This window comes from Rhabdobacter roseus (genome assembly GCF_014202275.1).
In the GTDB taxonomy this organism is placed as follows: domain Bacteria; phylum Bacteroidota; class Bacteroidia; order Cytophagales; family Spirosomataceae; genus Rhabdobacter; species Rhabdobacter roseus.
The window spans coordinates 173,015-230,685 of sequence record NZ_JACHGF010000009.1 but is presented as its reverse complement, the minus strand read 5'-3'; the positions used below and the strand labels follow the sequence as shown (position 1 = coordinate 230,685).

General features: G+C 54.6%; 44 protein-coding genes (2 of these 44 running past the window's edge). 11 read left to right on the top strand and 33 right to left on the bottom strand.

Features of this window, described 5'->3' with window-relative positions:
• The 11 genes from HNQ92_RS22465 to HNQ92_RS22415 all read right to left on the bottom strand — a co-directional run.
• Window positions 1-336, bottom strand: the 5' end (the start) of a protein-coding gene (locus HNQ92_RS22465) for a RagB/SusD family nutrient uptake outer membrane protein (protein ID WP_184177552.1). It extends 1,332 nt beyond the left edge of the window; only the first 336 of its 1,668 coding nucleotides appear in the window; its start codon is at window positions 334-336; its stop codon lies off the left edge, out of view.
• A 20-nt stretch (window positions 337-356) separates the two neighbouring features.
• A complete protein-coding gene (locus tag HNQ92_RS22460; protein WP_184177550.1) occupies window positions 357-3,656 on the bottom strand; it encodes a TonB-dependent receptor in 3,300 nt (1,099 codons plus the stop codon).
• Between the two features lie 233 nt (window positions 3,657-3,889).
• Window positions 3,890-5,002: a FecR family protein gene (locus HNQ92_RS22455; RefSeq protein WP_184177547.1), complete on the bottom strand. Its 1,113-nt coding sequence runs from the start codon at window positions 5,000-5,002 to the stop codon at window positions 3,890-3,892.
• A gap of 102 nt (window positions 5,003-5,104) precedes the next feature.
• Complete coding sequence (locus HNQ92_RS22450) at window positions 5,105-5,704, bottom strand: RNA polymerase sigma factor (RefSeq protein ID WP_184177545.1); 600 nt, start codon at window positions 5,702-5,704, stop codon at window positions 5,105-5,107.
• Between the two features lie 633 nt (window positions 5,705-6,337).
• Window positions 6,338-7,621: a mandelate racemase/muconate lactonizing enzyme family protein gene (locus tag HNQ92_RS22445; protein WP_184177543.1), complete on the bottom strand. Its 1,284-nt coding sequence runs from the start codon at window positions 7,619-7,621 to the stop codon at window positions 6,338-6,340.
• Between the two features lie 32 nt (window positions 7,622-7,653).
• Window positions 7,654-8,604, bottom strand: coding sequence for an RraA family protein (locus HNQ92_RS22440; protein WP_184177541.1), 951 nt, complete (start codon window positions 8,602-8,604; stop codon window positions 7,654-7,656).
• A gap of 347 nt (window positions 8,605-8,951) precedes the next feature.
• Window positions 8,952-10,193, bottom strand: a complete 1,242-nt coding sequence (locus HNQ92_RS22435) for an MFS transporter (protein ID WP_184177539.1) — start codon at window positions 10,191-10,193, stop codon at window positions 8,952-8,954.
• Between the two features lie 310 nt (window positions 10,194-10,503).
• Window positions 10,504-12,342, bottom strand: coding sequence for a RagB/SusD family nutrient uptake outer membrane protein (locus tag HNQ92_RS22430; RefSeq protein ID WP_184177537.1), 1,839 nt, complete (start codon window positions 12,340-12,342; stop codon window positions 10,504-10,506).
• A 31-nt stretch (window positions 12,343-12,373) separates the two neighbouring features.
• Entirely contained in the window at window positions 12,374-15,757 is a 3,384-nt protein-coding gene (locus HNQ92_RS22425; RefSeq protein ID WP_246440674.1) for a SusC/RagA family TonB-linked outer membrane protein, read from the bottom strand.
• 235 nt (window positions 15,758-15,992) lie between these two features.
• Window positions 15,993-16,982 carry a FecR family protein gene (locus HNQ92_RS22420; protein ID WP_184177535.1) on the bottom strand — a complete coding sequence of 330 codons (990 nt, stop codon included), beginning with the start codon at window positions 16,980-16,982 and terminating at the stop codon, window positions 15,993-15,995.
• Window positions 16,983-17,195: 213 nt separating this feature from the next.
• Entirely contained in the window at window positions 17,196-17,795 is a 600-nt protein-coding gene (locus HNQ92_RS22415; RefSeq protein WP_184177533.1) for an RNA polymerase sigma factor, read from the bottom strand.
• A gap of 362 nt (window positions 17,796-18,157) precedes the next feature.
• On the opposite strand from HNQ92_RS22415, the gene HNQ92_RS22410 reads away from it, so the two are divergent.
• Both HNQ92_RS22410 and HNQ92_RS22405 read left to right on the top strand, forming a co-directional pair.
• Window positions 18,158-19,813 (top strand): M28 family metallopeptidase, encoded by a 1,656-nt coding sequence (locus tag HNQ92_RS22410; RefSeq protein WP_184177531.1) that lies wholly within the window; start codon window positions 18,158-18,160, stop codon window positions 19,811-19,813.
• A 19-nt stretch (window positions 19,814-19,832) separates the two neighbouring features.
• Entirely contained in the window at window positions 19,833-20,387 is a 555-nt protein-coding gene (locus tag HNQ92_RS22405; RefSeq protein WP_184177529.1) for an NADPH-dependent FMN reductase, read from the top strand.
• A 60-nt stretch (window positions 20,388-20,447) separates the two neighbouring features.
• Here HNQ92_RS22405 and HNQ92_RS22400 read toward each other — a convergent pair whose 3' ends face one another.
• From HNQ92_RS22400 to HNQ92_RS22355, 10 genes are all read right to left on the bottom strand, one after another.
• Window positions 20,448-23,174, bottom strand: coding sequence for an alpha-L-rhamnosidase (locus tag HNQ92_RS22400; RefSeq protein WP_184177526.1), 2,727 nt, complete (start codon window positions 23,172-23,174; stop codon window positions 20,448-20,450).
• Between the two features lie 37 nt (window positions 23,175-23,211).
• Window positions 23,212-24,390: a hypothetical protein gene (locus tag HNQ92_RS22395; protein WP_184177524.1), complete on the bottom strand. Its 1,179-nt coding sequence runs from the start codon at window positions 24,388-24,390 to the stop codon at window positions 23,212-23,214.
• Between the two features lie 16 nt (window positions 24,391-24,406).
• On the bottom strand, window positions 24,407-25,786 hold the full coding sequence (locus HNQ92_RS22390) for an FAD-dependent oxidoreductase (protein ID WP_246440659.1): 1,380 nt from the start codon (window positions 25,784-25,786) through the stop codon (window positions 24,407-24,409).
• A 154-nt stretch (window positions 25,787-25,940) separates the two neighbouring features.
• Window positions 25,941-27,419 carry a RagB/SusD family nutrient uptake outer membrane protein gene (locus tag HNQ92_RS22385; RefSeq protein ID WP_184177522.1) on the bottom strand — a complete coding sequence of 493 codons (1,479 nt, stop codon included), beginning with the start codon at window positions 27,417-27,419 and terminating at the stop codon, window positions 25,941-25,943.
• Window positions 27,420-27,455: 36 nt separating this feature from the next.
• Entirely contained in the window at window positions 27,456-30,866 is a 3,411-nt protein-coding gene (locus HNQ92_RS22380; RefSeq protein ID WP_246440649.1) for a SusC/RagA family TonB-linked outer membrane protein, read from the bottom strand.
• 207 nt (window positions 30,867-31,073) lie between these two features.
• Complete coding sequence (locus tag HNQ92_RS22375; protein WP_184177520.1) at window positions 31,074-32,057, bottom strand: FecR family protein; 984 nt, start codon at window positions 32,055-32,057, stop codon at window positions 31,074-31,076.
• A 34-nt stretch (window positions 32,058-32,091) separates the two neighbouring features.
• Window positions 32,092-32,718, bottom strand: a complete 627-nt coding sequence (locus HNQ92_RS22370; RefSeq protein WP_184177518.1) for an RNA polymerase sigma factor — start codon at window positions 32,716-32,718, stop codon at window positions 32,092-32,094.
• Window positions 32,719-32,746: 28 nt separating this feature from the next.
• A complete protein-coding gene (locus HNQ92_RS22365) occupies window positions 32,747-33,688 on the bottom strand; it encodes a DUF4886 domain-containing protein (protein ID WP_184177516.1) in 942 nt (313 codons plus the stop codon).
• Window positions 33,689-33,919: 231 nt separating this feature from the next.
• The gene (locus tag HNQ92_RS22360) at window positions 33,920-34,345 is read right to left on the bottom strand and encodes a hypothetical protein (RefSeq protein WP_184177514.1); all 426 of its coding nucleotides are present in this window, start codon (window positions 34,343-34,345) and stop codon (window positions 33,920-33,922) included.
• 136 nt (window positions 34,346-34,481) lie between these two features.
• Window positions 34,482-34,667: a hypothetical protein gene (locus tag HNQ92_RS22355; RefSeq protein WP_246440641.1), complete on the bottom strand. Its 186-nt coding sequence runs from the start codon at window positions 34,665-34,667 to the stop codon at window positions 34,482-34,484.
• 536 nt (window positions 34,668-35,203) lie between these two features.
• Between HNQ92_RS22355 and HNQ92_RS28760 the strand changes: the two genes are divergently transcribed.
• From HNQ92_RS28760 to HNQ92_RS22325, 8 genes are all read left to right on the top strand, one after another.
• Window positions 35,204-35,611, top strand: a complete 408-nt coding sequence (locus HNQ92_RS28760) for a DEAD/DEAH box helicase family protein (RefSeq protein ID WP_246440639.1) — start codon at window positions 35,204-35,206, stop codon at window positions 35,609-35,611.
• Window positions 35,569-35,934, top strand: a complete 366-nt coding sequence (locus tag HNQ92_RS28755; protein WP_343063034.1) for a DEAD/DEAH box helicase family protein — start codon at window positions 35,569-35,571, stop codon at window positions 35,932-35,934. Before HNQ92_RS28760 ends, HNQ92_RS28755 begins: the two co-directional genes overlap by 43 nt.
• A 37-nt stretch (window positions 35,935-35,971) precedes the next feature.
• Window positions 35,972-36,154: a hypothetical protein gene (locus tag HNQ92_RS28535; RefSeq protein ID WP_221307522.1), complete on the top strand. Its 183-nt coding sequence runs from the start codon at window positions 35,972-35,974 to the stop codon at window positions 36,152-36,154.
• A gap of 61 nt (window positions 36,155-36,215) precedes the next feature.
• Window positions 36,216-37,217: a type IV toxin-antitoxin system AbiEi family antitoxin gene (locus HNQ92_RS22345; protein WP_184177512.1), complete on the top strand. Its 1,002-nt coding sequence runs from the start codon at window positions 36,216-36,218 to the stop codon at window positions 37,215-37,217.
• The gene (locus HNQ92_RS22340; protein ID WP_184177509.1) at window positions 37,189-38,040 is read left to right on the top strand and encodes a nucleotidyl transferase AbiEii/AbiGii toxin family protein; all 852 of its coding nucleotides are present in this window, start codon (window positions 37,189-37,191) and stop codon (window positions 38,038-38,040) included. Before HNQ92_RS22345 ends, HNQ92_RS22340 begins: the two co-directional genes overlap by 29 nt.
• Window positions 38,037-38,153, top strand: coding sequence for a DUF1156 domain-containing protein (locus tag HNQ92_RS22335; protein WP_184177507.1), 117 nt, complete (start codon window positions 38,037-38,039; stop codon window positions 38,151-38,153). The genes HNQ92_RS22340 and HNQ92_RS22335 overlap by 4 nt, the downstream gene beginning before the upstream one ends.
• Window positions 38,147-39,136 (top strand): HNH endonuclease, encoded by a 990-nt coding sequence (locus HNQ92_RS29085; RefSeq protein ID WP_221307521.1) that lies wholly within the window; start codon window positions 38,147-38,149, stop codon window positions 39,134-39,136. Before HNQ92_RS22335 ends, HNQ92_RS29085 begins: the two co-directional genes overlap by 7 nt.
• Window positions 39,133-39,465 (top strand): nucleotide pyrophosphohydrolase, encoded by a 333-nt coding sequence (locus HNQ92_RS22325; protein ID WP_184177505.1) that lies wholly within the window; start codon window positions 39,133-39,135, stop codon window positions 39,463-39,465. Before HNQ92_RS29085 ends, HNQ92_RS22325 begins: the two co-directional genes overlap by 4 nt.
• Window positions 39,466-39,486: 21 nt before the next feature.
• Here the strand turns inward: HNQ92_RS22325 and HNQ92_RS22320 are convergent, their stop codons facing one another.
• The 4 genes from HNQ92_RS22320 to HNQ92_RS22305 all read right to left on the bottom strand — a co-directional run bounded on the left by HNQ92_RS22320 (window position 39,487) and on the right by HNQ92_RS22305 (window position 44,298).
• Window positions 39,487-39,681: a hypothetical protein gene (locus HNQ92_RS22320; protein ID WP_184177503.1), complete on the bottom strand. Its 195-nt coding sequence runs from the start codon at window positions 39,679-39,681 to the stop codon at window positions 39,487-39,489.
• Between the two features lie 6 nt (window positions 39,682-39,687).
• Entirely contained in the window at window positions 39,688-41,895 is a 2,208-nt protein-coding gene (locus tag HNQ92_RS22315) for a S41 family peptidase (RefSeq protein WP_184177501.1), read from the bottom strand.
• Window positions 41,896-42,508: 613 nt separating this feature from the next.
• Window positions 42,509-43,288, bottom strand: coding sequence for an alpha/beta hydrolase (locus HNQ92_RS22310; RefSeq protein WP_184177499.1), 780 nt, complete (start codon window positions 43,286-43,288; stop codon window positions 42,509-42,511).
• Between the two features lie 185 nt (window positions 43,289-43,473).
• Entirely contained in the window at window positions 43,474-44,298 is an 825-nt protein-coding gene (locus HNQ92_RS22305; RefSeq protein ID WP_184177497.1) for an SDR family NAD(P)-dependent oxidoreductase, read from the bottom strand.
• A 94-nt stretch (window positions 44,299-44,392) separates the two neighbouring features.
• On the opposite strand from HNQ92_RS22305, the gene HNQ92_RS22300 reads away from it, so the two are divergent.
• Window positions 44,393-44,818, top strand: a complete 426-nt coding sequence (locus HNQ92_RS22300) for a winged helix-turn-helix transcriptional regulator (RefSeq protein ID WP_184177495.1) — start codon at window positions 44,393-44,395, stop codon at window positions 44,816-44,818.
• A 102-nt stretch (window positions 44,819-44,920) separates the two neighbouring features.
• Here the strand turns inward: HNQ92_RS22300 and HNQ92_RS22295 are convergent, their stop codons facing one another.
• The 8 genes from HNQ92_RS22295 to HNQ92_RS22260 form a co-directional block, all read right to left on the bottom strand.
• Window positions 44,921-46,444 carry a sulfatase family protein gene (locus tag HNQ92_RS22295; protein WP_184177493.1) on the bottom strand — a complete coding sequence of 508 codons (1,524 nt, stop codon included), beginning with the start codon at window positions 46,442-46,444 and terminating at the stop codon, window positions 44,921-44,923.
• A gap of 69 nt (window positions 46,445-46,513) precedes the next feature.
• Window positions 46,514-48,196: a glycoside hydrolase family 140 protein gene (locus tag HNQ92_RS22290; RefSeq protein WP_184177491.1), complete on the bottom strand. Its 1,683-nt coding sequence runs from the start codon at window positions 48,194-48,196 to the stop codon at window positions 46,514-46,516.
• A 41-nt stretch (window positions 48,197-48,237) separates the two neighbouring features.
• Complete coding sequence (locus tag HNQ92_RS22285) at window positions 48,238-49,656, bottom strand: enolase C-terminal domain-like protein (protein WP_184177489.1); 1,419 nt, start codon at window positions 49,654-49,656, stop codon at window positions 48,238-48,240.
• Window positions 49,657-49,710: 54 nt separating this feature from the next.
• Complete coding sequence (locus HNQ92_RS22280) at window positions 49,711-52,056, bottom strand: c-type cytochrome (protein ID WP_184177487.1); 2,346 nt, start codon at window positions 52,054-52,056, stop codon at window positions 49,711-49,713.
• Window positions 52,057-52,233: 177 nt separating this feature from the next.
• Window positions 52,234-52,440: a hypothetical protein gene (locus tag HNQ92_RS22275; protein ID WP_184177485.1), complete on the bottom strand. Its 207-nt coding sequence runs from the start codon at window positions 52,438-52,440 to the stop codon at window positions 52,234-52,236.
• Window positions 52,441-52,470: 30 nt separating this feature from the next.
• Window positions 52,471-53,826: a DUF1593 domain-containing protein gene (locus HNQ92_RS22270; protein ID WP_184177483.1), complete on the bottom strand. Its 1,356-nt coding sequence runs from the start codon at window positions 53,824-53,826 to the stop codon at window positions 52,471-52,473.
• A 197-nt stretch (window positions 53,827-54,023) separates the two neighbouring features.
• Window positions 54,024-57,101: a PVC-type heme-binding CxxCH protein gene (locus tag HNQ92_RS22265; RefSeq protein ID WP_184177481.1), complete on the bottom strand. Its 3,078-nt coding sequence runs from the start codon at window positions 57,099-57,101 to the stop codon at window positions 54,024-54,026.
• Between the two features lie 106 nt (window positions 57,102-57,207).
• On the bottom strand, window positions 57,208-57,671 hold the 3' end of the coding sequence (locus tag HNQ92_RS22260; protein WP_184177478.1) for a nitrilase-related carbon-nitrogen hydrolase. Its footprint extends 601 nt past the window's final position; the window shows 464 of its 1,065 coding nt (coding positions 602-1,065); its start codon lies beyond the right edge, outside the window; it ends in the stop codon at window positions 57,208-57,210.

The following is a 57,671-nucleotide window of genomic DNA, read 5'->3' as shown; positions in this document are numbered from 1 at the left end:
ACAGCGGCCGATGCCCCGGTAAAACGTATCCCAGAAGGACTTCGTAAAGCCGTTGTCGGGCGTGGTGATGCCCTTGCCCAGTTCTTGCAGAGCGGAGCCGTTGCGGTCCCAGCCGATGTCGGAGGCGTAGTCCAGTGACAGGGCAAAAGGGCCGTTATCGATGGCTTTGAACCACAGCGTATTGTAAGCGCCCGTCACGGCCAGGTCGAGCTCGGCCTCGGTGCGCAGAAACGTTTCGGCGGCGGGGCTGTCGAGCGGGTACCTTTCGAGGTAGTCGGAGCAGGAAAAAGTAACCAGCCCGATGAATAACGTTAAAAGTAGTTTGATGGCTTTCATATATAATAGGTTATGAAGGGTCAGAATTTCAGATCTAAGCCAAGAGAGTACACTTTCATTTGCGGGTACCAGCCGCCGTCGCTCACGGGTGCTTCCACGTCGTAGCCCTGCCAGAAGTTATCGAAGGTGAGTAGGTTCTGGCCGCTGACATAGATCCGGGCGCGCTGGATGTACTTCTTTAGTAAAGTACCCGGTATGGTATAGCTGAGCTGTACGTTTTTGAGCCGTAGGTAGGCGGCGCTCTTCATCCAGAAGTCGGAGTTTTGCTCGTTGTTGATCTCATTGAACGCAAAGCGCGGGAAGGTGGCGTCGGGGTTATTGGGCGTCCAACGATCCTTGTGTTGCTCCTGCACGGTACCACCCAGGTAAAACGGCATGATGCCCTGCCCAAACAGGAAGCCGTCGGCCTTGCCTACGCCCTGAAAGAACACCGACAGATCAAAGCCCTTGTAGCCCAGGTCGAAGTTGGTACTGTAGGTATAGCGCGGAATGGGGCTGCCAATGATCACCTGATCCTGGTTGTTGATGACGTTATCACCGTTGACGTCGCGGTACTTGATGTCGCCCGGCGCTACGGTACCAAACTGCTTCGGACTGGACGCGACCTCGTCGGCACTTTGGAAAAGGCCGATGGCTTCGTAGCCAAAGAAGGAGTCGATGGCGTGGCCCTCGCGGCTCACCTGGCGGCCGCTGCGCTGGATGCCGCGCATGTCAAGTACCTTGTTCTTGACGTCGGAGAGGTTGACCGTCACGCCGTAGCTGAGGTCACCCACGCGGTCGCGGTAGTTGAGGGCCAGCTCCCAGCCTTTGTTTTCCACCACCCCGGCGTTTTGGTAGGGAGCCGTCAGGCCCAGCATGGTGGGTATATCCAGCTGCAGCAGAATACCCGTCGTTTTGCGGTGGTAGTAGTCGGCCGTTACCGTCAGCTTCGACCACAGGTTCAGGTCCAGTCCCAGGTCGGAGACGGTCGTGGTTTCCCACTGAATCTCGGGGTTGGCCATGGCGTTGAGCGAAGCGCCCGTTTGGATCTGGTCGCCGAAGACGTAGTTGCTGTTGCCAATGCCAATGAAGGCCGAGAACGGATAAAGTCCGATGTTCTGGTTGCCCAGGCGGCCCCAGGAGGCCCGGATCTTCAGGTCGGTCACGACGTTGGCTACGCTGTTCATGAACGACTCCTGCGAAATACGCCAGCCCGCCGATACCGACGGGAAGAGCGCGTACTTGTTGCCCTGCGCAAAGCGGGAGGAGCCGTCGTAGCGGGCATTGGCTTCAAAGAGGTACTTTTCCTTGTAGTTGTAGTTCAAGCGCCCGAAGAACGACTGCAGGGCCCAGTGCGAAGCCGAGCCGCCGGTGCGCTCGTTTTCGCGGTTACCGGAGTTGATTTCCTGGTAGTCGGGCAGGATGAATACCTCCCGGTAGGCCGAGATCCAGTTGTCGCGCTGATCTTCCTGCTGAAAACCCGCCAGCACCGTGAGCTGGTGGCTGTTGGCGAGCAGTTTGTCGAAGGTAACCGTGGCGCGGAGGTTGTTGTACCAGCTGCGGGTAAACTGCTCGGTGAGTGAGTTGCGGCCCGGAATGGCAAAGCTAGGGGTGCCGTCCCAGCGGTAGGTTCGGGTAATGTTGGAAAACGACTTGTTGTGCGGCTCGTTGAACTTAGGCGCGTAGATCAGGTTGGCGGTGAGCCATTTGGTAGGGCTGTACCGCAGGTTCAAGTTCATGATGGCACTCAGGGCCGACTCCAGGTTCAGGCCGCCGTCCTGGGCGCGGGCCAGGGGGTGGTCGCCGTTCCAGCCTTCGCCGTATTGCCCCGTCGAAAGTACCCCCGCCTGGTTAGCCGGGATGCGGCGCATCCAGTGAAATACGTAGCCGGTACCCGCCGAAGGCTCCGTGAGGTCGGTGCGGCGCAGAAAGAGGTCCATCGAAGTACTGAATTTCTCGTTCAGCTTGATGTCGGAGTTGATCCGGACGTTGTACCGCTTGAAGTTCGTGTTCGGAATAATCCCGTCCTGGTTCAGGTAGCTGAACGAGCCCAGTACCTTGATGCGTTCATTGCCGGCGTTGAGCCCCACATAGTGGCTTTGCATGAGGCTGTTGTTGCGGAGCGTGAGCTTCTGCCAGTCGGTGTTGGGGTAGCGGTCGGGATTGGTGGAGCCCTGGGTGCGGTACTCGTCGATGAACGCCTGCGTGTACAGCGGGCTGCGGCCCACGTTGGTGTAGGCTTCGTTGATCATCTCCATGTGGTCAAGCGCCCCCACGATGGTGGGCATGTTGGTGGGCGACTGTACCCCGAAGTACGTATTGTAATTCAGGCTAAATCCTTTGTCGTTGGCGCGCTTGGTGGTGATCAGGATCACGCCGTTGGCGGCCCGGGAGCCGTAGATGGCCGCCGAAGCAGCGTCTTTCAGTACCGAAATACTTTCAATCTCGTTGGGGTCAATGTTGTTGAGGCTGGATTCTACCCCGTCCAGGATCACCAGCGGATTGGCGTCGCTGAGGGTACCTATGCCCCGGATCCGGATGTTACCGCCGTCTTTTCCGGGCTGGCCCGACCGCTGCGTGATCGTAAGCCCCGGTACCATGCCTTGCAGGGCGGCGGTAGTTTGTCCCACCGGACGCTTGATGAGCTCATCCGACGACACCGACGCCACGGAACCCGTGAGGTTTACTTTCTTCTGGATACCATAGCCTACCACCACGACCTCATTCAGGGTTTGGTCTTCGGGGGCCAGCGAAACGGATAAATTACTTCGTGCCCCCACGGTGATTTCCTGCGTAATGTACCCCACAAAGCTGAACACCAGCACGGCGCTGTTGTCAGGCACCTCTAATTGAAATTTCCCCTCCGGATTGGTAGTTGTGCCGCGCTGGGTACCTTTCAGCACCACGCTCACACCCGGTAGGCCATTGCCGGTTTCGTCGGTAACGGTACCCGATACCCGCAGGTCCAGGTGGAGGTTATGGATTTCATCTTCGACCCGGCGGAGCAGCGACGACTGAGGGGCCAGGCGTTTGAGCAGAATCTGCGAGCCTGATACTTCGTAGCCAATCTGGATGGGCTTGAGGAGTTCATCAAGTACCGTTTCCAGCTTTTTATTTTGGGCTTCGTAGCTGATTTTCCGTTGGGCCTTGATGAGCTCCGGGCTGTACATAAAGCGCGTTCCCGTTTGTTTGGCAATCAGGTCCAGCGCCATTTCTATTTTCTGGTTCTGCACCTGCACCGTGACGCGCTGGTTGAGCAGCTCCTGCGCGCGCCCGTTGTGGGCGTAGCCTAAGCCGGCAAATACGGCCATGATCATCAGTTGTACTAGGCTGTTTTTCATGATTTTTATTGCCAGAGCGTGCGACAATAGTGTTTTTTTCATAGATTTGTTTGTTTGACGGTTTGAAAGGAATCGGCAAAAAAAGCCCAGCCTTCCCCGTCGGGGGAGGAGTCGACCAAACTACCTGGCTGGGAGTGAATCAGTGAACGGTGTGGGCGCATCGTTCACTTTTTTGTTTGAAAGAAAAACGGGTACTTGTGCTACATAGGTACTTGGTTTTAGGGTGAAAAAGATTAGTTACAGGGCTTACCCACCACGATGATCTTCCCGTCCCGCAGCTGGTAGGTCGCCTCCAGAATGGTACAGATCCAGTCCAGCTTTTTAAAGAGCGGTTCTTCCCCCAGCTCCGCCGTGATCGTGCAGGCCGCCAGGACTTCTTCGTCGTAGATAATCTCCACGCCATAGGCTTTCTCCAGCGCCTCAAACACCTCTTTGACGGGGGTACCCCGGTACGTAAACGTTTGATTGACCGTAGGCGGCACCACTACTTCTGGCTCTTCTACCAGCGACCGGCTCAGCCGGATCTGCCTGCGGTCGAAGAGTGCCTGCTGGTTGGGCGTAAGCAGCAGGCCTTCCACTTCGCGGCTGGTGGGTACTTCGGTGGTTTTTGATTGGGAAAAAACAAATACTTTCCCCGTTTTGACTACCACCTTAAAATCGGCGTCTTTAGCGTAGGCCCGCACCGTGAAACTCGTACCAAGTACCTCCGTCGTAAGCTCACTGGCTTGCACCCGAAAGGGCCGATCCGCGTTTTTGGTAACTTCAAAAAACGCTTCTCCTTCCAGAAAAACCTGCCGCTGGTTGGGCTCAAATTCATGCGGAAAGCTCAGGCGGCTACGGGGTGAAAGCAGGGCGGAACTACCATCGGGCAGCGCCACGGACTTGGGCGAGGTACCTTCGTTGACTACTTCTACGAGCTGAAGGCCCTTCTGAACTACCTCCTGCGTCTGGGCCTGGTAAAGCACCTGGGCGTCTGACGCGTTGGTGGTCCGGTAGATGAGCCAGCCCAAGCCGAGCAGTACTACCACGCTGGCGGCGGCTAGCCAGCGGCTGCGGTAAAAGGGGGAGGGAGTAGGTGTGGATATAGGTCGGAGGTTTGTTTCTTGGGCCTGGGCGCGCCGCAGGGCGGCCTGTACGCGCTGCTTTACTTGCTGGTCGGTCAGAATGGGGAGTTCCCCCTGCAACGTCAGGAGCAGGTACCTGGCCCGCTCTAGCGCTTCGGTGCGAGCGGGGTCGTGGCGGGTCCAGGCTTCCCAGTAGGCGTCGTCGTGGTGGTTTTTTTTAGTTACCCATTCCACAAACCGCGGATTGTCAAGAAGTTCTTCTACAAGGTGAGCCTTGTCCATAGCACCGGAGAGCAAATTGTAAATACTTTCTGCTAGTATTATCCCATTTCTCCGTACGGATACTCACTTAAAGACAATTTTTTTTGAAAAAAGTAAAAGAAACTACCCCAGGCTCCACCCTAGCAGGAAGAGAAGCGCCAGCAACGAGTGCGGCCATTTGTCGCGGAGGTTGGCCAGGGCCCGCTGGAGGGCGTTGCTCACCGACTGCGGCTTGAGGTCGAGCAACTGTGCGATTTCCTCCACCGAAAGCCCCTGGTAGAAGCGCAGGTAGATCATTTCCTTTTGCCGCTCCGGCAGCTCGTTGATGAGGTGGTAGAGGCGCTCCTGTAGGTCCTGGTTTTTCTCGTTACGGATGAAGGTATCTTCGATGGAAAATTCGAGGGGTTCGTCGGAAGCCGAGAGGTCGTCGGAGCTGCGGAAGGGGTCTTGCTTGATGGCCTTGAATAGCTGGTGGCGGTACGCCTTAAGTAAGTACAGGCGCACCGACGGCGGGTCGCCCAGGTGCTCCCGGCGGAGCCAGAGGTTCACGAGGAGCTCCTGGAGGGCGTCTTCCAGCAGGGGTTGATTGGCGCTAAATTTGCGCCCGTAGTTGAGCAGCTTGCGGTAATGGTGCTCGGCCAGCTCCGTAAAAGCCCCTTCATCGCCCTGGCGGAGGCGATGCCATAGCGTTTGGTCGGTATCCGAAAGGGGCCTTGCTGCCATTGGCTTGAAGTTATCTTAAGCAAAGCAAATGTAGGAAAGTTTTTACCCAACGGGAGAGAGTACTTGCCTAAAGGTACTTTTTGGGGAGGGGCCTTTGGCAGGAAGGTACTTTGGAGCCAGTGCGGAGGTTGAAGAAGCGGGACCGGCCGGGGTAGTTGGTTTACAAAAGGAAGGCTTACACGCAAAGCTCTCCCGCCACGTATTTTTGACTTTCGTGGTCAAAAACGATTCGTGGCGGGGGAGGTAGTTTGTAGGATCATGATGGTTATGAGAGCCTTTTAAAACTTCCCCTACTCTTTCAGAAAATCCAGATCACGTCCGTGGGTTTCGGCGATGGTCAGAATGCAGTAGATACCAATGGCAAAGCAGGTGGCGCCCACCAGCACGCCCCAGAATCAATCACTTTGTTGAAGCCCTAGAGGAGAGTAGGTGTGCAAGGCCCCTATGGCGCTAGAAAATAACCAACAAACGATAACATCCGATGGGGGGCCGTTGTCTTCAAAGTCCATTTCCTCCATTCGATAGGTTATTACTTCAATAAACCCAGGCATTAAGGAGGTGAGGATTAGCATAATCCCCTAGTGAAAAAACCGATTTTAAGTACGAATAAAGAGACAGGGAAGAGAACCACATTTACTCAAAAAAAGGAACGCCTGGTGTGGCGTATTTCCGCATGCCTTCTTCGTTGATTTCGACCCCGATCCCTGGTTTTTCGGAAAGTGTAATAAAGCCTTTCTCTACCATTGCCCCTTCGAAGGTGACGATTTCCTTGAACATGGGATCCTCATGAAAGTACATCTGCCATTCCAGGATAAGAAAGTTGGGGACCGATGCGCAGACGTGGCACGAGGCCATCGCCCCGAGGTAAGAAGCTACCATGTGGGGGGCAAAAGGAATATAATACAGGTTGGCAAGATTGGCGATCCGCTGGCCTTCGCCTAGTCCGCCGGCTTTCTGAAGGTCGGGCATAATGATATCTACCCCGCCTTTTTCCAGCAGAGGCCGGAAGCCATGAGCCAGGTAATGGTTTTCTCCGGCGCAAATCGGCGTGGTGGTCGATTCGGTGACCAGTCGGTAAGCGTCGGCATTTTCGGCCGGAATGGGCTCTTCCAAAAACATCAGGTTCAGAGGTTCCATGAGTTTGGCTACTCTTTTTCCGGTAGTGAGGTCATAACGTCCGTGCATATCGATGCAGATATCGATTTTAGGACCTACCGCCTTCCGGATGGCCGCCACTTGGTTGTACATTCTTTCCAGCTCACCCGGGCTGGCTGTCCAGTTATAGAAGTCGTATTTATTGGGATCGTTGCGCTGATCGATATCGTATTTCACGGCGGTAAAGCCCATCTTAACGGCATCCTGCGCGCTTTTGGCAAAATCATCGGGCGTGGGGTTGACGCTACGGTAAGCCGCGGTATCACAATAAACCCTGATTTTGTCGCGGAATTTTCCTCCCAAAAGTTGGTAAACGGGTAGTCCAAGCGCCTTCCCCGTCAAGTCCCACAGGGCCGTTTCGATAGCGGTCAGAACGGCGACGTACATGCCCGACTGGGCACCTTCAAAAAAGCCGCCACGTCTCAGGTCTTCGAAAAGTCGGTGCACATTGAGCGGGCTCCTGCCCTTGATCCGCGCTCCCATCATTTTTACTAGGTGGTACGTTCCGGGCGTTGCATCGACCCCTTCCCCGCAGCCCCAGACGTCCTGGTTCGTGTATATTTTAACAAAAAGGCTGTGTCCGTTTCGTATAAATCCGCATTTGATGTCCGTAATTCGGAGCTCGGATGGGTTGGAGGCCATTGGGGTACGGTCGAGGGCCGTTATGAGGCCGCTTCCAAAGGAAGACGCGGCAGTGGTACCCATCGCCCCCAACAGGGCGCTTTTTCGGATAAACGATCGGCGGGATTGGTTTGGCTGCATTACTTTTCAGGGTTATAGGTTGATAGAATACCTTACCACGTGCGTGTTTCCAGGTACTTCTTGATGGCCTCTTTGGGTACGGGAAGCGCGTCCAGGTGCTGATTGAGCCATTGGGAAAAGTCCTTCTCAATGGCATCGGACCAGCGGTTATCAATTTCACCGGCGGTATATTTCTGTTGTTTTAGCCGCTCATGCCCGAACATATCGCGTAGTCTTACGATTTCGGAGGTGGTCACCACCAGCTCCAGCAGATGCGGGGGGATAAATGAAACGGCTCCGTCGCGTCCCAGGACGGCATCTCCCGGCATGACGGTCACTTTTCCGATGCGGGTGGGCTGGTTGATACCCACCAACGTGGTGTTCAAAACACCTTCGGGGTTGTTGAGGTGATGGGAAGGATGATAGGATCTGAAAAACGAAGTAAACGAGCCGATCTCCTTGAGGCCGGCGATGTCCCGAATCGCCCCATCGTACACAATGCCGTTTCCGGTTTTGGCGTAAATCGAATTCCCCAGGTTATCTCCGATCGTAGGGCCGTCTTCGTGCATCCCAAACTGATCCACTACATATACATCACGCTTTACCAGCAGCTCCAGCGGCCAGGCATTCTGGGATTTTATGCGCCCATCCTGCTCATGCCCCTTTTTATCAATGATCCGGTGGATGTCCGGCCTTCCGGGGAAAAAGGTAGCGGTGACGGCCCTGCCCACCAGTACGCTGTCGGGATTGATGCACATCCAGCCTTCCGCATACTGGTACCGGTAATTTTTCCCTTTCATCACGGCCCACGCTTCTTCGTGGGTGACCCGTTTTAGCCGGTCGAGCAACTGATCAGGTACCTTGGGACGTCCGTCTTCAAAGCGTTCCCCCTTCCATTCGGAAGTAAGGAGCAACAGGTCAGCTTTTGAAATCTGCTGACCGACGGCGCGCATTGCCAGAAGGACAGCCAGGAAAGTCAGCAGAATGCCGGTTTTTCTTTTCATTGCCTTTTTTATTTTCACTTTCCAGTAAAGGCAGGCTTCCGCCGGATTCTACTTATCCGTATGTATGGTATAATGAGACCATTAAGGGTACCTGGAAGTCGGTTTTACACCTAATCTTGCTCTTTCCCGATTTGCCCATCGCGGTGGTACTGCTGGAACCTCTACGGTCTGGTTGCAGCAGTACCACCGCGATGGCCTCTTGATGCCCCAGTGGGGAGTTTCTAAGCCCTAGGATGTAGGCTTCACCCAGCTTAGAAATAAGCGAAGCCCTTCCGGATAGTTTGTCTTTCTGCAAACTACCCGGAAGGGCTTTCAGCTAAGGTACTTTCAAAAATACGAAGTACCTCTTATTCTTCGAGGAAGTCGAGGTCGCGGCCGTGGGTTTCGGCAATGGTCAGGATGCAGTAGATACCAATGGCGAAGCAGATGACGCCCACCAGCGCGCCGGAATCAATCACCGAGAAGGACCCCTTGAAGGTACCGTAGAGGGTGGTCATCAGCACCACCGTACCTCGCACCATGTTGGGGATGGTGGTGGCGGCGGTAGCGCGGAGGTTAGTGCCAAACTGCTCGGCCCCGATGGTCACGAACATGGCCCAGTATCCGATGCCAAAGCCTAGCAGGGCCGAGATGAAATACAGGTGCCCGGCCGAGTCGATGCCCGCGTAGAGGTACACCAGGCTCACCAGCAGCGTAAACAGCATGAGGTACAGAACGGCTTTCTTGCGAGACTCCAGCCAGTGGCTCAGAAACCCGCTCGACAGATCCCCGATGGACAGCCCCACGTAGCACCACATGATGGAAAGGCCGGGCCGGACGGCTTCGGTAATGCCCAGCGCCCGGCCAAATTCGTTGCTGAAGGTAGAGAGTATCCCAATCACAAACCAGGTAGGTAGCCCAATGCCGATGCAGCGGAGGTACCGCACGAGCCGGTCCCGATTGGTAAAGAGGGCAAAGAAATTCCCTTTCTGAACGTGTTTGAGATGTTTTACGTCTTCAAAAATACCCGATTCAAAAACACCCACCCGAAGCAGCAGTAGCATGATTCCGAGCCCGCCGCCGATGAAGTAGGCGTAGCGCCAATCAAAAAACTCGACCGTAAAGTAGGCTACGACCGCCCCCAATAAACCGATACCGGCTACCAGCGAAGTACCTATAGCCCGGAGTTCCTTGGGAAGGATTTCGGACACCAGCGTAATGCCCGCCCCCAGCTCACCCGCCAAGCCCACGCCTGCAATGAAGCGAAGTACCTTATACGTAGTAGGGTCTTGTACAAAACCGCAGGCGATGTTGGCTAAGGAATACGTAACAATGGAGCCGAAGAGTACCGAGAGCCGTCCTTTTTTGTCGCCAAGTACCCCCCACAAAATCCCGCCCAGCAGCAGGCCGGTCATCTGCCAGTTGAGGATACTGGCCCCTACCACCGAGATGGCCTCCTCGGACAGCCCCAGCGACACCAGGCTGGGTATGCGAACAATGCCGAAAAGTAGAAGGTCATAAATATCCACAAAGTAGCCAAGGGCGGCAACAATAACGGGCGCACTGAAAAGGTAGGAGAAATTGGAACGGGTCGTCGGAATTGTATTCATTAGCTTGGGTAAAGAGGATAAGTAGTTAGGGATACTGCAATATATATAGCAGACACGCTTCGGGCTACTTTACCCTTAGTTTTTTTGCGGAGATATTTGGGAAAGTACCCCAGGCGCAAAATTTTATAAAAAGCCGGAACCTGGTCTCATGCCTTTTCTTTCACCAGACCAGGTACTTCCAGGGTGCTCATGCAGTAAAGTGGATAAAGAGAGTAACTGAAAGGCAAGTACCTGGTAGCCCTAATACGAAGCGGTCGGGACCAGAATACTCTGGCCCCGACCGCTGGCTGGTTGCATAGGATGCTAGGGGCTATTCTTGGGGGATTTCGGTAAGGGGAGGAATGTTGAGCTCAAAGCCGGAGTACCCTTTGTTTTGATTAATCCGTCCCTGGACGTTGGCGTCTATGGCATTTTGCGGAATAGGCCACAGCACGTGGAATGGGCTCAGCGTAAACTCTACCCCAAAGTTGGTACGTACTCCCTTGTTATAGAAATCATTCTTTTCGATGATTCGATCAAAGAAGTAGTTGTTGTCCGAAAAATTAGCGAGAGAGTACGTTTTGCCATTTTCGGCTACTTTTCCGGTTTGTGCAAAAATGTAGGCGATGCGGGTCAACTCCGTTTTACGGGGTTCTTCGTAGAAAAGCTCCCGGGCTCTTTCATCCAGTATGGTTCCTATGTTTACCTCGCTGGCGGTGATCGGGGTTGCCTTGGCCCTGACTCGTACTTTGTTGATGTCTTCGGCCGCTTGCTGCAACTGGCCTTTCCAGAAATAGGCTTCAGCTCGCAGCAAATGCGTTTCGGCCAGGCGGAAAATGTACCAGTCGGAATGGCCTCCCTGCGGTTGTGGGCGCAGAGGATCGGGCACGTACAGTTTATAGTGCGGCCACCCGAACCAGCAGCGGATGGTATCGGCTACCAGTACCGTGCCCGCGCTATTCCTAAACTGGAGAGGTTTGCCGTAAAAGTCATCTTTGCCGATCAAAGCAGGATCATTGTAGACCAGGTCTTCCATGTTCATCCAGTTGCCGGGGGCGTGACGCAGGTCAGTGGCGTCTTTCCAGATTTTCTGGGTATGGTAGGGGGTGCCTCTTAGCCGACCAATGCCCCGCCCGTAAGCCGTTACCTGGTTGATGGGTACCGTAGGCTGGTCGTTGGTGCCACGGTTACCGTTGGGAGTGATAATGCCGGCATTGGCCCAAAAAGGCAGCGCCTGCCGCATGATGGTAAGCCCGCCGGGGTTCCCCGTATTGCCGTCGATATTGAGCCGGTCGATGGTGAGTAGTAGGGCTTCGGTATTAATAGCCAGTGATTTGTTCTCAGGTCGGTGAAGGTCCCAAACCACGTTTCGGTTCGGGTTAGAGGCATCCACGCCAAACCGGTTGGTCATGAGGCGATACACGCCCCCGTCGATCACGTTGCTGGCCGAGGCAATGGCATCATCAAACAGGCCCAATGCCAGATTCACTTTAGTCAGCAGGTGGCTGACGGCTCCCTTGGTTACCTGGCCTTTATTGACAGCATCAGGGACCCACTGCTGCGCATATTCCAGATCTTCCTTCATTTTGAGTAGAATCACCTCCCGCTTTGTCGTTTGAAAATCGAGCTTAGGAGAACTGTGCTCGACCAATACCAGCGGTACATCCCCAAATTGATGAGTGAGCCGATAGTAGCGCAAAGCCCGGTGGAAGTAAGCCGCCCCTAACAGGTGATTGCGCTCGGCTTCGGAAGAATAGTCCGTTGGTATGTCAATGCGGCCAATGGCTGCATTGGCATACCGAATCCCCCGGTACCCTTCGGCCCAGTACCAACCAATTCGGTTGTAATCTGCACTGTTGAGCTGGGCGTCGGGCCGAATAACCAGGTTCATATCCTGAGCGGGACCGGGTTTGTCAGTGGTACCCTCAACGCCCACTTCGGAGAATATGTATTCCGTAATGATTGGAGCGCCGTCGCCCGTAACTTCTATTCGCATGTTGCGTTCGCAGGCTACTAGCGTGGCCCAGAGGCTTGATGATGCCTGAAAGGTTACATCGGGTTCGTAAAAGGAAAGTGGCTTGGGTTTTAAAAACGACTCATTGCATCCGCTAAGGGCAAGCATGGCCAGGCAGATCAGAGATGACGATAGGTTAATTCCGTATCTTTTCATATTGCTACTATATTTTTGTGGAACCTCTCCATTAAAGTGTAAGATCGACGCCAAAAGTGAAAAAGCGAGGTGTCGGGCCAGCGCCTACTTCAGGATCCCACTCAGGGTCCCATAGCGACCACTGAGGAGAAAACATAGCGGCGTTGCGCACATTGAGGTATACACGTAGATTTTCGATTTTATATTTGTTCACCACGGGCTTAGGGATAGTATAGGCCAGTGATACGTTATCCAGACGGACAAAGGAGCGTTTGCGATATAGGTTGAAACCCGTAGTACTTCCTTCGTTAGAGTTGATGCGGGCCCATTCGTTCGAGGGGTTTTCGGGAGTCCAGTAGGGGAATTGGTACGAATTCATCCGGTCCGGGAAGCCATTTCGGCTTTTCAACCAGTTGAAGCTGGATTGATGCCCCAAGAGCGAGTACATCATGAAAGAAGCATCGAAGTGTTTGAAGAATTGAAACTCATTTCGCATCGACCAGCGGAAACGAGGCTCACTGAATCCCAGAAATTGTCGGTCGTTTTGATCCAGACGGCCATCTCCGTTCACATCTTCCAGGCGATAATCTCCAGGCGAAAGTCCGTACACCCGTGCTTCCTCCTCCTGTCCTAGCTGCCAAACGCCGAGCGGTTTCCAATCCCAGATTACGTCGATGGGCTTGCCAATGAACCATCGGTTGGAAATATCACTCAGTTCATTGCCGTCGGCGTCATAGTTGCGGTACACGTGTACGATTTTATTCCGATTGAGCTGGAAGTTGAAATTGGTTCGCCAGGAGAAATTATCCCTATTCATGTTGATGGTATTCAGCGTCAATTCCACTCCTCTGTTTTGTACTTCGCCCAGATTATCCATAACCCAGTCAAAAGCGATCACGTTGGGCAAACTCCGTTGAACCAGCAAATCGGTGGAGTTCATTTGGTATACCTCAATCGTCCCGTCTATTTTGTTGTTAAATAGACCAAAATCGAGACCTAGGTTCAGGGAGGTATTACGCTCCCAGCGAAGGCTCCGGTTGGCCATCCGGTTTACCCATAGCTGGCTTGCCTGTATCAAAGTACCATCCGGACGTACATAAAGGTACTTGCCGGTGGTCAGGTCGGCCATGGCGGCATAGCGACCAATATCCCGGTTTCCGTTACTACCCCACGACGCCCGCAATTTTCCGTAGCTAAACCAGTTGCTCGTCATGATGAAATTCTCGTCGCTGAATACCCAACCCAGCGCGATCGAGCCAAAATTGGCGCGGGGGTTGCTCTGTCCGAAGGCCGAATAACCGTCGCGCCGGAAAGTACCTGTAAACATGTACCGATCCTTAAACGTGTAGAGTAGGCGTGACATGAGCGCATCGCCGGTACTGTACTCGTCGTTGACGGACAAGATCGGATTGATACCAGCACTGAGGTTATGATAGCCCAGCTGATCATTCGGATCGAAGTTTTCGTTCGTCATGGTGTTATCCCAGCGCTGAAATTTCTCGGCGTTGGCCAATAGCGTAACATCGAACCGGTGATCGGTAAATTCTTTGTTCCATTTGACGATGTTATCCACCTGCCAGTAGAAGGTTTTACGTTGTCGACGGGAAGCCCTTCCACCAAAAGCCGCCCATTCGATATGCCGGGCACTTTCGTGGTTATACCGTTCGTAAAACTCAAACTGAGGAGTAAAATTGATCTGGTAAGTAATGCCGAGCGGGAGCGTCACTTTACCAAAAATAGTGGAGTTGAGGGTAGTCGTTTTGTCCAATCGGTCGATGAAGCTCGGATCGTAGGCAGGGTTTACGCCTCCGCTCACTTCCTGGTTTGGACGAAACTGCATCATGCCGTTTTGATCAAATTCGTTTCCCCAGGGCGACAGGCTGGTGATTTGTCCCCAACTGTGCGGTACAGCACTTTCGTCCCGAACAGAAAAGAGAGTATTCATTCCCACAGAAAGAAAACGCGTAATGTTGGCCTCAATGTTGGCCCGGGTACGCACCGTGGAAAATTGATCGCCCACAATAATGCCCTGGTTATTGAGGTACCCTGCTCCTAAATAGTAGGAAACACCATCATTTCTACCCGAAACACTGACGTTGTGATCCTGGCGAAAACCGTTTTGAAATACCTGATCATACCAGTTTACACTACGGCCCGCTATATAATTATCGATCTCCATGGGTTGCATGTTGAGCCTTCGCAACCACACGCGTACCGGATCACCGGAAGAGCCGTCATAAGCCAGCCATTGATCCGTAGTGATGTTGGACGGTAGGTTACGAGGATCGTCGAAACGGTAGGCCTGGGCATTGGGATTAATGCTTTTAAAGACATCTGAACGCCAGGATACGAAGCTTTCGGCGTCATGTACCGGCTGGTTTACGGCCATCGTGGCTACCCCCAGTGTAGTACTGTAATTGATCTTTGGCTTGCCGGTTTTCCCTTTCTTGGTCGTTACCAATATAACTCCACTGGCCGCCTTAGCTCCAAACACGGCCGCCGAACTGGCATCTTTAAGTACATCAACCGTTTCAATGTCGTTTGGGTTAATATCGGATAGCTGCCCGTAGTAAATGGCACCATCCAGTACAATGAGCGGACTGGTACCCGCATTGAACGAGGTCCGTCCCCGAATTTGCAGCGAACCTCCTCCTTTTGCCGAAGCAGAGTAGCCCACATTCAAGCCAGCCGCGTTGCCTCTAAGCAAATCCTGTACCTGAGCAGGGGCCTCATTTTGTAATTTATTGGTGTTGATCTGTGATACAGCGCCGGTCATATCCCGTTTTTTCATGGTACCATAGCCTACCACTACTACTTCTTCCAGCGCTTTGGTATCGCTCTGAAGCGCTACCGACAACGTGGTTCGGTTGCCTACTACTTCCTCAATCGACTGGTAGCCCACAAAGCTAAACACCAGCACTGCCCTCGCATCTGGCACTACTACGGTGTAGCTGCCATCAATGTCGGTGGTCGTACCTCGATTTGTGCCCTTGATCAGGACGCTCACGCCGGGAAGCATCTCGCCCCGCTCATCTGTGACCTTACCCGTCACAGTAATGTCCGGAAGGGGTAGTTGAGTAAGAAATCGCTCACCGCCCCGGTGAAACAAGGACGAAATCTTTTTACTGATGACAATCTGCTTACCAGAAATTTGATATTCCAGCTGCAAGGGTTGTAGAACCTTGGAAAGCACTAATCCCAATGGCTCATTTGTGGCCGACACGGATATCTTACGGCCGGAATTGACGACGTTAGAGCTGTAAAGAAATTTTACTTCAGCGAGTTGCTCAATACTTGACAATACCGTTTTGATGGTTTGATCTTCCATCGTGAGGGTAATGCGCCGTTTGAGGAGTTCCTGAGCTTTGCTTTCGTGGGCGTAAGTCACGCTGACCAGCAGCATCGACAGTAGCAATTGTGTAAAAGTAATGCGCATGATTTTTAGGGCTTTCCCACGAAATCGTAAACGATTTTCCATACATTTGAAAGAGTTTTGTTGAAACGAGAAACAGTTCGGCAAGGCCCTCCCTTTTTAAGCGCCAACTTGTGAGGGAGAGATGGTTAGAGGTCAGTCGTGTAGCCGCACGGCTGACCTTTTTTCGTAAGAAGTAAGTGTAAAGTGTCTTTTTAATGCATAGTTGTTAAAGGATAAGTAAAGGTTAGGAAATTGATTAATTACAACCGTTGGAATAGATGTGGATTGATTTGTCGGAAATGGTGTAGCTGGCCCCGAGTCCCTGGCAAAGCAGCCGGATTTTTTCTGGTAAGGGTTCGTCCGTAAGGGAGGCCGTAATTTTGCATGCCGATAGCCGTTGCTGATCGTACACAATGCTTATGCCGTACGTTTCTTCCAGGAGCTTGAAAATCTGGGTAACGGGTGTATCGTCAAACTCAAACGAGGTTTGCGTTTGGGGCACACGCAACTTGGATGACTCCATAGCAATCCGCGACAGCCGAAGGCTTTCCCGGTGCAGCGTGATCAGTTGATTAGGTGAAAGTACCACCGCTTCCTTTTCCGGTTTTCCGGGCTTGGCCCGGGTTTCGAACTCTTTGTTGGTGTAGACAGAAACCTTACCCGTTTTTACAAATACATTTACTTCCCGGTCGGCTTCGTAGGCTTGAACCGTAAAGCTGGTGCCTAATACCTTGGTAACAAGCTCATTAGCAAATACATAAAAAGGTACTTGGGGATCTTTTACTACTTCAAAGAAAGCTTCTCCCGACAGAAGTACCTCTCGTTTAGAGGTCCCATACTCCTGTGCTGAATAGCTTATCCGGCTGTCTTTTTGTAATAAAGCCGAACTACCATCGGGTAAACTGATGAGCATGGGCCGGTTGGAGGCATTGGTATGCTGTATCAGCTTCTGATTTTCGGCGGTAGTCTGGTCCATGAGTTGCTCGTACGCTGTACTTACCGCTTGTGGGGGGCGAAGCGCTTGCCAGCCCAGCCAGCCGCTTACCAGCACAATAGAGGCTGCCGCCCACCACACCCACGAACGAAAGGGGGTGTGTCTTGTAGGTACTTCTGCTTCATATGCGGTATTACTCACTACTTTCTGTTGCACATTTTGCCACATTCCTATGCGCGAATCATCACTCAATGGTGCCACGGGCAGCGTAGCCGCCGCCTGTATAATTAAACGGGCCCGCTGAATTTCCAACGCTTGGTGAGGATGCTTTTTTTGATAATTTTCCCAAAAATCATTGTATTTATCCTGTTTAATCCACTGGACGAAAGCAGGATCCATTAAAAAATCTTCAGATTTAAAAGAGGAATAATTCATATATCAGGAAGGTAAAGTACTATATATCTAATCCTTCGAAAGTACCAAAGAGATTTTTTGTGTATTTAACTCACTTTTTGCTGGATTTTTTTAGATGAATTGATGACAAAACATCAGAACTGGGAGAAGCTCAAAGGCTTGGCGCAACTTTTTGATGGAGCGCTGGATTAAATTCCGTACCGACTGCTCATTCATTTGCATGATTGAAGCTACCTCCCGAAGCTCGAACCCATCGAAAAAGCGCAGCCGGATGGCTTCTTGCTGGCGCTCCGGTAGGTTAGTAAGGGCTTGCTGCAGCTGGCGGATCAACTCCTCCTGAGTATCTTTTTCAATCCGTAGGGCTTCTTGCGAAAGGATATGGGGAATGTCCGGTAGATTGTCGGATTCCGGAATGGATTGCAGGGTTTGATACGTTTCAGATAAGCGATGAATCTTCCGGCGGAGCGACCGAAAAAGATAGTACTTCACAGAAGTCGTGTCCGACAAGTTTTGCCGGGTTCGCCACAAATCCGTAAACAAATCCTGAATGGCGTCTTGCACCAGTGCAGTATGGGGGGTGATGTGGTAGCCGTAGTTGTACAGTATCCCGACGTACTGCTCATATAGCAGCGCAAAGGCCTCTTGATCACCGCTTTTGAAGCGTTGCCAGAGCACGTACTCTTCATCATGTAGGGGCTGATCAGCTGCCATCTTTACAAATCTTCATAATATATTTGATGAGTACAAGAAAAAGAAACTGATTAAGCCTGAAATAGATACATAGCGTACCTCTCATGGACCTTCGAAGCGAGTAAAGTACCCTATCTATCCCAAACTAACTTCTCCGTAACAAGTTGGTTTAAGCATTTTGGAAAATAAGTAAACCAGCCATACGCAACAGCGCCGATCAGCCGGAATTATTTCGGGGTACTTGCCTGTGCTTTACGCCTTTTTTTCAACTTCAAGCCCGCTCCGTCTTGGTTCAAAGTACTATGTCCCATTTTTTTGATATATTTCAGCAGCAAACCACGAATAAGGCTTCACCAACCTCGCCCTACTTTTCTAGCATACGCATGAACTCCTTTTTTAAAATTTTACCGCTCTTTTCCCTGGTGCTGCTCGCCGCCTGCGAGACCGACCAAAGTACCTCCGACCACGAAGACGGATTGGCGACCTTCAGCGCCGATAGCCTCAAACAACACGTGGCGGTCCTAGCCTCGGACGAATTTCTGGGGCGGAAGCCCTTCACCGAAGGCGAAACGAAAACCATTGAGTACCTCCAAAAGCAGTTCAAGGCCGTGGGCCTGGAACCCGGCAACGGCCAGAGCTACCTGCAGGAAGTACCTATGGTAAACATCGAAGCCACGGCCGCGCCCAGCATGCAAGTACTTTCGCCCAAGGGTACAAGTACCCTGAAGGCCTTCGACGACTACGTGATCTGGACCGACCGTACCGAAGCGAACATCAGCCTGGATAATACCGAACTGGTCTTTGCCGGCTACGGGGTAGTAGCTCCCGAATACAACTGGAACGACTACGCCGACCGGGACGTCAAGGGTAAGGTGGTGATGGTGATGGTCAACGATCCCGGTTTCTGGGCGGGGGATACGACGCTCTTCAAGGGCAAAGAAATGACCTACTACGGCCGCTGGACCTACAAGTTTGAAGAAGCCGCGCGGCAGGGTGCCAAGGGCTGCCTCATTATTCACCGGACCGAGGCCGCGGGCTACCCGTTTGGGGTTCAGCAGAATAATTTCAATACGTCCCGGCTGCAACTGGACAACCGGGGCAAAAACCTTCCGAACTGTGACGTGATCGGCTGGTTGCCGGAAACGGTGGCGGTGCGCCTGCTGGAATCGGCGGGGCAAAGTACCGACCTGCTCACGAAGGCCGACCAGCGTGGCTTTCGGGCGGTACCGCTGGGGGTGAAGCTAAGCACCACCATGACGGTCAAGACCACCTACAACAAAACCCACAATGTCATTGGCAAGATTAACGGCTCCAAACGCCCGGACGAGGTACTTATCTATACCGCCCACTGGGACCACCTGGGCATCGGTACGCCCGACGCCACCGGCGACTCGATCTATAACGGCGCGCTCGACAACGCCACCGGCACGGCGGGGCTGCTGGAGTTGGCCCGGGCCTTTAAAAGCCTGAAAATCCAGACCGAACGGACCATCGTGTTTCTGGCGGTAACGGCCGAGGAGCAGGGACTGTGGGGGTCGGCTTACTACGCGCAGAACCCGATCTACCCGGTCAGGAACACCGTGGCCAATATCAACATGGACGGACTGAACCGCTTTGAGCCGACCAAGGATATGGTACTGGTGGGCGAGGGGCAGTCCGAGCTGGAAACCTATACCCAGGAAATCATCGCGGCCGACGGAGGGTACATTTCCGCCGAAACCCACCCCGAAGCGGGCTACTACTACCGCTCCGACCATTTCAATTTTGCCAAAGTGGGTATCCCCGCCCTCTACCTCGAAACCGGCATCGACGTGGTTGGGAAAGGGAAGGAGCACGGCCAGAAACTCAAGCAGGAGTACACCGAAAAAAGCTACCACCAGCCCTCAGACGAGTACGACGCCGCCACCTGGACCCTGGAAGGAGCCATCAGCGAGCTGAAACTTCTCTTCCGGGTAGGCAAGCGCCTGGCCTTTGAAGAAAAGTGGCCCCAGTGGAAAGAAGGGTCAGAGTTTAAAGCCATCCGGGAAGCCCAGCGGTAAGTATAGCCATCCACCTCCTATGATACCTCAACGCAAGCCCAGGGTAGTAGCCATTGCGGGAAGTACCCGGCAAAATTCCGTAAATCACAGCCTGATCAAAGCCTTGGCCGATTTGGCGGCTGACCGCCTGGATATGATCGTGTATGAGGGCATCGGGAGCCTTCCGTCATTTAACCCGGACCACGACGGCGAAAAGGTAGATGCTTCCGTAGCGGAGTTCCGGCAGCTACTCCGCACGGCCAACGGCCTACTCATCTGTACGCCTGAATACGCCCGCGGAGTACCCGGTTCCTTGAAAAACGCGATTGACTGGACCGTTTCTACGGCTGAATTCCCCCATAAACCGACCATGCTCATTACCGCCTCAACGGATGGTACCTACGGGCACCGGGCATTGATGGAAACGCTGAAAGCCCTGGAAGCTAAAAATATCGAAAATCTGCAATTGGTTATTCAGCACGCTAAAACAAAAATAAGTGCAGACCATACAATCACGGACGAAGGTACCCTTAGCGCGGTAGAGGAACTGCTGGCGAGGTTTGTCCAAACAATCAACGATCACAAGATAGAGTAGGGTGGTCTCTTCTGCCTGTGAAGCCGACGCTTCCCCGGGAAGTACCTCCCGCGCTTTGCCTCAGAGCCCCGGCAACTCGAAGCGGTAGGTGCCTGCCGTGAGGCGGTGAACGGGTTTTGCGTTTTTTGGACTGGTTGGTGACGGTTTGACCAGCTTCTCGTTCAGGTACATGGTGCTTCCTTCGGCCGCCGGTAGCGTCAGCGTGGCGGTGGCGTTGGGCGGTACCACCACCCTGTAGGTGATGCCAAGTTCGGTTCGTTGCCAGGCTGAAAGTACCTCCCCCCGCGGGCTGAGGTAGGACGCCTCAAAGTGGTTGAGCCCTTTGACAAAGTGGGGCTCCAGCAGGATGTTTTTAAAGCCGGGCTGCTCGGGATCAGGCTTGATGCCGCCCAGGGCTTTGTAGAACCAGGCCCCGATTTCCCCAAACATGATGTGGTTCATCGAAATGTCCGACTTGGCGTCGATGGGCCAGTTTTCGTAGAGGGTCGTGGCGCCGTTGACGATCCACCAGCCCCAGGAGGGAAAAGTTTCCTGGGCGGCGAGTTGGTAAGCCGTCTCCGCGTGGCCGTTTTCGCTCAGGGCGTTCAGGAGGGCTTTGGTACCCAGCAGGCCCACGTCCAGGTGGTATCCATCGGCGGCCACGCGCCGGGCCAGGTTTTGGGCTACGGCCGCTTGGTGTTCGTCCGGTACGAGGCCCCAATGCAGGGGTACGCTCAGCTCGGTTTGGAGGCCGCTGCCGTAGAGCCCGGTGCTGGTATCGAGGTACTTGGCGTTGATGGCGCTTTTGATCTGCTCGGCCAGGGCGGTGTACTTTTGGTGGTCAGCGGGTTTATCCAGCAGCTTGGCGGCTTGGGCCAAAATGCGGGCATCAACGAAGTAGTAGGCCGAAGAAGTCAGCTCCACGGGCGACTTCGACTTCACCGGTACCCAGTCGCCCAGGCCCCAGGCGGTGAGCCCGCCGGGACTCTGCTGGTGGATGTAATCCACGTAGCGCTTGATGTTGTCGTAGTTGTCGCGCAGGATCTGCGTATCGCCGTAAAAGAGGTAGATATTCCAGGGAATGAGCGCAATGGTGCTGGTCCAGTCGGGGCCGTTGGCCCAGTGGTAGCCCCAGCCGCTGGTAGGAATAATGGCCGGAAGTACCCCGTTGGGCTGCTGCTCGTCGCGGTGGTCGGCCATCCATTTTTCGTACACCGTGATGCCGTCAAAATTGTATAGGCCGGTTTCGATGGCAATGTGGGCGTCGCCGGTCCAGCCGTTTTTTTCGCGCTGGGGGCAGTCGGTAGGGTACCCAAAGAGGTTGGAGAGGTAGGCGTTGTTGGTAGCCCACCAGATTTTGTCCAACGTAGGATTAGACGACCGCACCCGCCCCACTGGTGGCACGTCGCTGTGCATGAAGTACCCCTTTAGGCTCTCCTGCGTCAGGGAGAGCGGCTGGCTGCTGGTCACTTCCACATACTGAAATCCTTTGTAGTTGAAGCGGGGCATAAAACGTTCTTCGCCCTTACCGGCCAGGATAAAAATATCGGTCTGGAAAGGGTCCGCGTCGTCGGTGGGGCGGTAGTGCACGTCGATGTTGGAGAGGTCCACCCGGCCGTTGTCATAGAGGCGTTCGCCGTGCTTCAGGCGCAGGGTCGTTCCGGCCGGGCCCTGGACGCTGATCTGACTGATCCCGGCTATATTCCGTCCCAGGTCGAAGACATAGGTGGTGTCGTTGAGCTTTTTTACGCTTTGGGCCGGGATTGCCTCCACGTTGCGTATAGGATGCAGCGTTTGGCTCACGATCTGCTGCGACGGGGCCGAGCGGTGGGTGGTGTTTTTCCACTTCGTATCGTCAAAATCGGGCGTGTTCCAACCCGGTTGCTCCAGGCGGGCGTCGTAGTGCTCGGCGGTGTAGATGCTGTTGAAAATCACCGGACTCAGCGCCGTTTTCCAGCTCCGGTTCGAGCCGATGGTCTCTACCGAGCCGTCCTCGTAGGTAATGCGCAGGTCCAGGCAAAAGGTAGGGCGGGCGCGCCAGGGGGCTTTGTCGAAGTACCATACGGCCGTGGATTGGTGGTTGTACCAGCCGTTGCCTAAAAGTACCCCGATGGCGTTTTGACCCGCTTGCAGCTGGGCCGTTACGTCGTGGGTGAGGTAAAGCGTGCGGCGGTCGAAGCGCGTGTAGGTAGGGTCGAGGCGGTGGTTGCCGATCTTCTGTCCGTTGAGGTAAAGCTCGTACAGCCCGGCCACGGCTACGTAGGCGCGGGCCGATTTTATTTTTTTAGCGGCCGTAAAAACTTTACGAAAATAGGGTGCAGGCTTGAGGGCCACGTCGTTGCCGTCACTGATCCAGGTACCTTGCCAGTTTTTGGCGTCCATCAGGCCCGTTTCGAAGCTGGCTACGGCCGAGGTGGCGGGTTTGTTGTCTTTATCCCACACCGTAACGGACCAAAAGTACCTCGTGAAGGGCTCCAGAGCTTTGCCCTGGTAGGTGACCAGGCTTTGGTCTGTCTTCGTTTGGGTACTTTGCCAGGAGGTACCCTGGCCCCGGCCTACCGCCAGCGAGTCCGTCCCGACCCGGATCTGGTAGGCGCGCTGCCGGGCGCCGGGCCGGGTGTCCTGCAGGTACCAGCTCAGGCGCGGCCGGGACGCGTCGATGCCGAGCGGATTGGGTAGGTACTCGCAGCGCAGGCCCACGGGCAGGCAGGGCGGTGCGGCGGCTTGGGTTGGATACTGGGAGCCGAGCAGGAGGCACAGCGTGAGTAGGGGTACTTGGCAAAAAGAAATTGACGAGCGAAAAATCATGGATCTATCAAACTAGGTACTGGAAGCAAAGGTACTTTTAGCGGGAAGTACCCGAGAGGCCGTGCCGGGCCCGGTACTGGCCGAGCCGCTTTTGGACGAGCTTATCTTGAAGGGGTACTTTTTCAAAAAACTGATACGCCTTTTTGGAAATATAGGCATTGTCATTTTCCAGAAGCTCGGAAAGTACCCTGCCCGCCGCCGGGTCGAGCGTGGGTTGTTGCTGGTACAGATCCAGGCCGCTGGTCACGAGCTCGCCGCTCAGGGTAGTTAGCTGACGGGCCAGGGCCTGCTGGCTGGCTGTACTTAGGGCCGGGGCTTCCCGGAGCTTGGTGAGCAGTAGTTTTTTGAGGCTGTGGTTGCCGGTCTGAAACTTATCGAGCAGTACTTCCTGCAACGAGGTACTTTCCAAATCCGGAGGACTGAGGGCATTGATGGCGCGCTCGGCCAGGTTGTAGTCGCGCGGGTCAATGAACGAAAGTACCCTTTGCCGCAGCGCGGAGCTCGGCTCCAGGTACCCCCGGCTGTGGTTCAGCGCCCAGATCTGATCGCCCAGCGCGGGGCTATCCAGCATCATCAGCAGCAGCTCGGGCGACAGGCGCTGGCGCGTGAGCCGCTGGACCTCCTCCTGCGCCGGGCCGTAGAGCAGGTGCCAGAGCTTGTAGGTCGTATAGGCCGCGCCCGGCACCACGTACTCCAGTACGGCGCGCGCGGTAGCAGACGACACGGCATCTACGTCGGGGTTGGGCGGGGTGGTACTGGGTACGATCTCGTTGTAGGAAAAAGTACTCAGGGGTGAGAGCGAGTCGGCCAGCAAGGCGTGCAGGCGCTGGTACTCTTCGGCCACAAAGGGCTCGTGGTCGGACTTGCTCAGGTACTCGCTTTCGGGTAGCTCAAAGCCCAGGTACCGGCCCGTGGGGTTCCAGTAAAGTACCACGTTGAGCAGGCGGCACTTGTTATCAAAGCACACGCCCGTCCGGATCTCCCGGTAGTAGGCCAGGGGGTACTTTTCCTTGGAAAGTACCTGATACAAGGTACTTCCCGCTACGGTGTCGCGAAAATCAACGGTATGGGCCAGTACGGTATCGGCCGGGACCGCCAGCGTAGCCGCGCCAAAGTACCTTATTTTGTCAAAACGGGGGTAGGCCGAAAGCAACAAAACCAGCGCGGCAAACGCGCTGGTGAGGAGGATGGGGTATGTTGAATTAAGCCGCTGCATCGTTGCCCGAAAGTACCTACCCTTTTCGATTTTTTGTAGGAAAAATCCCCCCGTGCGCCTCCAGGAGCTGACGCAGGTCGGCGAGAGGTACCTCCAGGGGCGATTTGCCCAGCTTACTGGCCAGTGCCGCCGCCGCTCCGGCGGCCTGGCCCATGCCCATGCAGGAGGCCTGTACGCGCAGGGCCGAGTTGGCCAGGCGGTCGCTGCTCAGGCAGCGGCCCGCCACCAGGAAGTTTTTGCTGCCCTTGGGTACCAGCGCCCGGATCGGGATGGTAGGTACCACGCCCGGATTGAGCTGATTGGGAATAACGCCTTTCTCGTCGTGCAGGTCAATGGGGTAGTAGGAGTACGAAACGGCGTCGTCGAAATGTTTACCCGTCACGTAGTCTTCCTGGGTGATTTTGTAGTGCCCGTCGATGCGGTAGGTTTCCCGCACGGCTGTTTCCGGCTGCATGTCAATGAGCCGGGTCTTTTCCAGTCCGGGGAGGGTGCGCAGAAACCGCAGCATTTTTAGCAGCGAAGTACGGCCTTTGATGTTGGCGATGGTATGGGTTTCGGAGGTGGTGGAGTCGGCACCCTTAATGTGCTGCACGTTGTCGCCCGCGCTGCGGAGCAGGGCCACGATGTTGTAAAACTCCGTCTTGACCATATCCCCCTTTTTTAATTCCTCGTTGTAGCGGCTCTGGATCAGCGGCAGGTCCAGCGACTGGAAGTCGTAGCCACCGAGCGCAAACATCAGCGTACCGGGCTGCGTTTCGACCTCGCGCAGTACGTTGAAGCCCGCTATGGAGGCCGCGTAGGCGTTGCCGGTGCAGTCGATGAGCTGGTTGCAGGTGATTTCCGTTTGGGTACCTTTGCCCATGGTTTGGACTACCCAGCTGTTTTTCTGAAACGAAATTTGGGTGGGGGTTTCGTAAAAACGGAGATCTACCCCGGCTTCAAGGCATTTTTCCTCGATGAGCATGGCGTAGAGCGGGCCGTTGAGGCGCACCTGGTGGGTCCAGTGCTGGCGGCCGTGGGGTACCGTAAAGTTGGGTAGCGTATCGTCGTTCAGCGCCACGGCTTCCTGCACCATTTCCCAACCAATGCCCCCAATGACCTGCTGGCCCCAGGCAAAAAAGATGCCCGGATAGGCCACGCCGCCGGTAGTGGTGACGCCGCCCAGCTGGCTGCCGTTCTCGACCAGGATGGTTTTCCGCCCGGCCCGCCCGGCCTGGATGGCGGCCACGACCCCGGCCGTCCCGCCGCCGATCACCAGAATATCGGTTTTCAAAGACTGCTTTTTAATCTTATACGGTTCAGCGAGGCGTTCGCCCTTCGCCAGCTTGGGCGCGGCCATTCCCAGCGACATGGCCCCGATCGTAGCGAGCGCCGATCTTCTTTCCATTTTTTTCATAGTATCCAATGCTTTTGTAAGCGCAAATCCAGCCTGTACTCTTTTTGTGACTAAGAAGTAGGCAGAAGGCTTAACGCTTTCTACCTACTTCCTCGTGTTTTATCTCTTTACAAGAAGCGCCTTATTACTTCCAGGTACCTTTTTTACTACGCCATCAATATCCCGGATTTTGATCGGCGGCGGTGAGCGCTTTGTTGAAGTTCAGCTCCGACAGCGGGATAGGCCACAGGTAGTGTTTCTCGGCAATGGTAATGCCCTTGGTGGCTCGGATCACCTCGTTAGCCCGGCCGGTCCGTTTGAGCTCCAGCCAGCGCTTGCCTCCCAGCTGAAACTCGTACGCCCGCTCCCGACTCACCAGCTCCAGAAAGGTCGCGGCCGTGTAGTCGGCCAGTACGTAGTCTACCGTTGAAGCCGTGTTGGGGGCTTGGCCGTAGGCGCGGCGGTGTACCCTGTTGAGGGCCTCCAGCGCTTCGGGCGTGGGGGCACCGGCGGCGCGGGTGGCGGCCTCGGCGTACATCAACAGTACGTCGGAGTAGCCATAAACGGGATCATCGTTGCCGGCTCCGTTTTGAGCAATGGCGTTCTGATCGATGAACTTGGCACTCACCAGGCTCGTAGCTCCCAGACCAATGTTCACCCGGTCCCAGAGGGCTTTACGCAAATCGGCGTTGTCCCAGTTTTGGTAAAAGGGATTGGTCGCGTCGCCGTGGATGGCGTACGCTCCTCCGAAATTGAAGAGGTTGGTGCTGGGGTGGTTGGTGATCCAAAGCATGTAGTTGCCCTGACCCACCTGCCGGGCGTACTTGAGGTAAAAAATCTCTTCGGGCGTCGTGAGCAGCTCGGGGCCAAAAACCCGCAGCTGGAAGTCCTGCCGGGAAGTGACGGGTACCAGCGAGAATTTGTTGGACTTCATCACCTCGTCGGCTTTGTCGCGCGCCAGGGCGTATTCTCCGCGTTGCAGGTAGACGTCGGCCAGGAGCGTTTTGGCGGCCCAGCGGGTAGGGCGGCCCACGTGCGTGGGGTTGTCGGGCAGGTTGGTTTCGGCCTCCGTTAGATCCGCCAGGATGAGGGTGTAGACTTCTTCCGGGCTGCTCTTGCGCAAATCACCCACCGTCATGTTCTGCTCGGTACGCAGCGGTACCCCGCCCCAGTTCCGGACCAGCTGGAAGTAGTTGAACGCCCGCAGGAACTTGGCCTCGCCCACAAACCGATTGATGTCGGCCTGGCTAATAGCGCTGCCGTTGGGCGCATTTTGGATCACCAGGTTGGCGTTGCGAATGCTCAGGTAAAAGGCATCCCAGAAGGTAGCTACCCGGTTGATGTTGACATCGTTGAAGCCCTGGAACTCGTGCAGCGGGGCCCAACTACCCCGCCCGTAGGCGTACTCCGCCATGGCTTCGAGCGTGGCCTCGTATTCGGTAAAGCGGTTGGCGCGGAGCGGGGCGTAGATGGCGTTGGTAGCCGACTCTACCTCGCCCGCCGTATTGAAAAACGTCTCCACGACGATGGACTTCGGATTTTCTTCCAGCAGATCTTCGCAGGAAGTAAGCAGGAGCAGGCACAGCGCTCCCGAAAGGCCCCAACGTAAGGGCTTTTGGGAGCTGGTTAACCACTTGGATGTTTTATTTTTCATTGGTAAGTACTTTTAAAAAGTCCGTGATGTTGTCCGTCAGAATCCTACCCGCAGGCCAGCGGTAACCGCCTTAGCCGTAGGGTAGCTGTTATGGTCGATGCCCTGTACGGTTGAGTTGGCCCCGCCCCGGCTGTTTACTTCGGGGTCCCACCAGGAGTACTTGGTGAAAGTGAGCAAGTTTTGGCCGCTGGCATAGACTTGCAGGCTCCGCAGCCAGTTAATGCCCAGCTTTTCGGTGGGCAGGTTGTACGCCAGCTGGATGTTCCGCAGCCGCAGGTAGGAGCCATCTTCTACGAAGCGGTCCGACAGGCGGGTGGCGGTGTTACGGCTGATGAGCGGGTACTTGGCGTCGGGGTTGCTGGGCGACCAGTGGTTGTAAAGTACCTCCCTGGGCATGTTCAGTCCAAAACCGTAGTCGATGGTATTGGTAATGGAGCTGACGTTGAAAATATCGTTGCCCTGGGTACCCTGAATGAATAGCGTCAAGTCAAAATTCTTGAACGACATCCGGGAATTGATGCCATAAATAAAATTCGGATTCGGATCACCGATGTAGGTTTTGTCGTTTTGGGTAATGGCCCCGTCTCCGTCCAGATCCCGGAACCGGATGCGGCCCTGGTCGGTGTAGCCGTCTTCCTGGTAGCCCCAGAAGCGCCCAATGGGCTGCCCCTCGCGCAGGATGTTGGCTACGTCGTTCACCACGACTACGTTGACGGTGCCGCCCAGGATGTCGTCCCCGCCGTAAAGCGTCACTACTTTGTTGCGGTTAAACGAGATGTTGGCGTTGAGGTCCCACTCGAAAGCCCCCGTGAAGATCCGGCCATCCAGGCCCAGCTCCAGGCCTTTGTTCTGCACGGCACCCACGTTCTGGATCGTCGTGGTGAAGCCCAGCGAGGACGGCAGCCGGACGGTATTGAGCAAATCGCGGGTGTTTTTGATGTAGTAGTCGGCGGTGAAAAGTACCCGGTTGCGGAAGATACCCAGGTCAATTCCAACGTCGATCTGCTCGGTGGTTTCCCATTTCAGGTTGCCGGGCAGGGTGGTGCCGGGGGCAAAGGTGGTGAATAACGCGTCGTTAAATACCGTACGCCCCGCCGAGAGTTGGTTGAGCGTGGAGTAAGGCGAAATGGCCTGGCTGCCGGTTAAGCCCCAGCTCGCCCGGAATTTCAGCTCGGAAATAAGCGTGCTGTTGCGCAGGAACTCCTCGTTGGAGACGCGCCAGGCCACGGCTGCGGAGGGGAAGAGCCCCCATTTGTTGCCTTCACTGTAGCGCGAGGAGCCGTCGCGGCGCAGGCTGGCCGTGAGCAGGTACTTGTCCTGGTAGCCGTAGTTGACCCGTGCCAGGTACGACAGCAGCACCGCCTTGGAGTAGCCCGAGCTCGGTATGCCGGGCGTCGTGGCGGAGCCGAGGTTGGCAGTTTCGGTGATGTCGCTCAGGAAACCGTTGCCCGTGGCCGAAAGAAAGGTCGTGGTAAAATCCTGGTAGGTAAAACCGGCTACGGCCGAGATGCTGTGCGTTTCCTGAAAGGTTTTCTGGTAGCTGATGGTATTCTCGTTCAGCAAGCTCATTACCTGGCTGGTACTGATGGACGCTCTCCCCGGCGAGTTGAAGTAGTTGCGGGTGGTGTATTCGTCGGTACGGTCGTCGGCGTTTTCGATCCCGCCCGAAATCTTAATGGTGAGCTCGGGAATGGGGTTGAAAAGCAGCGCGGCGTTGGTCAGAATCCGGTTGGCCCGGATCTGGTTGGTTTGCTCGTTGATAAAATTAATGGGGTTGATCAGGTCCGTGGCCACGAAAGGGTAGGCCGTAGCCAGCACGCGGTAGGAGCCGTCCTCATTGAAGGGCGTGAGCGTGGGCGGGGCCGAAAGCGCCGCTGAGATCATGGAGTTGCCGCGTGACCCACCGGCGTTGTCGCGGCGGTCGGTATTGAGGCGGCTCAGGGTACTTGACAAGTTCACGCTGAATTTCTCGCCCATCTTGTGGTTGATGTTGGTCCGGAGCGAGTAGCGGTTGTAGTCGCTCCCCACAATGATGCCGTCCTGACCGAAGAAACTACCCGACACCGAAAACTGGGTTTTCTCGTTTCCGCCGTTAACATTCAGGGAAGTGGTTTTCATGGGAGCCCGGCGAAACACCAGATCCTGCCAGTCGAAGCCCTCGCCGAAGCCGTCGATCTGCTGCTGCGTGAAGTAGGGGCTGAGGTTGTCGTTGGCGGCCTGGATGTTATAAAACCGGGCATACTCCTGAGCATTCATCAAGTCCATTCTTTTCCGCAGGGTCTGTACGCTGTAGCTGGTTTCGAAGTCAACCCGCGTAATGCCCGCCTTCCCTTGTCGGGTGGTGATAATGACCACGCCGTTGGCCCCGCGAGAGCCGTAAATGGCCGTGGCCGAGGCGTCTTTAAGTACCTCCACGCTCTCGATGTCGGCGTTGTTCAGGATCGTCGGGTTGGAACCCGCAATGGGAAAACCATCCACCACGTAAAGCGGCTCGTTGCTGCCCTGCACCGAGTTGGTACCCCGAATCCGCACGCTGACGGGCGCTCCCGGTGCGCCGCTGTTTTGGGTTACCTGCACGCCCGCCGCCCGGCCCGACAGCGCCTGGAGCGGATTGGCCGCCGGGAAGGCGTTGATCTCCCGGGATTTTACCTGCGCCACCGAGCCCGTCAGGTCACTTTTCCTGACGGTACCGTACCCCACCACCACCACTTCTTCCAGCGCGCGGCTGTCGGTGCGGAGGGTTACGTTGAGGGTCGTTCGGGTACCTACCACTTCCTCGCGGGCCTGGTATCCCACAAAACTGAATACCAGCACGGCCTGCTCGTCCGGGACGCTCAGGGAGTAGTTGCCGCTCACGTCCGTATTGGTGCCGCGGGTAGTACCTTTCAGGGTAATGCTCACGCCGGGCAGGCCCTCGCCATTTTCGGCGTCAACGACCCGCCCCTGCACCGTGATCTCGACCGGCTGGCTCGGGGCCAGGCTGGGGGGGAGAGGCGACACGAGCGCGGTTTCGCCGGAGGTACCTGCGGGCACATTTTCGCGGGGTACCTGCGTGGTAGTGGTACTGGCGGGTTTGCTTTCGGCGGAGGTACCTGGGGTGGTGGCTTTGCGGGCCAGGATGGCGTAGCCGCCGCCTTTGAGCTTTTTGTAGCGCAGGTTCATGGGCGGAAGTACCCGCGCCAGAATGGCCTCCGGCTTATCGTTTTCGTTAATGGAAGTCGAAATCGTTTTATTCTCCAGCAGCTCGCGTTGGTACACAAAGCTGACTTTGTGGATCGTCTCGAGTTTTTTGAGTAAGTTGATCAGGCTGTTGGCGCTTTCTTGTACCGCCCGGTTCTCGACCTGGGGCGGTTGGTAGGCCAGTATGGTTTGTGCGTGCAGCTCCTGAAACCCGTGGCCGCCGAGGAGCGGAGCCAGGAACAGGATCAGTGGAATACGTTTTTTCATAGTAAAAGCAGGAATATGAATGGTAAGGCCTCTGGTTGTTAAACGGCCTGCTTCCTGACATTTCCCGGTTTTCTATGAACTATTTTCTGAAAAAGTTTAACTTTTATACAAAAAGCGGCACTCAGGCACCCCTGAGGCCGCTTTTTTATTTCTAACGAAAAGGCTGACCGACAGCCGGTTTTCGAGGACAAAGTACCCTGAACCTACTTACCTAAGCAGGTACCCGTCGGTAGTTTTTTCTACATCCGTGTCCAGAATGGTACTTAGGTTTTCGATGAAATCATCCATTTCTTTCAGGCTCAACTTGCCCGTTAGTTTTTTGCTCAACAGCACTTTGTTTTCAAACTGCACCCGCAGGCCGTAGGTATCTTCCAGCATGTCCACGATCTCGGTCACGGGGCGGTCGTCCAGCACCAGGTAGGATTCCTTCCAGGCGTTGTAGTGCTCGGGTTGGACAATCTGTAACTGCACGGCCTGGTCGTTTTCCTTCACGGTGGCCATGTCGCCGGGCTTCATGGTCAGGGCGGGGGCTTGGTCGGTGAGGAGTTGAATTTTGCCTTCCTGAAGGACTACCTTGGTTTGCTGGCGGCGGGTATTGACGTTGAACTCCGTACCCAGTACCTCAATGGAGGCCTCGGGCGTGTGCACGATAAATTTGCCGCCCTGGCGCTTGGCTACGGCAAAGTACGCCTCGCCCGTGAGCCACACTTCCCGCACGGGCTGGTCCTTGAGATTCTCCACCACCTTGAGCGACGAATGCGCGTTGAGCGTTACGACGGAGCCGTCCGACAGCTCGATCCGCTGTACCTGGCCGTAGTCGGTCTGGAAGGTTTGGGACGCGCCCGGTACCCTGCTCCACCAAAGTACCCCCAGCGACACCAGCAGCACCGCGACGGTAGCCGCCACGCGGAAGGCGGGCTTTTGCCACCAGGACAGCCTGAGCACCGGTGTTTCGAGGTCGTTCCAGATGCGCTCGCGGAGGCGGTTCAGGTCGCTCGGTTGGGGTTCTATTTCCTGAAACTGAAACAGCCTTACCCGCTCGGCGGCGGCCTGCACGGCGGCGGCTTTGTGGGGGTACTTTTCCAGAAAACTGCGCCAGAAAGCATCGGATTCGGGACCGGGAGCAAGTACCCAGCCGATGAAGTCCGAGTCCTGACAAAAATCGTCGATTTCGTAGGAGAGGTAATTCATGGTAAATATCCGGTTTGGACTTGAAGATGGGTAGTTAGCCATGTAGAATATATTTTAGAAACAAGCCAACGATGCCCCAGGTAAGCCCTTCGGGCTGCAACGATTCCTTAAGGTACCCTTTCAGCGTAGCCAGCGCCACGCTCACGGTATTATAGACGCTCTTGAGCGTAATGTCCATCACTTCTGCCGCCTGCTGGTAGGTAAGGCCTTTCATGTACACCAGGTACAGAATTTCTTTTTGCCGCTTGGGTAGTTTGTTCAGCTCCGTGACCACCACCTTGTTTTGCCAGGCTACGGACTGCTCATGAATCCACTGCTGCTCGTAGGGCTGGATCAGGAACTCGGCGTCTTCAAAAACGTACTCGTCGGAGCGGTAGCGATTTGATTTCCGGACGGTGTCAAACAGCCTTCTCCGCAGCGAAAGGTACAGGTAAAAGCGAATGTTATCGGTGCTACCCAGGCGTCGGCGGTGGCTGTGCAGGTGCAGGAAGAGCTCGTGCAGGCAGTCTTCCACCAGCTGTTTGTTGCGTACCAGGTTATAGCCGTAGCGGTACATATCCTCGGCGTAGAGTTCGTACATCCGCGAAAACGCCTCCTGGCTTCCGGCCCGGAATTCGTCCCAGAGGCGGCTATGTTCAGTGGGGTTTGCTAAATCATTCATAGGCTTCGAGTTGTGTGAAGTACCTGCTCTACTTACGTACCTGGCTCACGGTTTGTTCCGCCACTTTTTTGAGCTGGGCGGCCAGGACCGCCGGTACGGGCTCGGGGACAAAGGTGAGCTTTTGGGGCGAATCGCCAAACAGAAACGTGTACCACACCAGCGAACCCAGGTAGCAACCGGCCTCGTTGGCGTGGTGCGAATCAAAGCCCCACTTCTGGTCGTTGGTCCAGCGGTAGCCCACGTGCAGCGAGTTGGCCTGGTTGGGCAGGGAGGGGTACTTGGGAGCTTTGAAATCATAGTTCGGGTCCTGGCGGTAGCCCCAGGCGGGGTCTGAGCTCACGGCCCAAAAGGCATCGCCCACGGGGATCACCCGCACGCCCAGGTTTTGGGCCGTCGCGTGGTAGGCCGCCCGCGATTTCTCCCACATGTCGCGCTCGCTCTGGGCAAAGGTACCTGGGCTTACCTGCCCGTAGCCGTCGGCGTCGGAGCGGTAGGCCCAGGTTTGGTGCAACACCACCTCGGCTTGCGGCTGGATAGCCTTGACGTAGTCGTAGAGCTGGCGGGCGTAGGGCTGGTAGGTACCTGGGTCGGGCGAGTTCATGGAGTTTTGCTGAATCGTGATGAGGTCCCAGGTACCTTCCGACAGCAGCTGCCGCAGCGATTTATCTTTATAGGGGCTGCCGTTGGGGTCGTTGGGGTTGGCTTCAAAGGCGGCGGCGTGGGTCCAGTGGCGCTCCAGCGAGCAGCCACCCAGCTCGGCGCGGCCAATCACCAGCGGATGCCCGCCTTGGGCGGCGAGCTGGGGCAGGTAGCGGGCGGCGTTTTGCGAAAAGCTGTTGCCGATCAGGAACACGCGCAGCGTATCGGTTTGGGCGCGGCGGGAGGTACCTTGGCCCGACTGCGCATAGCTGAGCTGCGTGACAAAAATCAGGACCAGTACCCAGAGGCGTTTAGGAAAAAGAACGTGCATAGTAAGTCGGATAGGCTTGGATGATACTTGGTACAAAGTACCCAGGGGCCGAAATCTACCCAAGTACCCCCGACGGGTCGGAGGTACTTGAGGCGTTTTCGTCCTAGTATTGAACGCGCCAGGGCCGGGAATTATTGGTCGATGCTAGGGATGGGGAAGCTTTTGGAGAATTCAGGAAGGCGGAAAGGTACTTATAATTTTGTGATTTTTGGGAGAATAGGACCATTCGTATTATAACTGATCACAAGGTCTGTTCGAAATGGTCTTTGCACAAATACCTACTTCTGGTGATGATGTATCAAACAGCCACATTTGGCAATGAATAGGTAGGTAACATTCACCTCCTTTGGCGGTTTCGTCAACGTCAATTGTAAAGTAGATTGTACGATCTGGCCCCAGCGAGTCGATCTCAAAGTTATGAATGGCTAGTGCATTGCTGTACTTTTTGCCGTTGTAATCCCATTTGATTCCGATGTTTGCATTGGTAACTGATACAACCGCAACGCTAGGGCAAAATCCCCTTATATAAGTACCTTCGTAGCATTTCCCCGCTTCGTACGGATCAGGTTCAGAAACGGTACATCCAGCTACTAAAAAGAAGCAAAGCAAGAAATTTTTTGTGACGGATGTGGTCTTACACGAGAGCATTTGTTTCATGAAAATACGCTTTTAATCCATGGCTGTATTCATTCGCTCATACTATGATCCTTATCGTGGCAAAATGGTTGTAGGGATGTAAGAGAAATGGTGCCGATACAGAATAAAATGCCGGCACAAAACACCAGCTCAGGCTTCATGGCTCTTGCCAAGAACGCACGTTTGAGGGGGTACCTGGGTACTTTTGCAGCAAAGCCTTAGCCTCCTTAGAGGTTAAGAGCGAAACGCAGCCGTGCCGGGCTTCCGACGGAAAGCTTACGTCCTCCTCCACGCTCCAGTGAATCAAATCGGGCGAGTAGGAAGCCCCAAAGCGGTTGGTCATGCAGTAATCGTAGAGCAGCAGCCAAGTCCACTACGTATATGATGCTGTTAATCGACTCTTAAAAATCCTAATACGCTACGATCTACTTTTCCGCCTCTGCCCTCGATTTGCTTTTCGGTAAATTCGAGTTGAGTTTTCTTGGGCTATTCTTGCCAATGTCACTAGGATATTTCTTACGCTTTGCTTTCTTTCGTTGAATACTCATAGGAGACGTAAGCTTGAACTTTGGTCACTCCAAGGTGATTTGAAATAAGTACTTTTTTGGGCCCCTGCCAGTACTATTTTAAAACAACTTATAAAACACAGTCCCTCTTGCAACACGCCATGCAACCCGGTCAGATTATCAAGAATCTTATCCCCTCCGAACCTGTCACGCTCAACCATATCCAGCCCCTGGGCACCATGGTGTCCGTGAAATTTACGGGCGTTAACACCAAACGAACCAATACCAAGGTTATCTCCGTCTCGGAGTTTGAGCAACTCGAAGTACTGGCGGAGGTACTTTCAATTTTGAGGGAGATCCCGTCCATTTTGCCTTGTTTGCCGAAGCCGAACGTATCAACTCTGCCTATCAGTTTGATCCTCTCTTTGCCGTCAATTGCAGCATCGTGGACCCGCTCCCACACCAGGTAGAAGCTGTATACAAATATCTGTTGCCCCTGCCAAAAATCCGATTCCTGTTGGCCGACGATACCGGGGCGGGTAAAACGATCATGACCGGCCTACTGATCAAGGAAATGCTGCTGGGGGGCTTGATCGAGCGCATCCTTATCATTACGCCCGGAGGTCTCACCAAACAATGGCAGGAGGATGAGTTGGCTATCAAGTTCAACATCCCCTTCACGCTTGTTAATAGGAGTCTGTTCTCCTCCGATCCGAATATTTCCATACCGCTCCGCGGATTGTTACGTCCATCGATTTTATCTCTAGGGACGACGTCCTGAATGTTGCAGGGAACTCTCACTGGGATCTAATCGTGATTGACGAGTGCCACAAGCTGTCGGCCTACGACTACGGCAACCGGCAGTACCTTTCCCAGCGGTACAAGGCGGCACAGCTGTTATCCCAGCAATGCGAACACATTCTGTTGTTAACGGCCACGCCTCACCGCGGTCGGACGGACATCTTCAAGAAACTGCTGCAAATTCTGGACGAAGACATCTTTGCTACTGATGAGATTGCCTCCACCCGCATTAAAGAATTAGAGCATAACGGCATCAATAAGTTCTTTATCCGGCGCTTGAAGGAAGACATGAAGGATTGGTAGGGCAAACCCTTATATAAGAACCGCTACACCAAAACGATTGCCTATCAACTTACGCCTGGCCCAACTGGGTGATTCTGCCTGGCTGTATATTGTCATCAACTGCAAAAGTACCCCTGAGCTACACCGGATCCAGAACCTAGCCCAGACGCTGACCTTCCAGGTGAAGCCGAAAGGGGTGCAGTACTTTTTGCCAATGGGAGAGTGGAGGGCTAAATTATGAGTACATTTTGTTTATCAATAAAAGATGTTTACGTTTGTGTAAACACTAAAATTTTGTAAACATGACCGAGGAACAGATCGTCCATACGGCCTTGGAAAACCTCCTGGAAACCACCCAATTCAAAGGGAAATGGGAGAAAGAAACAAAGAAGGGACTGGATGGTACCTTGCGGGTCAGGATTGGGGAAAGTGTACTGCAATTTAATGTGGAGGTAAAAAAAGAGCTCGGAAAGCACGTTTTGCCCCAGATTTTTGCATTCAGTGAAACGCATCAGCCCTTTCTGCTCATAGCTGGTCGGCTGTATCCCAAGATCAAGGAGGAGCTGAGAAACCACAACGTCTCCTACCTGGAAGCCAACGGGAACTTCTACCTGAAAACCCCAGAAAGGTGGTTCTGGATTGAGGTGAATAAGCCCATGCAGGTAAAGCCCCAGGTCCGGAGCCGTGCCTTTACCAAGACGGGCCTGCGGGTTCTCTTTGCGTTCCTGCGCGACCAGGCACTGATCAACCTCCCCTACCGGCAAATTGCCGGCCAAACCGGTACGTCCATTGGTAATATCACGCATATCATCAACGGATTGAAGCAGGAAGGCTACCTGGTCAGTGTATCAAAGAACGAATACCAGTTCCAGCGGCTGAATGAACTAGTGGGCCATTGGACGGCGGCCTACGGGCAGACCCTGAAGCCATCCCTGAGCGTGGGACGGTTCAGGTTCGTGGCCAGGGACGGGTTTGACGATTGGAAAAACCTAAAACTGAATACGCCTAAAACCTTGTGGGGAAGCGAACCGGCCGGGGAACTGCTGACGGGCTACCTGAAACCCGCCGAGCTGACCCTGTACACCGAGGAAAGCCGCGGCGAGCTGATGAAAAACTACCGGCTCATTCCCGATGAGGAAGGCCCCGTACGGGTATACAGGAAGTTCTGGCAGGGACAGGAAGCCGATCAGCCAACCGTACCACCCCTGCTGGTATACGCAGACCTGATCAATAGTCATGACCGGCGGTGCAGCGAAACCGCCCAAAAAGTATACGATGAGTACCTACAAACTGAACTTTCGTGAGTTGCGGCAGAACCCCACAATGCACGGTCTGCTTGCGGGTCTGGAAAGGGGCTTCTCAAAATTCGGCATAGACTTTTACCTGGTGGGGGCCGTGGCCCGGGATGCCTGGATGAGCATCAAGGAAAAAAAGGCCCGACGCACGACTGGGGACATTGACTTTGCTGTACTCATCAACCAACCTGGTACCTACGAGGCCCTCAAAGAGTATCTCATCCGGCATGAAGGGTTTTTTCCGTACCAGGAAAACCCCTTCGTGCTCGTTTGGCAGGACAAGACGCAGGTGGACCTGCTGCCCTTTGGAGCTATTGCGGATGAGGACGGTACCGTACGGGTCATGGGTACGGGGTTCGCGGCCATCAACATGCCGGGCTTTGGAGAGATTTACGAGGAAGGGCTGCCCGAGTTGATTCTGGAAGGAGAACACCAGTTCAAGTTCTGTACGCTGCCGGGTATTGTGCTGCTGAAACTCATCGCCTGGGACGACCGGCCGGAGGCCCGTCGCGATGACATTAAGGACATCAGCGACATCCTGAACCATTTCTTTGATCTGTACGACGAGGAAATCTGGACCCACCACTCGGACCTGTTTGAAAATAAAAACGATGACCTCAGGCATATTGCCGCCCAGGTAATGGGACGCGAGATTCGGAAAATTGCCCAACGAAACAATCAGCTGTACCAGCGGGTCCTCGATATTCTGGATGCCAATACCGCGGATCCCCGTACCAGCGGGATAGCCAGGATTATGATCGAGTACTTTGACAATACACTGGAAGATAATATTTTGATTTTACACGCATTGAAGCAAGGTTATACCCCATGACCTCCCTCAAAAAACTCATAGAAGTTGCCCTCCCGATCAAAGAAATATCCGCTGAGAGCGTGCGGGATAAGTCCATTCGGCATGGGCATATCACTACGCTGCACCTGTGGTAACAACAGAAATAATATCTTTATATGATGGATATAATGTAATTTTTATGAAGCTATATTTAGGCGTTACAGATAATAATTGGTTTCGGTACCTAAGCCAAATAAGCCCTGAGGATGCCAATTTCTGGCAACCTAGTGGTAATGTGAGCTTTAAGTTACTATCGCCCGGTGCTCCGTTCCTTTTCAAGCTCAAAAAACCTCTGAATGCCATTGGTGGAGTTGGTTTCTTTTCAAGCCATACGACGCTGCCGATATCAATCGCCTGGGATACTTTCCGTAACCGGAATGGATGCGCTACTTTTGATGAGTTCAGCAAGATGATTCTAAACTATCGATCTGATAAACACAACATCAATCCGACGATCGGATGTGTAGTTCTGACTAATCCGGTGTTTTTCAGGGAAGAGGATTGGATTGAAACGCCGTCCAACTGGGCAAACAGCATTGTTCAGGGTAAGTCATATAGCACGGAGGAACCCATTGGACACGGAATATGGCTACAGGTAGAAGCACTTCTAAATAAATACATGGTGGAAGAACAAGTCCCATTAAGCCCCTTTGCGGTCGAAGATTCACCTTTTCCAACCTATGGAAACCCAGTATTAACAAAAGTCAGGCTTGGCCAGGGCGCATTCAGAATCTTAGTCACTGATGCCTATTCCAGAAGATGTAGTATCACTGGCGAAAAAACCCTACCAGTACTCGAGGCAGCCCATATAAGATCCTATTCTGAGGCCGGACCACATCTTACATCCAACGGTATACTGCTCCGCTCTGATATGCACAAACTGTTTGACAATGGCTATTTAACGGTTACCCGGGATTACAAGGTAGAGGTAAGTAACAGAATAAAGGAGGAGTTCGAGAATGGAAAAGAATACTATCAGTACCATGGAAAAGACTTGCTGATTCTTCCGATCAACGATGCCGATAAGCCCGACAAAAAATATATAGAATGGCACAACGCTAACATTTACCGAGGATGAAAACAGAAATTGAGGCAATCATAGAAAAGATCAAAGCATTTCGGGATGAACGTGATTGGCAACAGTTTCATGACCCTAAGAACCTTGCTATATGCCTTACTATCGAATCCTCGGAGCTATTACAAGCTTTTCTGTGGAAAAATGCCGACGGTGCGGATGTTGAGAAAATCAAGGAAGAATTAGCGGATGTACTGTATTCCGCGCTACTTATTGCCGATCACTATAATCTCAACATAAAAGATATCATCGAGGCAAAACTTAAAAGGAACGCGCAAAAGTACCCTGTGGAGAAAGCTAAAGGTTCAAACAAAAAGTATGACGACCTATAAAATCCTGAAATCATACCCCTTTCATCCCGAGCTTATCGATGTGTTCCGGGTAGGGTAGCGCTGCCGAAAGTAGGTCATCAGCCACACCTTGTTCGCTTTATCCAGGTGGAGGGGTACTTGGTCGCTCTGCGCTTCGGATGCGGTTTCTTTTTTTGTTTGGGAATGAGCGCTTAGGATGGAGAGCAGGAATAGAGCTAGTAGTGTGGGTTGTTTCATGGGGATTTATTCTTTTATAATTACTTCAATGGCTTTTTCGAGTAATTCGTCTTTACCAGCTCTTATTCCTTCAACTGTAGGTTTAACTTCAATGTCTGGAACTATGCCAACTCTTTGCGTTTCTTGACCATTGGGATAGTATACGCCAATTCCTGAAATCATAGTTCTAAGTCCACCTGGGAGCAAAATTGTTGATATGTTTCCATCTGCTCCTGCGGTAGTACTGCCTATAATTGTAGTATTGGCTCCAGCTTTAAAAGCCATTGCGGTATATTCAGCTTGGCTTTGTGATAATTCGTTGAGCAGTACAACTAACTTGCCCTTGTATGTTTTGCCTTGGCTTGGTATTTCTAAATTTTTTGTGAATGTAAACTCTCCTGGATTATCAATGTTTCCGGTTGTGAACTTTACAAAGGGTGTCGGGGAGGAAACGAAATAAGAGCCTAAACTGAAAGGGACGAAGTAGGAAGGGTAATTCCGGATGTCAATTATTATTCCTTTGGTGTCTTTAAATGTATCTTTTATTTCAGGTATGTCCCCTTCTTTAATAGTTTGTAGTGTAATATATCCAATGTTGTTATCTAATATTTTGAAGGATTTATCATTGCTTTTTCTATACCAATGATATATATCGAGGCTGTCTTTTGGATATAACTTAAGTTTTGTTGTCTGATTATCAGATTTTTCTGAAATGAAAGTTACTTCAATTTCATTAGAATTTGAACGCAAAATATCTGCTGAAATATCTCTTAATTGGGTTGGTGTATTTGAAGCTGGGTAATATCTGGACTTTTCTTTAATAATTTGTTCAATAATTATACCGTTTATCTTAGTAATTATATCGCCTATTTTTAATCCTATTTTATCTTTTAATTCAGTATTGTAATAGTCTGTTATTACCAGTTTTTCTTCTATAAATAGAACGTGAATAGGTGGATAATATTTACCTTTCCATTCATTTACTTTATTTGCTCCCTCCCATAAATTTGCATGTGTATCTTGAATATCTCCAATAATCTGAAGTGTAGCGAATTCGTATTCTAATTCATTTTTTGCATTTAAGAAAATAGGAATATATTCCCTGAGTTTTATGTCCCAATCTTTGTCCATTAAATTTTTATACGGGAAAAAGTAATTTATCATATTCCAATACCTAAAAAGAGACAGAAGCCGGAATCCTTCATCTGGGTATGGCATACTTGAATATGCATTTTCATTTTTGAAATCAGGATTGCCCACATTTGGGGCTAACTCAATATAGTAATGCTTACCCTGCGAGCGGTTGTTGTAAACGTTAAGTAATGTGTTTTTTAAATCTTCTCCTTGGCTGTCAATCCATTTTAAGTCGGGTTTTAATATTGCATTTTCAGCGGTTTGTTTGCATTCTAGGCATTTTTTTAATTCACCTAGCGAGGCTATCCATTTGATGATAAAGTCATTTCTTTGCTTATCGTTTGTAACTTCAATGTACTTTGGTAAGAATCTAAAAAGTTCGTAATCCCAATTATAATTTCCTTTTGCAATTTCAGGATGATAGTATTTAAGAAATCCCCATACTCTACCGAGCAGCACAAGATTTTCAATCTTTTGTGTTGTTAAGTCTGGAAACTTCATTAGGGAGCCCTGGTCAAACTCTTTATCCAGTTGTGCTTTCGGTAATTCTTTTTTAACCTCATTTAATGTTTGAACATCCTTGCCATCAATGGTCAAGGTGAAATCGTCAAACCAAGCTTCTCCTTTGCCAGACAGTATTCCTGCTATAAATATATTTTCTGCTGCTGCGGGGTACTTGAGCGTTATACTATATTTTTGCCAATCTATGGTTCCTGCTATATTTTGGTTCTGCATATTGTCAAATGCCAGAGCACTTCCGTTGCCATCAACTCGTAGTAGCAAGCCTGCAAAACCTTTTTCGACATTTTTAATTTTCATATAGCCTTCAAGCTTGATAGTTGTACCCGTATAATTTGCAGGTATTTTATAAGCAATACTACCAAAAGAGCTACCAGTTTCATTAGAGGTTATTTTCGCAGCCTTTTTTCCAGAATGAGATAGCGAGTCGACGGTCAAGTCATAATTCCCCCATTTTATCCATCCGTCTGGAAGATTTCCTTTATTTGTTTGATTTTCAAACCCCAGATTGTACTTTTCAAGCTGCTGGCTTTGGCCACTTAAAGTTGCTATTATGAGAAGCAGTGTTAGTATTTTTTTCATGTGTAGAGAATGGATGTAGAATAAAATAGAGCCGCCCATTTTTAAAGTAGGCTATTCACTTGCCAATATTAACAAATGCCTAAAATTATTTTTGTTTGCAACTTACTGAACACTAGTGATATAGGTATTGAATCTGTACAACTGTAAATATATAATTAAGTGTTAAATACAGGGCTTTCTTGTAAAAAATAATAACGCTGAAAGGATGCCATGCTTATAGAAATAATAGGAATTCAAGCCTGACAGACCCCAAATAGGGTGACATAATTCACTACTGCCACCCCATTCGGGGTTTCGATCCAGGTATTTTAAATATCTATAATCCTATCATGCCTTCGGCATTTTTTTCAGAAATCCCTAGTGTAAATAAAAGCTTTATTGTAATTAGTTCTTTATAAAACACCATAATATGCGTACTCCAACAAAAAAGCCCGCCCCCGCACGAAAAAATGCGAAGGCGAGCTAAGATAAGTTTAAAACGATACTATTCTACTCAGTACCACCCCGATAATCGGTCAACAGGACGTTGATGCCACCCGCCAGCAGAATGCCGGTAAAAAAGCGCTTGGCGGCGGGCTGGCGGCTTCGGTGAGCCTGGGTGTCAGGGGTTTTTTCATGCGGGTACGCTGGTAGGTTGTAGCTGCAGCCAGTTATAGACGTACTCCGCCACTTCTTCCCAGCCGGGCTCGCCGCAAATGAAGTGCGAGCGGCCTTCAAACGCCCGATAGGCCCTTTGGCTGGCGGCGTCTTTGTAGGCCTCGCTGTTTTTTTCGACCAGCTCGTGGGGGATGATCCGGTCTTCGGTGCCGCTGATGAAGGCTATAGGTACGTGCGGCGTGTCGAGGTCAATGTGCCCCGAGGACCCCAGGCAGTCGCGCAGTACCTTGCGGCTGTCGTGAGTGGCCGTTTGCCCAAAAGCCTGCAAGGCTTCGGTCTCGCTCAGGGTATTGCAAAATTCGGCGTGAAACTTCTCCGAGGTTTGCTCGAAGTAGGAATTGCCCTCCAGCGGATTGGCAATGGCCGTTACGTTTTTGAAGAAAGACCAGTCGAGTGTCATCATCTTGTTGGGTGCCACGGGGCTTATCGCCACGGCGCGGCTCACCAGGTTGCGGTTGACGAAGATTTGCGCCAACAAGCCACCCACCGAGTGCCCAATGACGATGGGGCGGTCGGCGGCCAGTACTTCTTGCTCCATGGCGGCAATGACGTCGTCGAGGGAAAGGTCTCCGAGCGTCGCGGGTGGGTTGGCCCGTAGCTGCACCGGTTCGCCCGCGTGGTCGGGCCAGGAAGGGGCGACGCAGCGGTACCCCCGCTCGCTAAAGTAGGCAACCCAGTTGTCCCAGCTTTTCGCGTTTTGGAACATTCCGTGGATAAAAACAATGTTCTTGTTCATGGTTTTTGTGTTTTAAGTATAGCAGTAAATTTGAAGAAGACTATACTTAAAAACCGTGCCTACCTGCGCAAGACCTCGCTCCCTTCTTTCAGTAGAAGGGGACTTGTTTTCTTTTTATGATTTGCCGTCTGAATCAGCCTTTCCTTTTAGTTTAAGAGGGCTTTTTACGTGATTTTGGGATTGAATCAGTACTCGTTTTGGTAGATTTCCTCGACCATCGCTAGTACTTCGGGGGCGTGGTGTGCAAAGGGGAGCGGCGTTGCTTTTCCCTTGTTGATAAAAGCGCCGGTGGGCGCGTCGAAAGCGGCAGCGTAGAGCTTGCCAGCACCCACCCGCGGATGCGAAAAGAACAGGTGCCGGACCAGCAGCAGCCAGCCGGGCATGCCCTTGCCGCCGGTCATGGGGGTTTTGTTGCCGCCCGGACAAACCGACCGGATCGTGATGCCCTCGGCCCGGAGCGAAGGGGCCAGGGCGCTGGTCCAGAGGGACAGAGCGAGTTTCGATTCGCCATAAATGCCGGTGATCTTCCGGAAGGTAGTGGGGTACTGTAGGGTTTGGGGGTTGAATTTTTTGGCCATCAGTAGCGCGTTGGAGGAGGTGTTAACCACCGTTTTCAAGGTACCTTTGAGCAGGAGCGGCTTAAGCTCCCTCAGGATGAGGTACGGCACCAACGCATTGACCTCAAAGTGCAGATCCCTTTTTTGAGGCGATGGCTTCAGGTACTCCAGCGACACGGCGGCGTTATTGAAAAGTACATCTATTTTTTCCTCCTTCTCGATAATTTGTTTCAGAACGGCTTTCAGTGCTCCGAGTTGGCTCAGATCTGCCCGGTAGGTCCGCAGCTGCCCCGTGGCGAGGGCCTGGGCAAGGGTACTTTCGGTAGCGGGGAAGTCGGAGCGGATCAGCGCCCGGACGTGCCATCCTTCCTGAAGCAAACGCTTGGTGAGTTCGAGCCCGATGCCGGAGTTGGCCCCGGTGATGAGGGCGGTGTTGGGTACTTGAGGGGTCATATTTCCCTTAAAAGTTGATCGAACAAAAGTAGATGGGTACCTTTACCAGATCAAGTACTTACAAAATTGTTAAGTACTAACAAAAAGGGAAGTAATGAAGAAAATGAACTCTACCAACCAGCACAACCTGGAGACGATCCGTGCCATTTGCGGCACGGCCCACGCGCTTTCGGTGATTGGCGGCCGCTGGAAACCGACCATTCTGCACTTGCTGCTGCACGGCAAAATGCGGTACGGCAGGTTGCGCAGGGTCATCCCCGGTATTTCGGAGCGGATGCTGGTACTACAACTGCGAGAGCTGGAAAAAGACGGGCTGGTGCGGCGGATCGTGTACGCCGAAGTACCCCCCAGGGTCGAGTACGAACTGACGGAGGAGGGGCTTTCCATGAAGCCAATGCTGGAGAGCATATCGGCCTGGGGGCGCTACCACCATGCTAAAAACCAAACCGAACAGGAGGAGAATGAGGAAGAAGAACTGGCCAAAAAGCTGGAGCAGGTACTTGGGGACCTCACCCCCTAAATCCCCCTCTCCTTTCAGTAGAGGGGGACTTTTTTGCTTCACCCTCTGAATCGGCATCTTCTTTCCTTTCAGTAGAGGTGACTTTTTTGGGAAAGCAACCTTTTAGCGGCGGTATTCTTTATAATCGTCGAGGAACTTGGTGTAGTCGGCGGGGGAGAGGCTAAGGCGGTCGCCGGTGGCGGTCATGTGCTTTTCGAGCTGTCCGAGCAGGGCCAGGACGCGGTCCCGGTATTGGGGCTCGAAGGCCAGGTTGGTCATCTCCTGCGGGTCTTCGGCCAGGTGGTAGAGCTCCATGTACTGCTCGTTCTTGAAGCGGTCTACCACGAGCTTGTAGCCGTTTTCGATCACGCAGCGCTGGTAGTTGCCCAGGGCGGCGTTGCCGTCGTACTGCACAAAGACCTGCTGGCGGCCCGGCTTTTGACCTTGCACGAGCGGCAGCAGCGAGCGGCCCGACACCGGCCGCAACAAAGGTACCTTTAGGTACTCGCAGAGGGTAGGGAACACGTCGATATGGCTCACCAGCTCGTTGGTCTCCCGGACTTGGGGCGTGTAGTCTTTGGGGAATTTGATGATCAAAGGTACCCGCGCGGATTCTTCGTACATGCACATTTTTTGCCACATGCGGTGCGAGCCGAGCATTTCGCCGTGGTCGGCGGTGAAGACGATGATCGTGTTGTCGTACATACCCTGCCGCTTGAGCTCGGCCACGAGCTGTCCCACGGCGTCGTCCAGCAGATTGACCAGCCCCAGGTACACGGGCCAGATCTTAGCCCAGTCGTCGCGGGTGTAGCGGTTGCCCAGGTAGCCGGGGATGTTGTAAAGCTGCAGCGGCGACTGCCGCTTCGACCACTTCCCTACGTTTTCGGGTAGTTGTACGTTTTTCACGCGCGAGAAGTACGGCTCGGGGATTTCCAGCGGCGGGTGGGGGGCCAGGAACATGGCGTTGAGCAGGAAGGGCTTCTGGGTATCGCGTTTTTTCAGCGCTTCGAGGGAGGTTTTGAGAATGTAGCCGTCAAAGAAAAAGTCGAAGCCCGGCTCATACATGCCCGTCTGGGGGGTAGAGTAGGGACGAATGATGGAGCGATCTTTCATTTGCTCGGGGTAGTCTTCGCGGAAGCCCCCGCCACCGGGACGGTCCTTGCCGTTGGCTTTGAGGTAGGCGTTGTAACCCTTATCCAGGCTCAGCCAGGTCGTTTTGGTATTTGGCGAGTCGTGCTGCTTGTCTTCGGTCATGAAGTGCTGCTTGCCGGTTTGCCAGCTATCCCACTTCGTTTCCAGTACTTGGTACAGATTCGGGATGCCCTTCTTGACTTCGCCGTGCTGCCGCTCGGTGGCTTCCAGGCCGTTGGTGAGGCTGCCCGTTTCGTTGGGGTAGAGGCCCGTAAAAAACGCCCCGCGTGAGGGTACGCAAAGCGGCGAAGCGCAGTAGGTACGGTTGAAGCTCACGCCCTCGGCCTTGAGCTGATTGATGTTGGGCGTCCACTCGCCCAGGGCGTCGTAGCGGAGCTGGTCGGCCATGATGATGACTACGTGAGGGGGCTTTTTTGGAGAAGACTGGGCCCGGACGGGCGACAAACTACCCAGCAGAGCCAGCCCGAAAGTGGCAACTAGAACAATACATTTCATAAGGTACTGGTTTTTGATACGGTCGAGGTACCTGGTCGTTTGGTCAGTCAGGTACCCTTCCAATCTTTTTTATTTTCTGGTTAAAATCAAAATCCGGTCGCCCTGGCCGGTGGGCGTGGCTTCCAGGATGCCCGCTTGGGTCTGGAGCTTGGCGTCGGTGGTTTTGTTGGTGGCGGGATCGAACCACTGTCCGGTGTACGTATAAGTACTTCCGTTATGGAGTCGTACGGTGGCCTTGGGCGCGTCCTCGGCACCGGGTACGTACGCCAGTAGCAGTTTTTGATCATCCGAGCGAACTACCGAAATGTACTGCGGCGACTTGGCGGTGCCGGGTTGTTCGGCCAGTAGCTCCGGCGCGGGCTTGAGGGTCCACCAGGGGTACTTGTTCATGAAATCCGCCAGGTACCCCACCTGCACGCTGCCGGGTAGTTTGATGCTCTCGTCCCAGGGGCGCAGGATGTGGGGCTTGCGGTGGTTCAGGATTTCCTCGCCGGGCCGCAGCCAGGGCCAGATGCCGTTGGCACCGTAGGCAATCCCCGCCACGGGCGTAGAAAAAACGCTCCAGTAGCTGGCGTTGCGTACCTGCGGCGCGTTGATGGCCGGGGTGATGTCTTCGTAGCAGGGCTCCATGTTGATAAATACCTTGGGCGGAATTTGCGCCCACTCAGAAGCCACGGGGCCGCTGGTGATCCAGGTGGCGGTAGAAGGGCTATTGTTGTGGCCGGTTTGGTAGCCCACGATGTCAAGCCAGTCTTCCTGGCCGTACTCCTTGCCAATCCAGGAGCGGCCGTGCGGGTGCAGGGAGGTGACGCCCGGATGTGGCTTACCAAACACCGCCCGGCCGATCTTCTTCCAGCGCATTTCGTAGCCCTGCAGGTACTCGGCGTCACCACCCAGAATCCAGATCACCTGGTGGCCGCCGTAGCGGGCTACCAGGTACTTGGCCAGCAAGATGGCCTCGTCGTCGGGGAGGTAGTAGCCGGGGCTCAGCTCCCGGCCCTGCACCGCCGGTAGCGCCCAGAGCAGCACGGGAGCCGCAATGAGGCCGTGGGCGTTTATCTCATCTATTTTTTTGTCCAGATGTTGGAAAAAATCCGGGTTGAGCGCGATGCGCCCGCTGCCGGTGAAGGCCACCTGGCCCAGGCTGTTTTTGTCGCAGCCGCGCCACTGCGTTGCCGCAAACTGGATAACGTTGTAGTGGTTGGCGGCGCGGTCTTTGAGGTAGGTACTCCACTCCTCGTCGGTGGATTTGAGCGGACCGTTCCAGGCCGTGCAAGCCGCGTAAAAGAACGGCGTGCCGTCGGCGTGGCTCAGGTAGTAGCTGGCCTTGGGCCGGATGATGCTCCCCTTGGTAAAAATAGCGTGGCGACTGCTGGGGGCCGTGCAGGCGAAAGTACCCCGCTGGCCGTGCAGGCCCGTGTTGAGGGAGTCGGAGCAGCGCGTGGTGTAGCTCCAGGTACCTACTTCGTCGGGCGCGAAGCGTACCTTCCAGGTGGTGCCGCCGTCCCAGAAACCGTGGATGGCTTGCTCCCGACCCGTGGGCGACTTAAACGTTACCGTAAAGGAATTGACTTCGTAGAGTACGTTCTCGTAGTTTTTTTGGCTGGTAAACGTTTTTTCAAACTTCATCCACTGGGGCGTTTGGCCGAAAGCGGAAGTACTTAGAAACGCCACGAGGCACAGGAGTCGCGCCGCTGCCAGGTACCTGGATGGGCCAGGGGGTACTTGACAAAAAGAAGAAAGTCGGTTCATCGTAAAGAATGCAAGGGCTAGGTAATTCAAAAGGTACTTGGCTAGTCGAGGTGGGCTTCAAACATTTTTTCGTAATGCGCCGAGGGCTCCAGAATCCCCCCGCTTTGCTCGTAAAAAGACTTATCCGTCACGTACACGCCCTTTTGGGTTTTGGTCCAGCTGCCGTGGGCGCGGGGGTGGTAGCTCATCATGGTATTCCAGTTTTTGAAGTACTGGTGGCCGTTGGTTTCCTGGAGGCCCACCGTCATGCCCGGAAAAGGCGGCAGCCGCGCCGCCACGGCCTTGTTCCAGTCTACCAGGATGGGGTTTACGGTTAGGTCGGCGCAGAAGCAGGGTACTTTTTTCTCGTAGGCCAGCTGCGTGATCTTCATGGTCATGCTCAGGGTTTTGGCGATGGCCTTCACGGCAATGGCCGAGTACCCCTGCTCGATCTTGACGGCGGCATCCTCGACGGTATGGGCGCTTTCGTCGGCGGCCACGCGCACGCCCAGGTCGCCCACGTAGGTTTCGTTGGATTCGTCGAAGGGCTCCTCGATGACGGCAATCTGATCAAAGGCCCCGATCTTCTTGGCGTGGTCCAGGAAGCGCATCAGGGTATCTTTGTGCTCGTAGCGGCCGTTGGCGTCGAAGTAGTAGGGAATTTTGCCGTTTTGGGTATAGGGCGTTTCGTAGTGGCCAATGGCCTTGTGCACGGCGGTGAGGAAGGCGATGTCCTTCTCGATCATTTCCTTTTGGGTACCCGCCGAGCCGGTTTTCAATTTCATGATAAAGTACCCTTCGTCGGCGGCCTGCTTGATGCGCTCGGCCGAGGTACCTACGCTGAACGACGGAATGCTCGCTACCTTCTCGTGCCGGTGCGAAAGGCCGGGCCGGTAGGCGGCCGGGAGCATGTCGTCCAGGCGGGTGAGCTTGTTTTCGTGGGCGTACAGCAGCCAGGCGGCGTTGTCGACGCACACCAGCGCGTTGAGGGCGAAGGTCTTGCGCAGGTTAGGATTGCGCGTGATTTTCTTGCCGTAGTCAAGTACCTCTGGCAGCAGGCGGTCCAGGAGCTCCACCGGGTCGGTGAAGGAAGTACCCTTCATAAGTTGCAGCGCCCGCTCGCTCATGGCGTACATGAGGGCGTTGCCGGCGCTTTCGGAATGCGCCGCAAAGACGCTGGAGTCGGACCAAAGTACCCCCTGCGTGGCAATCCCGATCTTGTGGGTTCCACTCTCCGACTGCAGCAGCGCGGCCGTTTGCCAGCTGTCGGTGATGGCGCTGCCCTTGAAGCGGTAGGGCGTCAGCGGCTCCCGCTCAAAGTTGGAGGCCACGTTTTTGATCCGGATGGTAATGGGCTTCCTTCGGGAGGTACTTTCCGAAGAAAGATCCGGGAACCCAGCCAGGCCCAGGGCCAGCAGCGCGCCGCTGCTTTTGATAAATTCCCGCCGGGGCGTATTCAGGAGGTTGGTTTGATCAGGCATAGTAAAGAGGTTAAAATAGTCAGGTTTAGGAGCGGTCAGGTACCTACGCAAGCGTTAGTTCTCCGGAATATGATTGAGCGTATACCAGGTTTCCGACGACCACAGCCGGTGCCCGAGGGTACTTGTCAGGTCGTCGGGTAGGCGCAGGTACACCACGCGCTCTTTTTTCAGGCCGGGTATCTCCAGGTACAGCTTCCGGCGGTCTTCGGAGAGCGTCCATTTTTTTATTGCCAATTCCTCCAGATCCATCTTCGGGCCGCCGTACTTTTCGGTGGGCAGGTACCACCACTGCTGCACCGTAACGTCAGCGGTAGGTACCTGGAACCCCGCCGGGAGCGGCTCGGTGAACTCGATCTCGAAGCCCCGCGGGCGGGCCCGCACGGCCAGCATTTCGAAGGTACTTTGGCCGTTATACTTTATTTTTTGCAAACCGTACAGCTTTTCGTTCCAGCTCCAGCCGCCGCCGGTCATGCCTACCTGCCCCACGTACAGCGCGCCGTCGGGGCCCCAGCGCAGCCGGTTTACGCCCGCCTCGAAGCCCTGACTGAACCGGAACACCGCGCCCTGGTACTCACCGTTGATTTTTTCGAGGAAATCGCGCTTGATGCCGCCGTGCGTCACGTCGCCGTGCAGGAGCTGCCCCCGGTAGGGGCCGTCGGGGATGAGGACAATCTCCGAGGGCGAATTCCCGATTTCGTTTTCGGGTAGCCACAAGGCCGGTAGCGCCATCGTGGGTTTTTGGAGGGAATCGAGCAGCGCCCAACCCATGCCGTGGTACTCGCCGGGCTTCACGTGGATGAGCTTGTTGGCGGGTAGCCACTGGCCCTGGTTGTCGGTGATAAAAAGGGCCCCGTCTGGTCCCAGTCCCAGGCCGTTGGGCGTGCGCAGGCCGTAGTTGACCGACTCGAAAGTACCCGTGCGGGGGTCGATTTTGAGGGTGCGGCCGCGGTCGGGGAGTTGCTTTTGGTGGGGCAAAAGCCGCATGGCCATCGAGAGCGTGGCGTAAAAGTACCCCTCTTGATACACCAACCCGAAGGCAAACTCGTGGAAGTCGTTGCTGACGCCCCAGCTGCTACATACAGACCGGTACTCGTCGATGACCTCGTCGCCGTCGTGGTCGATGAGGTGCGTGAGTTCTTGCTTTTGCAGTACGTAAATCTGACCGTCTACCACTTCCATACCCAACGGCTCGGCCAGGCCGGTGGCGATGCGCTTCACGCGGATCTGGCTGCTGTCGCCGCTTTCCAGGCCGCTGAGCAGGTACAAACTACCGTCCGGGTCCCAGGTGGCGACGAGCAGGCGGCCGTCGGGCCGGAAGGCCATACTACCTACCTTGGGCAGAAAGTCGGGCCGGTGCAGCGTGCTGAGCGTGAAGCTCGGGTGTACGCTCGTCAGCGCCGCGCCGTAGCCGGGTTTCACCGGGCGTGGGGGGCGCTTGAGGGTATTTTCTTCCTTTTTCTCGGCCTTTTTTTCTTTGGGTTTTAACGTAAAAATATAGTCCACGAGGGTACTTAGCTCGGCGTCGGAAAACTGCGGGTGCGGGTTCATGAGGCCGTTGCCCCAGGCTCCGGTACCGCCTGCCCGGATTTTCCCGGCCAGGTACCTGGGCGCCTTTTTGTCGTTGGCGTAGCGCAGGGCCACCTGCTGGAACGACGGCCCCACGGCCTGCTGGTCGAGCTCGTGGCAGGTGAGGCAGTCGCTGTTTTCCATCAGGTACTGGCCCTGGTGCGCGTATACCTTGCGGGCCACGGGCGGGTACTGAGCGGGTAAGGGAGCGTAGTAGGTAACGTGCCGGGTACTTTGGTTAGAAAGCAAAGCAATGGTAACGCCGGGGGTTTTTAATGAAACCTGCACCCCGGCGGGTACCTGGCTGGTTTTGAAGAGCCTTTCGAGGCCCGGCCTGGCGAGGCCCGGCCTTCCTTTTTTGTCCTGGACAAATTCAGGCCGTTCTTCCACGTAGAGCGTATCACCGCTGCTGAGCACCAGGGCGTACTGGAGGTAGATTTGGTTGTTTTTGAAAAAGTACCCTTTATGTATAATTTTTGAGAAAACGTTTTGGCCGTTTCGCTCGGCGGTCCACTGGTAGGTTTGGAGGCTGTCGGTAAAGTAGGCCGCGCCCCAGGAGCTGGGCTGAATCTCTTTCTTGCTGTTGTAGACGGTACCTTCCAGCGCCACGCCGCCTTTCCATACTTTGTAGAGGCGGCAGTGTTGCAGGTCGTAGGCCACGTAGCAAGCCGAATCCAGCGCCAACGTGAGCATGCGCGGCCGCAGGTCGAGCACCGACCGGAATGCCCATACCTCGCGCGGACGCTCGATCCGGTCGGGCCGGTAGCGGATGGTGGCCATCAAGCTTAACCCTACCAACAGGAGGCCAAGTAGGGGTCGGAGTCGGGGATTCATGCGGCGGCGACGGGGTCGTTTTGCTGGGTTTGGATCGTTGACCGTATAGCTTAGGTACTTCCTATTAACAGGAGTCTAAAAAAGCAGGTACTTACTTAGTCTAAGACGATCTTTTTTTTAATTATCCGCACAAACAATTTTATTTTCTGGTGAATTCTGGGGATGTGGCTGTGTTGTTTAAGGGTGAAGGAGGGGGTACTTTGTGATAAAATGCTTTTTGTTGGGCGTGTTGATACCCGGCGTTTCCACGCGGGGCGTTTCCACGCGGGGCGTTTCCACGCGGGGCGTTTCCACGCGGGGCGTTTCCACGCGGGGCGTTTCCACGCGGGGCGTCTCCACGCGGGGAGGAGCGCCTCCCGGCGTTACAAACGCGGAGTGATGCAACCGCCGATTGGAAATCGGGGTTAGCGGGGCTTACTGTATCCTTGGGTTTAAGTCAATCACGAACCGCCGGTAAGAAGTGAGCGAGGGGGTACCGTTGTCGCTGACTTCCAGAATAAGATGGATCACGCCACCCGGAACCGCCTCCGGTACCTGGAAAGTAACTTTTTTGCCGCCGTAGGTACGTCTCATCCGCAAGCTAGTCATTCCGCCGCTTATCTCGTTATACACAAACCAATGATACGTGAGCCGGTCGCGATCCGGGTCCGAAGTACCCGAAGCGTCGAAAGAAAGCTTGTCGCCCGGTTGAGCCGGGACCACCAGGGGAGTCGCCAAAGCGGAGCCGTTGACCATTACCTTCGGATTGTGGTTGGCCTTGGCGTAGGGCTCCACGCACCAGGCCACGCGGGCCCGGAAGTCATTTTGGAAGGCGGGCCGCCACCGCGCCACGGTGTGTCGCTCGTTGAGGGTACCTTCCAGGAAATCCTGCGCGTCGATAAACAAATGACCACTCAGCCGCCGGAACCTCCCGCCCCAGCCGCCCCACTCCGGCATGTAAGGAAAGTGGAGCCCGTTGGTGATGAGGTTGAGGTACGAAGGCGTATCCCCTTCTTTCATGCCGTCGGTACCGTGGCCGTTCAGTTGGTAGCAGTCGCTCAGGGCCCCGTGCCCGTGAATATGCTCCTTAACCCAGGCGCTGCTTTGCCGGCTGAGGTCCCCGGTCATGTACATGCCCCGAAACACCGCCACTTCGCGCAAGCCGAAATTCCCCGGAAAAATAAACCCGTTGGCCAGGTACTTGATCTCTTTGAAATGGGTCAGAATCCAGTCGCGGTATTTGTCCTGATCGCCGATGGCATGGACCTGGATTTTACAGCAAAAACAAGCTACTTCTTCTTTCGAGCGCGTCTTCTGTACTTTCCACAGGGCCTGCGCCAGTTCGCGCTGCCCACCCCAGATGACCACGTGTACCGGGCTATCCGCCGGAGCCTGGTCTATAACCTGAATCAGGTAGTCGGAGGCTTCGGTGTCATGGCCTTCTCCGAAGGCGGTAGGGTCGCCCTGGCCGTTCTTTATGATCGAAGCGAGGTAGTCGGGTGTAGGGTACCCGGCGGAGTGAAGCTTCAGGTTGGGGTATACCTGCCGGTACGCCTCCACCTGCTTCTGGATGATCTCCGGCTTGGTGTCGTGCCCGTGTCCCAGGCGGCTCGTGGCACAAAGGGCTTTTACATCAAACTGATCGGCGTAGAGCAGAAACCGGACCAGGCTCTGCTCGTCGTCGCTGTCGCCGCCGATGTCGGTCAACACGATGACCGAGGGCTTGCTTTGGGCACGGGCTGAGAGGAAGCCCGCCAGTAAGAAAAGAAGTACGTAGAAGGAGGTTTTCATGCCAGAAAGTGAGGATAAAATGGGTTTGCTGCCACTGTGGGAAGCAACGGTACCAAAAGTATCGTTCTTTTCCTAAAAGGCAAAATAAGCGCGGCGCTACCCTCACTACCCGGCAGAAAGTACCTGCGTAGCGCCAGGTAGGAAGGAAGTTTTTATACAAAGTACCTCTGGTAAAGTACCCCCTGGCGAGAGGTACTTTACCGCTTCATGATGTACGAAAAAAGATCCCGGATTTGCTGGTCGGAGAGGCCGTCGAGCAAGCGCTCGGGCATCAGGGAGGTTTCTTGCGCCTGCATACTTTTGATCTGGCTGGCCGGGAGCGTCATTTCTTCACCACCCAGCGGCTCCAGGGTCAGTGAAGTACCCGTGCGGGCCTTCATCTTTCCGAAGAGCGTGCGCCCGTCCTGCGTCGTGATGAGGTAGTTGACGTAGCCCTCCCGAATGTCGGCGCTGGGGTCGATGGTGTTAAAAAGCAGGTAGTTGAGGTTGGAGCGGTCGTAGCCGGTGAGGTCGGGGCCGATGGTGCCACCTTGGTCGAAGAGCCGGTGACAGCTTCCGCAGCGGTTGGTAAATACCGTCTGCCCTGCCTGCGCGTCGCCGGTACCGGCTTGGATCAAAGTACCTATCTGCGCAATGCGCTCCGTTTTTTCGGCGGAGGTAGCCAGCCGGGCCTGGGGCCAAAGCCGCTGGATGGCTTCGTGGAGGGTAGGGTCGTTGAGGAGCTGGAGCTGCCGGATGGTGGACGTGGGTACTTCGTCCCGGCTCATGGGCGGCGGGGTACTTTCCAGCTGCTGTACCAGCTGGCGGGCCCAGGTAGTGCGGCTCGCAAAGAGTGCCAGAGCCGCCGCCTGCACGTCCTGATCCACCCGGAGCTTGTCCGGGTACGCCGCCAGCACCCGCAGGCCTATGTCGGTAGCCTCGTAGCGTTGCAGCGCGCGCAGCGCGGCCTGGCGCAGAGGCGCGGTCGAATGGGTACTTTCCACGACGCTCAGCAGCGTAGGTACCGCCGCGGGCTGATTGATTTCTCCCAAAATCCGGACGTAGCTGAGCCGCTCCCGTTCCTCGGTGGTGGAGTCGGCAATGAGGGCCAGCGCCTGCGGTAGGGCGTCGGGCTGGGCTTGTCGTAGCGCCAGCGCCAGGGATTCCTCCCGCAGCTCGGCCTGGTACGGCCGCAGCGCCTGCAGCAGCTCCGCGGGCAAAGCCGTGGCTTCGGCACCCCGCAAGCCTTTTTGTAGGCCCGCCAAAAGTACCTTGGCGTACCCGGCGCTGGGGGCCAGCGTGAGCAAGCGGGTACAGCTGGCCACATTGGCCGGACCGCCCGCCATGAGGTAGCGCTGCATGAGGCGCTCCAGGATTGTACCCGAAACGACCTTTCGTTCCCAGAAAGTGGGGTCTTCAAAAAGCGCCAGTACCGCTTCCCGGTCCGACTCGGCCTTGGCTTCCAGCGCCCACCACAGCTGTAGGGGAATGTCCCGGTCGGCGGCATCGTCGTGGTACTTGATCAGGTTTTTGAGCAGGGGCAGCGCGTCGGGGCCGGGCAGGCGCTTGGCCGTAGCGGCGAGTTGGCTGCGTACTTCGGGATGCGGCTCGGTGGTAGCTAACTGAGTAAGTTGTGTAGAAAGGGCGGGAGGTACTTGATGGGCGTCGCCCAGCAGCCGTACGGCCCACATCCGCACGTACGGATTGGCGTGGGCCAGCGCTACGGTGGCCGTAGCGTCGTCGAAGCCGCCGCTCAGGTGGAGGGCCCAGAGCGCTTCCAGAGCCAGCTGGCTGGTGTCGGCCCGGAGGGTACTTTGTAGACTAGCTACCAGGGATTTATCCTTTCGGTTTCCCAACTGAACCAGGGCCTGCTGGCGAAACCACTTGTTGGGGTGCCCCAGCAGCGCAACGAGCTGCTCGCTGGAGTAGGTACTTAGGTCAAACTTGGGAGCCGGTTGGCCGTCCCTGGCGCGCAGCCGGTAGATCCGCCCACTGGCTTTGTGCCAGGTGTCGCGCGGGTCGATGTGCGTCAGGCGACTGTCGTACCAGTCGGCCAGGTACACGGCTCCGTCGGGGCCTACTTTGAGGTCGACGGGCCGAAACCAGTGGTCGGTCGTTTCCAGAATACGGGCTTCGTCCAGGGTACTGAAGGTGGAGCCCGTGGGTTGTAGGCGTGTAAGCTGGAGGTAGCTGTGCAGCGGGTTCAGGGCCAGCATGGCGTCCTGGTAGCGGGCGGGCAAGGTACCTCCCTGGTACTTGACCCAGGCGTGGGTAAAGCGCTTGCGGTCGCCCTCAAGGGCCATATTGGGCAAAATTCCCAGGGCATAAGGGTTGGTATGCGGACCGTGCTTGTCGATGTTTTTGGTATAGTACCCGCCCTGCTTGTAGTACTGCCCGCGCGACAGGCCGTTGTCGCCCGAGTAGAGGCGCCCTTTGTCGTCGATTTCGATGTAAAACGTATTTCCGCCGCCTTCGGCAAAGATTTCAAACACCCGGCTGTCGGGGTGGTACCGCCAAATGGCCTGCCCCAGAAAGTGTACGTTCTTGGAAACGGCAGACTGAATGGTGGCCGTGGTGGTGCTGCCCTGCGCGCCGTAAAGCCAGCCGTCGGGACCCCAGCGCAGGCTGTTGGCCACGGCGTGGGTATCTTCCAGGCCAAAGCCTTCCAGGTGTACTTCGGGCTGGCCGTCGGGTAGGCCGTCGCCGTTCGGGTCGGGGTAGGCCAGGAGGTAGGGCGGATTGAGTACCCAGACTTTGTTTCTTCCCAGAATAACGCTGGTGGCGATGTTGAGGCCGGTGATGGCGTCGGTGGTTTTGTCAAACGTTCCGTCGCCGTTGGTATCTTCAAAAATCGTGATCTTATCGGCTCCTTTGGTGGCTCCCGGTGGTGGCGCGGGTACTTTGTCAAACTTCGCCCGCAGATGGTTGTCCATGCTCACCACCTTCAGGCCCTGCGGATACGGATACTGGTGGTACTGCACCACCCAGAGCCGCCCGCGGTGGTCGAAGCTCACCTCCACGGGCTGCCGCACGGCGGGCTCGGCCAGTACCAGATCCAGCGCCAGGTCGTCGGGGTACCTGAACTTCGCCAGCGCTTCCGCCGGGGCGGTAGGTTCGGAGTCGTCGGCCAGGGCCCCGCGGCCTTCAAAGGTTTTCATGTAGCGAGCCACTCCTTCGTTGCCCGCTACCTGGTCCAAGGGGGAAGTGGTAGTGCTGTTTTTCCTGGCTGTCAGGCAGGCCAGTACGCCCAGCTGCAAGCCAATAAGTACCGCTAGTTTCAGCGCTTTTGAGGTCATGAGGTAGGTCTTGTCGCCACGTGTACAAGTACCCCGGCGGGCAGGGGTACTTGGGGGTTAGGGTAGTTTGGGCAAAAAGTAGGAAAGATTGGCAGAGGTACACGCTTTACAGCCAGAATTTTTTTTGCTCGTTTTCGGCGATCTGCATGTGCTCTTCGTGCGTTTTGAGGTTAAACTCCCGCATGATGTCGGCCACTTTCACCTCCGGGTCCATGCTCTCAATGATGGAAAACTCCTCCTCGTGGAGCGTATAGATGCGTACCTTTTGGCCGTACTTCTGCTGAATGGCCGGGAATTGCTGGTTGTACGGATAAGTGTGCAAAAATACCTTTTCCAAATTGATGGGCGCGCACACGCCCCAGCGGCTGTAGCTACCGCTCACGGCCAGTTCCTCGCCCGTCACGTCGCAGATCTTGGTGGTACCCTTGCGCGTGCTCGACACCACGGGGTACTTATTGAGCCAGGCCATGGTATTGACCATCTTGCCGCCCGCAAAGGCCGAGGTCCAGAACACCAGCTCGGCGCCCTTCTGGCGCAGGCGCCGCCAGCCGTCGGGCCACTCAATGTCAA

Coding starts and splice junctions, on each gene's coding strand:
- HNQ92_RS22310 (WP_184177499.1), bottom strand. CDS start 43,288: ATGAACAAGAACATTGTTTTTATCCACGGAATGTTCCAAAACGCGAAA.
- HNQ92_RS22345 (WP_184177512.1), top strand. CDS start 36,216: ATGACCGAGGAACAGATCGTCCATACGGCCTTGGAAAACCTCCTGGAA.
- HNQ92_RS22320 (WP_184177503.1), bottom strand. CDS start 39,681: ATGAAACAACCCACACTACTAGCTCTATTCCTGCTCTCCATCCTAAGC.
- HNQ92_RS22440 (WP_184177541.1), bottom strand. CDS start 8,604: ATGAAAAGAAAAACCGGCATTCTGCTGACTTTCCTGGCTGTCCTTCTG.
- HNQ92_RS22395 (WP_184177524.1), bottom strand. CDS start 24,390: ATGCAGCGGCTTAATTCAACATACCCCATCCTCCTCACCAGCGCGTTT.
- HNQ92_RS22400 (WP_184177526.1), bottom strand. CDS start 23,174: ATGATTTTTCGCTCGTCAATTTCTTTTTGCCAAGTACCCCTACTCACG.
- HNQ92_RS22300 (WP_184177495.1), top strand. CDS start 44,393: ATGAAGAAAATGAACTCTACCAACCAGCACAACCTGGAGACGATCCGT.
- HNQ92_RS22365 (WP_184177516.1), bottom strand. CDS start 33,688: ATGCACGTTCTTTTTCCTAAACGCCTCTGGGTACTGGTCCTGATTTTT.
- HNQ92_RS22415 (WP_184177533.1), bottom strand. CDS start 17,795: ATGGCAGCTGATCAGCCCCTACATGATGAAGAGTACGTGCTCTGGCAA.
- HNQ92_RS22325 (WP_184177505.1), top strand. CDS start 39,133: ATGAAAACAGAAATTGAGGCAATCATAGAAAAGATCAAAGCATTTCGG.
- HNQ92_RS22360 (WP_184177514.1), bottom strand. CDS start 34,345: ATGAAACAAATGCTCTCGTGTAAGACCACATCCGTCACAAAAAATTTC.
- HNQ92_RS22305 (WP_184177497.1), bottom strand. CDS start 44,298: ATGACCCCTCAAGTACCCAACACCGCCCTCATCACCGGGGCCAACTCC.
- HNQ92_RS22355 (WP_246440641.1), bottom strand. CDS start 34,667: ATGACCAACCGCTTTGGGGCTTCCTACTCGCCCGATTTGATTCACTGG.
- HNQ92_RS22435 (WP_184177539.1), bottom strand. CDS start 10,193: ATGAATACAATTCCGACGACCCGTTCCAATTTCTCCTACCTTTTCAGT.
- HNQ92_RS22450 (WP_184177545.1), bottom strand. CDS start 5,704: ATGGCAGCAAGGCCCCTTTCGGATACCGACCAAACGCTATGGCATCGC.
- HNQ92_RS22445 (WP_184177543.1), bottom strand. CDS start 7,621: ATGCAGCCAAACCAATCCCGCCGATCGTTTATCCGAAAAAGCGCCCTG.
- HNQ92_RS22270 (WP_184177483.1), bottom strand. CDS start 53,826: ATGAAAACCTCCTTCTACGTACTTCTTTTCTTACTGGCGGGCTTCCTC.
- HNQ92_RS22460 (WP_184177550.1), bottom strand. CDS start 3,656: ATGAAAAACAGCCTAGTACAACTGATGATCATGGCCGTATTTGCCGGC.
- HNQ92_RS22385 (WP_184177522.1), bottom strand. CDS start 27,419: ATGAAAAATAAAACATCCAAGTGGTTAACCAGCTCCCAAAAGCCCTTA.
- HNQ92_RS22295 (WP_184177493.1), bottom strand. CDS start 46,444: ATGAAATGTATTGTTCTAGTTGCCACTTTCGGGCTGGCTCTGCTGGGT.
- HNQ92_RS22425 (WP_246440674.1), bottom strand. CDS start 15,757: ATGCGCATTACTTTTACACAATTGCTACTGTCGATGCTGCTGGTCAGC.
- HNQ92_RS22280 (WP_184177487.1), bottom strand. CDS start 52,056: ATGAATCCCCGACTCCGACCCCTACTTGGCCTCCTGTTGGTAGGGTTA.
- HNQ92_RS22430 (WP_184177537.1), bottom strand. CDS start 12,342: ATGAAAAGATACGGAATTAACCTATCGTCATCTCTGATCTGCCTGGCC.
- HNQ92_RS22390 (WP_246440659.1), bottom strand. CDS start 25,786: ATGAAAAAAATGGAAAGAAGATCGGCGCTCGCTACGATCGGGGCCATG.
- HNQ92_RS22455 (WP_184177547.1), bottom strand. CDS start 5,002: ATGGACAAGGCTCACCTTGTAGAAGAACTTCTTGACAATCCGCGGTTT.
- HNQ92_RS22410 (WP_184177531.1), top strand. CDS start 18,158: ATGAACTCCTTTTTTAAAATTTTACCGCTCTTTTCCCTGGTGCTGCTC.
- HNQ92_RS22375 (WP_184177520.1), bottom strand. CDS start 32,057: ATGAATTACCTCTCCTACGAAATCGACGATTTTTGTCAGGACTCGGAC.
- HNQ92_RS22315 (WP_184177501.1), bottom strand. CDS start 41,895: ATGAAAAAAATACTAACACTGCTTCTCATAATAGCAACTTTAAGTGGC.
- HNQ92_RS22380 (WP_246440649.1), bottom strand. CDS start 30,866: ATGAAAAAACGTATTCCACTGATCCTGTTCCTGGCTCCGCTCCTCGGC.
- HNQ92_RS22405 (WP_184177529.1), top strand. CDS start 19,833: ATGATACCTCAACGCAAGCCCAGGGTAGTAGCCATTGCGGGAAGTACC.
- HNQ92_RS22340 (WP_184177509.1), top strand. CDS start 37,189: ATGAGTACCTACAAACTGAACTTTCGTGAGTTGCGGCAGAACCCCACA.
- HNQ92_RS22265 (WP_184177481.1), bottom strand. CDS start 57,101: ATGACCTCAAAAGCGCTGAAACTAGCGGTACTTATTGGCTTGCAGCTG.
- HNQ92_RS22285 (WP_184177489.1), bottom strand. CDS start 49,656: ATGCCTGATCAAACCAACCTCCTGAATACGCCCCGGCGGGAATTTATC.
- HNQ92_RS22290 (WP_184177491.1), bottom strand. CDS start 48,196: ATGAACCGACTTTCTTCTTTTTGTCAAGTACCCCCTGGCCCATCCAGG.
- HNQ92_RS22370 (WP_184177518.1), bottom strand. CDS start 32,718: ATGAATGATTTAGCAAACCCCACTGAACATAGCCGCCTCTGGGACGAA.
- HNQ92_RS22335 (WP_184177507.1), top strand. CDS start 38,037: ATGACCTCCCTCAAAAAACTCATAGAAGTTGCCCTCCCGATCAAAGAA.